Origin of the sequence: Bacillus sp. BS1807G30 (assembly GCF_040047675.1) — a bacterium.
Classification (GTDB): domain Bacteria; phylum Bacillota; class Bacilli; order Bacillales; family Bacillaceae; genus Bacillus; species Bacillus altitudinis.
The window spans coordinates 3,341,155-3,398,044 of sequence record NZ_CP157353.1; the positions used below are offsets into that span (position 1 = coordinate 3,341,155).

Sequence of the window (56,890 nt, forward strand, 5' to 3'; positions counted from 1 at the left end):
TACTAGAGGCATCTGATCCTGCCTTCGGTTCAGTTAGACAAAAGGCGCCCAGCTTCTGCCCGGACGCAAGCTTGGGAACGTAGGATTCTTTTTGTTCAGTTGTTCCAAACGCCAAAATCGGCATCGTCACAACGGATGTATGAACGGATACAATGACACCGATGGTTGCACTTACTTTGGATAATTCATGAATCGCCATGATATAGGTTGTAAAATCTGCCCCTAATCCGTGATACTTATCTGGGATCGGAATGCCTAAAAAGCCTTGCCGACCCATTTCAGCTAAAAGCGTTTTCGGGAACACGCCCTGTTCCATCGCTTCTACTTCTGGGAAGACATGCTGGCGTGCAAATTCTGCTACTCGTTTTCTCCAAAGACGTTGTTTTTCTGTCAGCAACACATCCATCTTGACTCCCCCTATGAGTGGTCGTGGTAAGTGTAAAAACCTCTCTTTGTCTTTTTGCCCAGCCAGCCTGCGTTCACATATTTTTTCAAAAGAGGACAAGGTCGATATTTGCTATCTCCAAGACCCTCGTGAAGGGTATTCATAATAAATAAACAAGTATCGAGCCCGATGAGGTCGGCGAGACGAAGCGGGCCCATTGGATGGTTCATTCCAAGCGTCATGATGCCGTCAATACTTTCTACATCTGCTACGCCTTCATAAAGGGTGTAAATGGCTTCATTAATCATCGGCATTAAAATGCGATTTGACACAAAACCGGGGAAGTCTTCCACTTCAATTGGCGTTTTGTCTAATGTCTTTGCTGTATCAAAAACAACTTGGTACGTGGCATCATCCGTTTGCAGCGCACGGATCACTTCAACAAGTTTCATCACGGGAACTGGATTCATAAAATGCATGCCAATCACTTTCTCTGGCCTGTTCGTCACGGCTGCTAATTCTGTGATCGACAAGGAAGACGTATTTGTCGCAAATATCGTGTCATCAGGTGCAAATTGATCGAGGGTTTCAAAGATTTGTTTTTTGATCTTCATTTGTTCAGATGCGGCTTCAATCACTAAATGCGTCTGCTGTACATCCTTTAAATCTGTTGAAACAGCCAGCCGCTGTGTAATATCACGGACTGCCTGATGTGCCAGCTTTCCTTTTTCTGCTCGTTTCGTCAGTTGTTTGGTCATTGAGGAAATGGCTCGATGAATCTGCTCCTCTTCTGTATCATGGAGCAGGACTGTATAACCTGACTGTGCAAATACTTGGGCAATACCTGAGCCCATTTGCCCAGCCCCAACGACCATGACGGTCTCTTCTATACTCATGACAATGAACGCCTCCCTTTTAATCCACCTTGATCATGATCGCATCACCTTGACCCCCGCCGCTGCAAATCGCCGCAATGCCGATCCCGCCACCTCTTTGTCTGAGTGCATGGATCAAGGTCAATATAATACGTGTTCCGCTTGCTCCAATCGGGTGACCAATCGCGACTGCCCCTCCGTTCACATTCATTTTCCGCCGATCCAGTCCAAGCATTTTTTCGCATGCCAATGCAACCGCTGAAAAAGCCTCATTGATTTCAAACAAATCGATATCCTCTACTCGCTTCCCTGTTTTCTTTAACACTTTTTCGATGGCATAGGCTGGTGTTTTCGGAAAGTCCTTTGCCTCTACTGCTACTTGCGCATGCCCAAGCACAACTGCCAGAGGTTTTTCACCTTGCTGCATGGCGTATGTGTCTTTCATTAATAGAAGCGCACTTGCACCATCATTGACACCAGGTGCATTGCCAGCGGTGATCGTACCTGCCTGATCGAAAACGGGCATCAGTTTTGACAAACGTTCATATGACGTATCACGCCGCGGGGCTTCATCTTCTGAAATCAGCTGATCTCCTTTTTTATTCTTGACGGTAACGGGGATGATCTCATTTTTAAAAAAGCCGCTTTTTTGCGCCTCAATGGCTCGTTCATGACTTCTTAACGCCCAAAGGTCTTGTTCTTCTCGTGTGATGCCAAGCTCTTTCGCCGCCATGCTTCCATACTCACCCATATGAACACCTGTAAACGAACAGGTTAATCCATCTAAAATCATGGCATCTTGTACTGCACCATCTCCCATTTTGTAACCCCATCGTGCTTTTTTTAGAAGATAAGGAGCATGGGACATGGATTCCATGCCGCCTGCCACGATCACCTTGGCATCTCCCGCTCGAATGATTTGATCGGCTGTCGTGACACTGCGCATTCCTGAAGCACAGACTTTGTTGATGGTTTGTGTCGGAACCGACCAAGGAAGATCTGCATGTCTAGCTGCCTGCCTTGAAGGATTTTGACCTTGTCCTCCTTGAAGGACACTGCCCATGATGACTTCATCCACTTCATGAACATTTGAGGCTCTTTCCAGCGCAGCTTTTATCGTCATCCCCCCTAATTCTGCAGCAGTCAAACGATTTAAAGTTCCACCTAGTTTTCCAAATGGTGTTCTCGCTCCAGATACAATGACCGTCGTGCTCATTTCTTCCCCCTCCTATTTGTTACCGCTTACATAAATGCTAGACAACTCTTAAAACATCGGCATCTATCGACCGATGAACAGTAGATCCATCGGCCTGACACCTTTATGAAGCCTGCGTTCTCGTTTCGCCAAACACTGATTTTTCAAGGAGTTCTGCGACATCAAATGTGCCGACCTGCTCCTCTACTTCCTTCGCTTTCGTCCCGTCCCCAAGCATGGTTAAACAATATGGGCATCCTGAGCTGATGATGGATGGCTGTACCTGTAAGGCCTGCTCCGTTCTCGCTGTATTAATCCGAGTACCTGTCTCTTCTTCCATCCACATTAAACCGCCGCCGGCACCGCAGCACATCCCGGATTCACGATTCCGTTCCATTTCTTTTAGTGTCACACCCGGAATGGATTTTAAAATATCTCTTGGCGGATCATAGACCTCGTTATATCTGCCTAGGTAGCAAGAATCGTGGAAAGTAATGACCTCGTTCACTTCATGAATAGGCGTTAATTTCCCCTCTTTTACTAGCTCTGCCAGTAATTCTGTATGATGGTACACCTCTGCCTCGAGCCCGAAGTCTGGGTATTCATTTTTAAATAAATTGTAAGCATGCGGATCGATCGTGACAATTTTGGTTACGTCATTTTTTTGGAATTCTTCGATGTTCTTTGCAGCAAGTTCTTGGAACAAAAATTCATTCCCAAGTCTTCTCGGTGTATCTCCTGAGTTTTTCTCTTTATTGCCTAGGATGGCAAAAGAAACCCCTGCTTCATTGAGCAGTTTTGCAAAGGCAAGAGCAATCTTTTGGCTTCTATTGTCATATGCTCCCATCGACCCAACCCAGAATAAATAGTCAAAGGTCTGATCTGCTTTTTTCAGTTCTTTCACTGTCGGAACATGCACATCTTCTCTTAGTTCACGCCAGTTTTCTCTTTCTTTCCGGTTCAATCCCCATGGGTTCCCTTGGCGCTCGATGCTTGTCATCGCACGCTGTGCATCTGCGTCCATTTTTCCTTCAGTCAGCACTAAGTATCTGCGCATATCAATGATTTTGTCGACGTGTTCGTTCATGACAGGACACTGATCTTCACAGTTTCGGCATGTCGTGCATGCCCAGATTTCTTCTTCTGTAATGACCTCACCAATGAGAGAAGGATGATACATTGCGCTCGCCGCAGATTCTTCCGCTCCGGCTCCTCTTGCCTGTAATGCCAGCTGATTTCCTGTCGTCTGCTTGAAAGCAAGCTGCGGAACCCACGGTGTCTTTGAAGTAATGGCAGCCCCTTTATTTGTTAAATGATCTCTTAATCGTAAAATCAAATCCATTGGAGACAGCATTTTTCCCGTCCCAGTCGCTGGACACATATTCGTACAGCGCCCGCACTCCACACAAGCGTAAAGATCGATCAGCTGAGATTGACGGAAATCTTCAATTTTCCCAACGCCGAACGTTTCTTGTGTCTCATCTTCAAAATCAATTTTTTGCAGTTTGCCTGGCGGGTCCAATCTGCTGACAAATACGTTGACCGGGCCAGCGATGAGATGAGCGTGCTTAGACTGCGGGACGTACACTAAGAACGTCAGTAAAATAAGAAGATGCACCCACCATGCGACATAGAACACAATTGTTGCTGCAAGTGGTGACAGCCAGCCCAGCAAGAAAGCAATGCCGGAAGCAATTGGCTCAGTTGCTGATAGTGAGTGCCCATGCCAAATGATGTTCATTCCGTTTCCCAGTAATACGGTCAGCATCAATCCGCCAATAAACAAAAGGACAAGCCCTGATTTAAAGCCCCTTTTTAAACGGACTAACTTCTCGACATATCTTCTATGGAACGCCCAAACCACCGCCACTAAAATGAGAAGTGTGACTACCTCTTGGAAGAACGTAAAGACACCGTAAAGCGGACCTAATGGTAGCCCGCTGTCTGGAACAAGTCCCTTCATAATAAAATCAAGGGCTCCGAACTGCACTAAAATAAATCCATAGAAAAACAGCACATGAATGATGCCGCTCTTCTTGTCCTTCAGCAGTTTCTTTTGCCCAAACACATTCACCCAAACACGTTCTAAGCGTTTTTTCATGTCTTTTTGAAATTCTTCTTTTTTGCCAAGACGAATATACGCCGCTCGTGTTCGAATGAGATAAATAAACAAATACACAGCGTAAGCGGTCACTGCCGCAAATGCAATCAAGTTAACAATTAAAAGGCTATTCATCTTGCTCCCCCTTTCATTCCCCAAGACCCACTTTGTTCCGTTTCCATGTTGTACCTCTATCATAAATAATGAATGAGTATTCAGTCAATATTTTTTGCCCATTTGGGTACACTATCGTCATATGTAAAAAAGGAGGAACCTTCATGATCGCATGGATCATTCTACTCGTCGTCTTCGTCATTGTTCTACTCGTCAGGCTAGATCTTTATATAGGGAGAAAATATTTTTCTACCCATGCTTTTGAACGGTCTTTTGACCAAACAAGCGGCGATGCAGCCTTTTATCATGATGGCGAACCACTGTTTGATCAGCTTCTTACGGATATACAGCAAGCCTCTTCTTCTATTCATATGATGTTCTTTATTGTAAAGAACGACAAGATTGGGCAAAGGATTCTGCAAGCACTTAAAGCGAAAGCAGAGCAAGGTGTTTCGGTTTTTTTGCTCACTGATCGGTTAGGCTCCTATTCATTTGATCAAACATCCATTCAGATGCTAGAAAAAAGCGGCATTAAATTTTACTTTTTAAATAAACCACGTTTTCCTTTTTTCATTTATCGCTTGAACATGAGAAATCACCGGAAGATCACGGTGATCGATGGGAAGATCGGCTACATTGGCGGGTTTAATATTGGCGATGAATATGTAGGGAAAAACGGTAGGTTTGGCATTTGGAAGGACTATCACCTGCGCATGACAGGACAGGTTGTCGCAGACCTCCAGCATGTGTTTCTGAATGATTTGTACCGCTCATCTGGTATTCAACAGCTGCAATACGAGGTTTTTCCTACACTGGAACCGGGAACATTACAGTGCACAACACGTGCGACGGCAGGTTTTTCTTTAGAGGCCTTATTTCTTCACGATATTCAACAGGCGAAAAAGCAAATCACCATCTGCACGCCCTATTTTATTCCATCTGCTCCTCTTCTAAGCGCCCTTCTTGACGCACGGAAGCGAGGCGTGACTGTCGACATCATCATCCCAATGAAGGCAGATCACCCGCTTGTGAAAGAAGCTGGATTTCATTATTTGAAAGATCTGATCGCTGCCGGATGTCTTGTGTATCGTTTTTATAAAGGGTTTTATCATGCGAAAGCCATTCTCATCGATCATAGCCGTTGTATGATCAGTACGGCGAACTTTGATAAACGAAGTTTGTTTTTCAACGAAGAAGTGGATGTGGCCATTGATGATCCCGCCTTCACCGCACATGTAGAGGAAAAGATTCGTGAACACATGGAAGTTTCAGAACTGATGACTGAAGAAAAATACAAACAACGCCCACTTCTCACGCGTCCAATTGAGTGGATAGGCGCCCTGTTCTCGTATTTTTTATAAAGGAGTTGACCTATGCGTTATCGATTTGGTTATGTATCCAACGCCGTCACTTTATGGGAAGCTTCACCTGCCAAGTCGCTGACCTTTGCAAGATACAGTAAGCTCTCAAAGGAAGAGAGGACAGAGGCTCTATTGCGAACGACGAAAGCCAACCTCGTCAATACATTAAGAACGCTTTATTTTGCGATTGCCCATGATATTCCGCTTTACCGTTTTTCAAGCTCGATTGTCCCGCTCGCCACCCATTCTGAGGTGCGGTGGGACTTTGTGACACCCTTTCGCAAAGAATTTATAGAGATTGGTCAACTCGTAAAGCGGCACGGATTACGAGTGAGCTTTCACCCCAATCAATTTACTTTGTTCACAAGTCCAAAGCCATCTATTACAGAAAACGCCGTCATTGATATGACCTATCATTATGAAATGCTTGAGGCCATGAAGCTTGAAAAGGAAGGCTATATGAACATTCATGTCGGAGGTGCATATGGCGACAAGGCATCTGCTTTACAGCGTTTTGATGAAAATATAAAGCAGCTTCCTGCACATATCAAGGCGAGAATGACGCTTGAAAATGATGACAAAACCTATACGTCATTAGAAACGCTTGATGTTTGTGAAAAGCATGGCATCCCGTTTGTATTTGATTACCACCATCACATGGCAAACAAAGATGATGATGCGGCGCTTGATGACATTCTGCCAAGAGTGTTTGACACGTGGGCAAACACTGGCATACCGCCTAAAATCCACTTATCCTCACCAAAATCAGAAAAGGCGATACGAAGCCATGCGGATGGAGTGGAGATGTCGTTTGTTTTGCCACTTTTTCAAGATTTAAAGCCGTATGGTCGTGATGTGGATTTTATGATTGAGGCAAAGAAAAAGGATCAGGCCTTGCTCCGTCTTGTTGAGGAGCTGTCAGCGATCAGAGGCAATCGGCGGACGGGCGGAGGCACCATTGAGTGGAAATCGTAGAGAAAGGTTTACCTCTATCACAACGGGGGTAACAAAGCTATTGTGAGAAAGTATTTAACAGGAGGATATGAAGATGTCACAAATCTATTCAATCCGAATTGCTGCGAAAGCATTGAATTTACATAAGCTTATTTCTCTATACGAAAAGTGCCAGCACGCTCAGCATCGTTTATATGTATATTCTAAAAAAACAATGTGCAACATTAAGAACATCGTAGAGCTAGAAACCTTTAGGCTTACTCATTTAGAATCAGACTATTTAATCGTGGTAGAAGGAAAAGAGGCACAAGACCTTCTACAGCCATTTGAAAAAGAGAATGCTTCGTAAAGAAGAGCAGCATTAGAGCCGCTCTTTTTTCTATATCCACGCTTCTGTCAGCCAAACCTCGCGTGACGTTGCATTCATTTTTACTTGTGTACCGATTGGCATCGTGAGCATCGGATGCGTATGGGCACTGTCAAATTCTGCGATGAGCGGCCTCTTTGTATCTCCCAGTACTTCAAGTAAGAGATCGTGCGGCCTTTTGCCCGTTCCTTCATCATCAAACAGCTCATGTTTCCCTAAGAGGATACCAGATACCCGTTCAAACACACCATTTATCTTTAACAGAGAGAAGTTCTTTTCGACGATGGAGGCTGTTTTCATACAATCTTCAATGAGAAGGATATCGCCTTTTTGGATTTGAGGCATGAATTCACTTCCCCATATGCCATACATGGCATTTAGGTTCCCGCCGATCAGTCTGCCTTCTGCCTGCCCTTCAATGACGCACATCCAATCATTTGGACGTTTTTCTTTTTCTCGTATTTTCTCTACCCAGTTGATCCGTTCTTCCGTCCAGAAGGGCGGTTTTTTCACCTGATACGGGATGGGCTGCGGATGAATGAGAATGTCCTCGAAAGATTGATATGTATGATTGACAAATGGTTCAAACTCTCCAAAAGACGGCACAAGTGCAGGCCCGTAAAAAACAGGAAGACCCGTTTTTTCATAAGCCGCTAAAAGAATTGCCGTCGCATCTGAATAACCAATCATGATTTTCGGATGCTTCATCAGCAGCTCAAAGTCGAGATAAGGAAGCAAACTATTCGAGTTCGTCCCCCCAATCATCGACATGATACAGGACAAATCTTCTCTCGCCATCAGCTCATTCAGCTCAGCTGCTCGTTCTTGAATCGTTCCTGAACGATAGTGATCCTCTTTCCCTGTTAATGATCCTGGTACCACAATGAATCCTTTTTGTTCAAGCCATTCCTTCGCCCGCTCATACCTAAGAGGCGAGGTAGCAGATGCTGGACTTGAGGGAGAATAAATACCTATTTTATCGCCCTTCTGTAAACGCCGAAGCCCCTTCATTCCATCAGATCCTTCCTACACGAGTTTTTACTATCCTAGCAAAAAAAGCCCTTTTTCAAAAGGGCTAAGATTTAATATAAGAGCTTAAACAGCCCAAACAATATGACAGCAAAACTGATGGCGAGCGTCGCAAATATCTTTTTTTTGCTCAGAGAACTACCTATGATGTTCACTCCAGTATTGATGCCAAACAAAATCATTCCCACATAAAAAAAGACTGGATTGAGTCCAGCGGGAATGATTAAGATAAATAAGCCAACGAGCGTCATATAGTGAATGCTTTTGATCATGACTGTTTTTGCCGTTTCACTCAAGCCATCCTCTCCTTTTGAATCCAATTACCTTATAGTATATCAACATTCCATTTAAATGGAAAAGAAGATTTTATTCTATCAAAAAGAGCCCAGCTTAATAGCTGGACTCATTCAATCACTTCTCTTCAATGACCAAACTGCGCTTCATGCAGTCTGCTATAGACGCCGCCCATTTGGATTAAGTCTTGATGGCGGCCTTGTTCTTCAATGCCTTCCTCTGTCACGACGATGATTCGGTCTGCATGTTTAATTGTCGCAAGGCGGTGAGCAATATTGACCTTGAAGGACAAACAGCGTCACAAGGCGTGTCAAAATATAGCTGATAGATCCATTTACTGACATAATTTTAAAGGAAATAAGTTTCACTTTGCAAAATATGCAGCATGTCTTATGTGATAAAAATCGTTCATTTTCCTCTTAAAGTAGGCTTGATTTTGCGGTATACCGAAAATTTACATATAGAGCGCTTCTATTCGATTTTAGAATAGTTAGACATGTTAAAATATTGTATAAAATGGTTTTATAGGAATTTGAAGGGGGAGTATATATGGGTGCTTCTATCACTTATGACGAAGTGGCAATCAAGCTGAATGAATGGTATTCAGCCATCAAAAAAGATCAAATAACTGATGCAGAATTTTTAAAAACAGATGTTAAACGACTCTTTGACGGTATGGAAGAAAATCAAACCGTATTATTATATTTTACTCTGCTGGAGTTTCGACATGACTTAATGCTAAGTTACCTCAAACCTAAGTTGTCTAGCCGTGAGTTAGATGAATATATGGTTCAGATCAATGAGCAGAAACATAAGGTTGATCAATCACTTCATAAAGACAAAGATCAAATTGAAAAGATGTTAGATTTTTATTTTTGGTTTTTTAAAGGAATGCACGAATTTAGAAAAAAACAATTTGACGAGGCGATCAGTTCTTATAAATCTGCTGAAAAAGTTCTCCTGGATATTGAAGACCCTACTGAAAAGGCTGAATTTTACTACAAGTTATCAGAAGTGTACTACCACATAGATCAGTATCAAATTTCTGTCATGTATGCACATAAAGCATTGAGCCTATTTACAGAGCAACCATTAATGCAAGAAAAAATGGCCTGGTGCTATTCAGTCATCGCCGGAAATTATCTATCCAAACTACAATACGCTGATGCACTTACTTACTTTAAAAAATCCCATTCTTATGCACAGCAGACGAAAAACGAATACCTTATATCCTCTACGATCTTTAACTTAGGCAAGTGTTATTTCCACTTAGAAAAATATCCAGAAGCCTTGTTCCATTTTGATACTTCTTGTGAACTTTTTGAAAAGAATGAAACATCACATGTTCCAAAATCCTATTTTAACAAACTGTATACTCTATTGAAATTAGGACAGGTTGTTCCAGCAGCCGAAACATTTGAGAAAGGGGTCTCCGCGGCCCAACAACTGAATGACATAATTTATGAAACACAAATGAAATTTTTATATTGCCTTTATGTTCAATCTAACACATCCAATACAGCCACAGAGTTAAAACATTGGCTTGATACACTACAAAGCAAAAATCTTTACGAAGATGTGTATCAACTAGCTTTTGAAGCAGCACGATATTATAATAGAAGTGGGCAGTTGGAAATTGCTGTCGTTTTTTATGAAAGAGCACTTGAAGCAAAGTCATTAATTCAAGGAGGGGAATTGTTATATGTTGAAGAGTAAAATTTTTGTTCCCATCATGCTTGTAACTGTAGCATTAGCATTACCAATTTTTCATTCTGTTGCTGTCTCACATGAAATGGCTGACAAAGTGATTACATCAAGTGTAGGTGGTAAAGAAGCTGGAAATCAAATATAAGATCAATGAAAAGACTATGTGCAAATGGGTATCACATAGTCTTTAGATCCGATTTAGCAACTTGTTCTTCTCCTTAAAACCCCCTTAAAATTACCTAATTATATACAAAAATAACAAAAATTTGTTTATAGTATAAAGGTAAGACTCTTACAAGCTGCTTTGAAAAAACTATAAAGGGGAATGAACAGTTGAAAAAAATTCTGATTTTATCTTTGATATGTTTTTTGTTAATTCCAAGTTTTGCTTCAGCAAAATCAACGTCATCTGTAGACCAAGAAAAGGGATATCCTACTGCTAAAGAAATTGCAGATATAAATGAAGCCCTTGATGAATTGGTCGTTGAAGCAAATAAAAAACTCGAAACTGACCAAACTGAAATTTCTCTTAAAAGAGAAATTGGTAAAACTAATGAAACAGTATCATTGTTTTTCAAAAGTGAAAATGTTTATGATGTATCTTCAAGTAAAAGTAAGTATCCTTCAGGTAAAAAAATTTATAAAGCGTATGTAAAAAATACTGCTGGATTTCATTTTCAACACAGACTAGCTGGTGAATTTCAATTTAAAGGCGGAAAAGTCACTGGAGCAACAAAAGATGTTAATTTGACAGGAGCTATGTATAGTGAATCTCACAATACTTGGATAGATAAACTTGATCCTAGTGTTTGGGTTGTACAAAGTCACGGTACATTTAGAGCTTTTAAATTTCTTTTTGAATACAATACTTATCTAACTGTTAAATTATTAGGCAGCGGGGATTACAGAATAGAAAGAGCAACTATAGGTTTCTAAAGAAGAAAGTTGAGGTTGAGCATTTTATGCTCAACCTTCTTGTTTAAAAATCTAAAATCTTTAATTGGAGGGAGAATATATGGTAGTAGTAACATCACCCTTTATTTTTACTTTTTTTATAGTATTAATAATAGTATTAATTATTAATCTTATATCTTGGAAATATCTATCAAAAAGAAACATCAATAAAAAGGAATGGAAATTGTTAGCGCTGTTAGTAGTAATTCAAAGTGTTGTAATAACTCTAGTGTTGAAGTGGTTTTAAATCAAGGACATCAACAACATATTGAAAAGGTGATGATCTTATGTTGACTATAATATCGGTATTAATGATGTTAACTGGTGTTTCTTATTTTGCTGTTTATATGCAAAAACGTAAGAATAATAAGGAAAAAGAGATGGGATATAAAATTGTTTTTCTCGTCGTTTTCTTTTTACTGTGTGTGCCAATTGTCAATATGGTCATCACTGGACAATAAAGAACAGGCTGAAGAGCCTGTTCAGATTGTAGAGAAACTCATGTTTTTCTACAATCTTTTTTATTTTCAACGTAATGATGATGGATGAAAGCGTCTATGTGCGATGACACCAAAAATACGACAATCGGATAAACCTTTACAGATTGGCGTTGTCAAATAAATGGAAACTTTAAGGGAAAAATAAAGCTGTCGAGATTTTCTCGACAGCCTGAGCCCTTTATCAAAAGGGCTTTTTCTTCAATGACCAAACTGCGCTTCATGCAGTCTGCTATAGACGCCGCCCATTTGGATTAAGTCTTGATGGCGGCCTTGTTCTTGGATGCCTTTTTCTGTGACGACGATGATTCGGTCTGCATGTTTAATTGTCGCAAGGCGGTGAGCAATGACGAGTGTCGTCCGGCCGACTGCCAGTTCGCTTAGTGCGTCTTGGATCGCTTTTTCTGTTTCTGTATCAAGTGCTGACGTCGCTTCATCCAAAATAAGAATAGACGGGTTTTTCAAAAACATCCGTGCAATTGACAGGCGTTGCTTTTGACCGCCGGATAGCTTAACACCGCGTTCACCAATGACCGTATTCAACCCTTCTGGGAAACGCTGAACGAGCTCCTCTAAATGGGCACGTCGCACCGCCTCCCAAATGTCTGCATCACTCGCTTCTAGGTTACCGTACGCAATGTTTTCACGAATGGTGCCTGAGAATAAAAAGACATCCTGCTGCACAATGCCAATCTGCTGTCTTAAAGAGGACAAGGTCATCGATTTTGTGCTCACACCATCAATGGTGATGTCTCCTTCGTCCACATCATAAAAACGAGGCAGCAGACTGCAAATGGTCGATTTCCCCGCTCCTGATGGCCCGACAAACGCAACAGTTTCCCCTTGTTTGATCTTTAAGTTGATATCCTTCAATACATGACTGTGCTCATCGTAGCCAAATGTCACATTTCGATACTCAATTTCACCTTTCAAGCCGTAAAGATCACGTGCTCCTTCTGTATCCTTCACATCTGGCTCTGTTTCCAGTAAATCGACATAGCTTTTAAAACCGGCAATGCCTTTTGGATACATTTCAATTACCGTGTTGATCTTATCAATTGGTCTGAATAACACATTTGTGATCAAGACAAAGGCGATAAATCCGCCTGCCGTTAATTGACCTTGAAGGACAAACCATGTACCTGCCAGAAGAACGAACAGCGTCACAAGCCTTGTGAGAATATAGCTGATCGATCCGTTGACCGACATAATTTTATAGGAAAGAAGTTTCGCTTTTCGAAAGCGGTTGTTGTTTTCAGCAAAGCGCTTTTTCTCAAAATGTTCATTTGCAAAGGCTTGAACAAGACGAATACCGCCAATATTATTTTCAACCCTTGCATGAAAGTCTCCAATGTCATTGTTCAGCTGTGTAATCGCCTGTGTCATTTTTTTATTAAAATGAAGGGCTAACCAGATGATGACTGGCATAATTAAGAAGGTTAAAATGGCAAGCTGCCAATTAATCATGAGCATGACGGCAAAGGCGCCAAGAATGGTCATAATCGCAATAAACAAATCCTCAGGTCCGTGATGCGCCACCTCTCCAATGTACATAAGGTCATTTGTCATCCGTGACATGAGTTTGCCTGTTTTGTTGTTATCGAAAAATTTGAAGGACAGACGCTGAAAATGATCAAACAGCTTTTTTCTCATGTCTGTCTCAATATTAATGCCAAGCATGTGCCCCCAATACGACACGATAAATTGCATCACTGAACTGATCGCATAAATGACAAACAACGCAAGTGCGGTCCAGCCAATGACCGCCCAGTTCCCTGTCGGCAGTAATGTATCAATGAAGTAATTCACGATGAGCGGGAAGCCCAGTTCCATGAGCCCAACGGCAACAGCACAAAAGAAATCTAAAAAGAACAGACCACGATAAGGCCTGTAATAGGCAAAAAAGCGTTTTAGCATATGTAAAAGAACCTCACTTCCTCTATAATTGATAATCATTTTCAATTATAGAGGAATCGTCATAGAAATACTAGATCAGGAAATGATTTCTTTCCCTGGAAACCCTCACAATACACCTGAAAACAATCGCGCAAACGATTCCTTTAAACGTTCCTTTAAGCCCCTTTTATAAAAATGAACCGGTCCCATTTGCTCGCATTCTTTCATATCTTCCTCATAATGAGCCATCAATTGCTCAATCGGCTTCTTTGCCGCTGTAAAGACATTGACCTCAAAATTGAGTTGGAAGCTTCTCATATCGACATTTGCCGTTCCGACAGAGGCAAGCTCTCCATCTGCAATCATGACCTTTTGATGCATGAAGCCTTTTTGATAGTGATACACCTTGATGCCTTCTTTCAAAAGCTCAGAAAAATAAGATCGTGTGGCGTATTGCGTGAGAAATCCATCATTAATCTCAGGCACCATCACACGCACATCCACCCCTCTTGTCGCCGCAATTTTTAACGCTGTGCGAATGGATTCATTTGGGACAAAATAAGGGGTCGCAATCCAAACAAATTGCTGTGCATTCGAAATGAGTGCGTCATATAAATCACTCATACTTTCCTTCATATCAGGTCCAGTCGGCACGACCTGAATGACATCTTCTCCTGTCACAGGATGCGGGGTGTGATACTTCGGATCATCAATTAACACTTCATCTGATACATACTCCCAGTCCAGCATAAAAATGGAGTGAAGTGTCTGAACGGCTTCACCCTTTAATATCGTATGCGTGTCACGCCAAAAGCCGATGTTTTCATCGCGTCCTACATATTCCTTCCCGACATTGAGCCCGCCAACAAATCCTGTTTCACCATCAATAATCACGATTTTTCGGTGATTTCGGAAATTGAATTTTTGATTAAAGAATCCGTATTTTAATGGCAGAAAAGGAGCGACCTTTATCCCCGCCTGCTTCAATCGTTTAATATCTTTTCGTGAGAAGCGAATGCTGCCAGCCGCATCATAGATGAATCGGACCTCTACTCCTTCTTTCACTTTTTCAATCAGGATCTCCATCATCCGGTGACCGAGGAAATCAGATTTGAACATGTAATATTCTATATGGATGAACGTTTTTGCTTTTTTTAATTCTTCAAAAATACGTGGAAAGGTTTCCTCTCCATTCTTTAAAATCTCCATATCACTATTTGTATTTACATGCATACCTGTTGCTTTTTCTGTGTAATGAAAAAAAGCACGCTGATTATCGGTTAAACGCGTCTCATCCGGTTTACTCTCAAGCTCTGATATTCTGCGTAATTTTTCTCGGTTATACATTCTCTTTGATTTAAACAAATGTCCCTTGACATAAAGCTGTCCTGAGAACAAATAAAACATATAGCCGATGATCGGGAAAAAGATCAGTACATACATCCATAACAGCGTGTGCTGTGATGTCCGGTTCTCTAGCATAAGCGAGATAATACTAAATAAAATGATGGCGATGTAACTAGCTGCATAAAGCTGAAAACCCCACGCTGGAACCGGCCACCAAAACACCACATATGCCCCAAATATCATGAAATATAAAAATAGAAATTCCAGTCTCCTCTTTTTCACATTCTCCGCCCTCATTCGTTTCTGTCTTTTTCTCTTCCATACCCTTTGCACAGCTCGTCTGAAACGCACGGTTTGCTGCTTTCTTTTAGCTTTTACAGACTGGAGCGTTTTGATCCGATATAATGGAAAATATGTGAAGGAAGGGGCGAATGACTTATGCGTACACCACCTGCTTTAAAAAAGGGAAGCCACATTCGGGTAATTGCTCCAAGCCGAAGTGCCAGCATTTTATCAGAAGAAGGAATGGCTCAGGCGAAAAAACGTTTAGAGGCATTAGGGTTCACTGTTTCTTTTGGACAACACGTGTTTGAATGTGATCTGCATTCCTCTTCTTCTATTGAACAACGTTTATCTGATCTACATGAGGCATTCTCAAATGATGAAGTCGACGGCATTTTGACAGCAATCGGCGGCTTTAACTGCAATGAGCTTTTGCCTTATATAGATTATGATTTGATTCGTCAGCACCCAAAAGTTCTTTGCGGCTACAGTGATATTACCGCACTTACAAACGCCATTACCGCCAAATGTGACATGGTGACGTACTCAGGTCCTCATTTCTCCAGTTTTCAAATGGAACAGGGACAAGAAGAGCAGACAGCCATGTTTCAAGCGTGCGTGATGAGCAGCGAGCCATTTGATTTTACCCCTTCTACAAAGTGGAGTGATGATGCGTGGTACCTTGATCAAGCAAATAGGCAGTTTCATCCGACAACATGGGGAATTTATCAGGAAGGAACAGCTAAAGGCACCTTGTATGGCGGAAATCTTTGTACACTGAACCTATTGCAAGGGACACCCTTTATGCCTCACATCAAGAATGCCATCTTATTTGTGGAGGATGATGACTTGGTCTTTCCTGAAATGTTCGCCAGAGACCTTGCCTCGCTCTTGCAGCATGCCGAATCCATTAAAGGGTTAATCATCGGACGTTTTCAAAAGAAATCCAAGATGACAGAGGAACATTTGAGGTTCATTCTAGATAAACATCCAATGCTCAAACACATCCCGGTGATCTATGATGTAGACATAGGACATACACAGCCAGTCTTCACCTTACCGATTGGCGGGAGTGCCGAGCTATCCTGCTACGACGGACAAATCCAATGGCGTGTTCATGCATAAATAAAACCTAAAAAGCACCCACATATGAGGGTGCTTTTTCTATGCCATTATTTCTTTTTAAAATTTTTTTAGAAAAAGTGATCCAACCCTTCATCCCCTTCGTTAAGTAGATGTAAAAAGAAAAGAGAGGAGGCAAAAACATGTTCTCTGATGTACTTAGCCAATTATTCGATTCTATCTCTAACATTATTAATACACTTGGATAATCCCATTAACGCACACATACTACATGCTTTCTGAAGGGAGGATACAAACTATGTTCTCTGATGTACTTAGCCAATTATTTGATTCTATTTCTAACATCATTAACACACTTGGGTAATTCCTATGACACGCACATACTACATGCTTTCTGAAAGGAGGATACGCTCATGTTCTCTGATGTACTTAGTCAATTATTTGATTCTATTTCTAACATCATTAACACACTTGGGTAATTCCTATGACACGCACATACTACATGCTTTCTGAAAGGAGGATACGCTCATGTTCTCTGATGTACTTAGTCAATTATTCGATTCTATTTCTAACATTATTAATACGCTTGGTTAATTTTCAAAACCCGCTATCTCTCGAGAATAGCGGGTTTTTTATATAAAGAAGCCCCGCTCATAAAATAGAGCGGGGCTTTTTGCATTACATTTTTTCCGGTGCAGATACGCCAATGAGTTTTAATGCGTTGGCTAGTGTAATTTGTGTCGCCTTCATCAGTGATAGGCGTGCTGTTGTTTTTGTTTCATTTTCAACATCAATGACCTTCTCGGCATTGTAGAAACTGTGAAGGGCTGATGCTAGATCATAGATATAGTTTGTGACGCGGTGCGGAATACGTTTTTCTGCTGCTTCTGCTACAACTTCTGGGAAGCTGCCGATGATTTTCAGAAGATCGTATTCTTTATCGGACTGAATGTGAGAGAAATCAGCTTTTTCAAGGTTTGGCTCGTAGCCTTTTTCTTCCCCTTGACGGAGCATGCTGCATATTCTCGCATGTGCATATTGCGCATAGTACACAGGGTTTTCGTTAGACGTAGAAATCGCTAAGTCTAGGTCAAAGTCCATATGAGTTGCCGCACTTCTCATCGCAAAGAAATAACGAGTAGCATCTAAGCCCACTTCTTCAATCAAGTCACGCATTGTGACGGCTTTACCTGTACGTTTACTCATCTTCATCTTTTCACCGTTTTTGTAAAGGTGAACGAGCTGAATGATTTCGACTTCCAGTTTGTCCGCTGGATATCCGAGTGCTTGGATCGCCGCTTTCATTCGAGGAATGTAGCCGTGATGGTCCGCTCCCCAAATGTTGATGAGCTGGTCAAAGCCTCTGTCCAATTTGTCCTTGTGATATGCGATATCTGGAAGCAAGTACGTGAAGCTGCCGTCTTTTTTAATCAGGACACGGTCCTTGTCATCACCAAAATCAGTCGAACGTAACCATGTTGCGCCATCTTCTTCAAAGACATACCCTTTAGCGCGAAGTGTTTCTAGCGCCGGTTCGATTTTTCCGTTTTCATATAAAGACGTTTCAGAATACCACACATCAAATGGGACACGGAAATTCTCTAGGTCGACACGTAGTTTTTCTAGTTCATATTTTAAACCGTACTCACGGAAGAATTTCATACGCTCTTCTTCTGATTCATGCACGAAACGGTCACCAAATTCATCCGCAAGTTTCTGTCCGATGCCTTTGATGTCTTCTCCTCTGTACCCGTCCTCTGGCATTTCTTTTTCAAGACCGAGCGCCTCAAAGTAACGTACTTCTACAGATAGAGCAAGGTTATTGATCTGATTGCCTGCATCGTTGATATAGTATTCACGGCTCACGTCGAAGCCTGCTTTATCAAGGATGTTGCAAAGAGAATCTCCTACAGCGGCGCCACGAGCATGTCCAAGATGAAGGTCACCTGTTGGGTTGGCTGAGACGAATTCGACTTGCACTTTTTGACCGCCGCCTGTATTCGTTTCGCCATAAGCCTCTTTTGCCTCAAGAACTGCCGGAATCAGTTTCGTTAAATATTGATTGTTCATATAAAAGTTAATAAACCCTGGACCTGCGATATCCAGTTTTTCAATCGAAGCTTTGCCTTTGTCAAAAGCATTCACAATGTCCTCGGCGATTTGACGAGGTGCTTTTTTCGCAATGCGTGCAAGCTGCATCGCCATATTGGTGGAATAATCACCGTGAGTTTTGTCTTTTGGCACTTCCAAAAGAACATCCGGCACCTGGCTTTCATCAGCAAGTCCTGCTTTGACGACTGCCGCAATGATTTCTTCTTTTAACGCATCTTTGACCTGTTCTGCGATATTCATGAACGTAAATCCTCCTTATATGAAATCGATAATGTATGTAAATGCTTTTGATCTTCACCTGTCAGCATATCGTACGTAATGTGTAGAAGCCCATTGTCTACATCAAGATCAATACCATGTGTGTGCACATCGAGCTGAAGTGTGCCAAATGGCATCGTGTAATGTGTCACGGTCGTTTCTCCAATGAGAAAGCGCTGCTTCATTTGAATCGCACCTGATCTCATGACAAAAATTTCTTTTTCACTTATTTTGACAACAGTTTTTACTTGACCCATTTCATGTTCTTCATGGTAAGTGAGATACGTTTTGTCATTCTTCTCTTGATACGTTCCAGTTGTTCGGAATTCGATCGTTTCAGCCGGTTCCGTCTCTGGTTTCATCACTGACTTTACATGAATTGAAATTTGGTTTTGTGTCATTTTGCACTTCCTTTGCTAAGACCCGTTTAACTAAAATAGTATACCATAATCCCGATTGCCTATCATCCCATCATTTCTCTTCTTCGTGTGGATGAAACCCCATTTTTGATCTTCACATGTCTCTTTAGAAAAAAAGAAAAATGAAGCTCACCCCTATCACGAGTCCAGTCTTGAGCCCTGCGCTTTTTCGATTGATGAGATAAAACAGTGCTTGGATGCCTGAACTTGCCAAAAATGCCTGAAACAAATCAAATGGGAGAAGATGCCCTTGCTTATAAACAAACTGCATCAACAGCGCTATGCCAGTGAGATAGAAAAAGCCTCGATCCTGAAACAGATGAACCATCTCATCCTTTGCCTCTTTTTTCGAGGTGAACGTGGGCGGACTCGCTGCAAGCTCTCTTTTCAGCGTAAGAAAGCCTGCCGCTAACACACATAAAGCGAGTAATACCATCAATACAGAAGAAAACATGACCTGCCTCCTTTATCATGTCACCAATGTAAAAAAAGAGCTTGTCCATATGAGATGACAAGCTCCTCTATCAAGATGTTATTTCACAAAACCAAGCAGCATTTCTCGTAAAAGTTTGCTTGCTGTATTCGCCGTTTGATCGGAATGATCATATACAGGCGCTACCTCTACAAGGTCTGCACCGACGACATGCACATCAGAACCTGCAATAGCATGAATGGATGCCAGTAATTCTTTTGACGTAATACCGCCAGCATCCACAGTTCCAGTACCAGGCGCATGTGCCGGGTCAAGTACATCGATGTCAATTGTCACATAAACTGGGCGGCCTTTCAGCTTTGGCAATACTTGCTTCAATGGCTCCAGCACTTCAAATTTAGAAATGTGCATACCTGCTTCTTTTGCCCATTCAAATTCTTCTTTCATCCCTGAACGGATGCCGAAAGAGTATACATTTTCAGGTCCAATAAGTCCTGCCACTTTACGAATCGGTGTCGAATGTGAAAGCGGCTCACCCTCATATTCCTCACGAAGATCTGTATGTGCGTCCATATGGATGATGGCCAAATCAGGGTATTTCTTATACATCGCACGGAAAACCGGCCAAGACACAAGATGCTCGCCGCCCATTCCTAATGGAAACTTCCCTTTTTCTAAAATGCTGTCAACATACTCTTCAATTAAATCTAAGCTTTTCTGTGCATTACCAAATGGAAGCGGGATGTCGCCAGCATCAAAGAATGGTACCTCGTGCAGTTCACGATCTAAATAAGGACTGTATTCCTCTAATCCAATGGATACTTCACGAATGCGGTTCGGGCCAAAACGTGAGCCTGGACGGTAACTGACGGTCCAATCCATCGGCATCCCGTATAAAATGACTTTCGCATCTTCCCATGTCGGATGACTTCCAATAAACACTTTTCCTGAGTAAGCCTCGTCGAATCTCATACAAGATTCCTCCTTTTACGCTTCAAAAAATGCGCAAACTGACATTTGCGCATTTCCATTTCGCTTGATTTATTTGATTAAATCGCTCACAAATTTCGGCAGAACGAATGCCGCTTTGTGCAATTCTTTTGTGTAATATTTCGTATCAATATCAAAGAAACGGCTGTCTTCTACAGCAAGTGGATCATACTTCTTAGAACCGATAGTAAATGTCCAAAGACCGCTTGGATATGTTGGGATATTCGCTGTGTATAGCTTGGTAATCGGGAAAATTTCTTTTACATCACGCTGTACATTTGTAATTAACTCAGGTGTGAACCAAGGGTTGTCCGTCTGTGCAACGAAAATACCGTCTTCTTTTAGTGCTTTTGAGATTCCTGCATAGAAACCTTTAGAGAACAAGTTCACAGCTGGTCCAACTGGCTCAGTTGAGTCAACCATGATCACGTCATATTCGTTGTCGGCTTCCGCAATGTGCATAAAGCCGTCTCCGACTTTTACATCTACACGAGGATCGTCTAGTTTCCCAGCAATTGAAGGAAGGAACTTCTTCGAGTATTCAATGACCTTGCCATCAATATCAACAAGTGTCGCTTTTTTCACACTTGGGTGCTTGAGGATCTCACGAATAACACCGCCGTCTCCTCCGCCTACAACAAGGACATTTTCCGGGTTTGGATGAGTGAAAAGAGGAACATGTGCCACCATTTCGTGGTATACAAACTCATCTTTCTCTGATGTCATCACCATACCGTCTAAAAACAGCATATTGCCAAACTCTTCTGTTTCCACCATTTCTAAATGCTGAAAATCTGTTTGTTCTGTGTGAAGGGTTTTGTTCACCTTCAATGTAATGCCAAAATTCTTCGTTTGCTTCTCTGTATACCAAAGTTCGCTCATCGTTCATCTTCCTCTCATCCAATAATAAACAAACATCTATTGTTAGCGCCTTTTATCGGCTATGACTATATCGATTGTCCAAGAAAAAAGTATAGTGGATTCATATCAAATTGTAAAGAACCGCATGAGATAACTTCATTTTTAAAGCGCACCCTTGCAGTCGCCTGTTTAAAACGGTTTTCTTTGTCCCATACTGATAAAAAACCGTCAAAATGGGGGCTTTGCATGGACACAATCATGAGTAATAAAAAAATCCGCATGACCGTGAAAACGATTCGGGCCTGTTTTTTTATCGGCTTGCTCGCTTTTCTATTTGCAGGCACAGTCTTTTTGACGATTCTTTTACTTGCTAAGTGGCAAGGCGCTCCCTCTGTTCAAGTTCCCCAATCCACGACCATTTATGCAGCCGATGGGTCTAAACTTGGCGAATCAAGCTTTGGAGAAAAGAGATATTGGGTTCCGTTAAAGGACATGTCCCCTCATATACAGCAGGCAGTGGTCGCGGTTGAGGATAAAACCTTTTATCAGCATCACGGCTTTGATGTGAAACGCATGGCGGGTGCTGCGGTGGCAGACATTCGTGCAATGGCAAAGGTACAAGGCGCCAGCACGATCACCCAGCAATACGCACGAAATTTATATTTAGATCATGATAAAACATGGAAGCGGAAGTGGAATGAAGCCTTTTACACGATCCGCTTAGAACAAAACTATACAAAAGATGAGATATTAGAAGGATACTTGAACACCATTTATTATGGCCACGGCGCATACGGAGTGGAAGCGGCATCCCGCCTTTACTTTGGGAAAAAAGCCAAGAACTTAACTTTAGCTGAGTCTGCCTTGCTTGCCGGTATTCCAAAGGGGCCTTCTCTCTACTCCCCTTATGTGAACGAAGAAAGAGCCGAAGCAAGAAAAAAGATGATCCTAAAGCAAATGCAAGAGGATGGCATGATCACAAAAAAAGCGGCTGCTGATGCCAGCAAGGAAAAGCTGTCCTATCGCCCGCTCAAGCAAAAGCAGCTGCAAGCAAAGTTGGCCCCGTATTTTTATGATGATGTCATTCGCGAACTGAAACAAACGCTGGGTTTAACCGAGGAACAAATTGAAACGTATGGTCTTCATATCGAAACGACCTTACAACCTGAATTACAAAAAATCGCTGAAAAGACTTTAACCAACATCATGGATTCTGAATCAGGTATCCAAATTGGCTTAACCGCCATTCATCCCCAGACAGGTCATGTGCTCGCCCTCATCGGGGGAAGAGATTACGAGAAAAGCCCATTCAACCGGGTCACACAAGCGAAAAGACAGCCGGGTTCAACAATGAAACCACTTCTCTATTACATGGCTTTGCAAAATGGGTTTACACCAGCAACGGTGATGCGCAGTGAGGAAACCGTTTTTGAACTGGATGAGCAAGGAAGCGGCGCTGCTTATTCACCAAGCAACTATCACGGCTATTACGCCAATGACGGTATTACGATGCTTCAGGCTTTGGCTCTATCTGATAACATTTATGCGGTCAAAACCCATCTATTTTTAGGAATGGAACAGCTCGTACGTGCAGGCAAGGCGTTTGGGATTCACGAAAAACTAGATCAAGTGCCTTCACTTGCGCTAGGTACCTCACCTGTCAAACCAATCGAAATGACCAATGCTTACGCGATGCTGGTCAATGGAGGAAAACGCGTCAAACCAACCTTTATTACGAAAGTAACGGATGCAAAGGGCAATGTTCTATTTGAGGAGAAACAAAAACGAGAGCAAGTACTAGATGAAAAAGCAGCATTTGTCACCACTGACATGATGTCAGGGATGTTCAATGATCAATTAAATGGCTATACGAGTGTCACAGGACGTACCATTTCAAAAGATCTCACCAGAAATTATGGAGGAAAATCAGGGACGACAGGCGCTGACAGCTGGATGATCGGCTTCTCTCCCCAGCTCGTCACAGGTGTGTGGACCGGCTATGATAAAGGACGCACCATTGACTCGGTCAAAGAAACCGCCTATGCGAAAAAGATATGGGCTTCCTTTATGGAATCAGCCCTCTCAAACCAGCCAGCCTCCTCCTTCATGCCGCCAGACGGTGTAAAAGGCGTATATATCAATCCAAAAACCGGTGATCTCGCAGGCCCAGGATGCGAATCAAAGGTATTTACCTATTTTATAGAAGGAACGGAGCCGACCGGTGTCTGCTATGGTGCCGAGAACAAAGCATCTGAGCAAGACACGGCTCAGGATCAACAGCCTAAGAAATGGTGGGAAAAGTGGCTAAAACGTTAAAAATGGACATGAAAAACCCCGAGATCTGCATCTCGGGATTCTCCATGTCCTAGCTTTAACACCAGTTTACTGAAAAAACGACTGGAATTGGTATCCATTCATCATTCTTCACAAAAATTTCACAATTACTCAGGAACAGCCAATCCTTCTTTTAATTCATCTGTGGATGCTTCCCATAACGCCTCATTGTGACTCTTCAAGAAATCAGCGAGCACCTTTTTCGAACCATCATCCATATGACTGACAACGATTTTACGCTTCATGGATTTATCCATTAAATTCACATGCTCAGGAAGCGACTTATATCCTCTGCGGATCGAGCGGTCAACCGTCATTTCACAAGCTGTGACTCCTGCATAATATGGCCCCTCTTCTCTACGGTCAATTGTCACCCATACGAGCCAGTAAGGTTTTCCGTTAGGTACCTCTTCTTTGGTTTTTAAAAATTTAATTCCTTTTTCGACTGCACTTCTTGCATGCATCGCACCAATATCAATGACGGCTTCCTTTTCCTCCACATCAATGATCACTGGCGAGATATTATCAAGGCTGAGGGCACCTGCCCCAAAACCTCCATGCCCATCCGTTGCATCTGTTTTTTTAATGATATTAAAACCAATTGGTTTCTTCTTTTTACCTTCCATTCACTAAACCTCCTAAAGCAGCGGCTTCAAAATAAGATTAAACCAGTCAATAATTTGATTACGCATTCCGATCAATGGACCAAAAACAAACTGACCTAGCGGCGTGATGACGAAGATGAGGAAAATGATGATTCCATACTGTTCAAATTGCGTCATCTTTGCACGGATGCCGGGACTGACAACATCCTCAATAATACGATATCCATCCAGCGGCGGGATCGGTAATAAGTTAAATAGGAACAAAATCACGTTCAAGTTAATAAAGATTTGGAAGAAATAATCGATCCCCGGCTCAAAGCGCATGAGCGACTCCCCGCCAAATTTCTGAAGAAGCACATACACAAAAAAGCCTAGAAACGCCAACACCAAGTTACTTAATGGGCCAGCAATCGAGACGCAGATTCCTGCTAAGCGCGGGTTTTTGAAATGGTACCGATTCACAGGTACAGGCCTCGCCCAGCCAAACCCAGCCACAAAGATCAAGATCGTCCCGAAAACATCAAGGTGCTTCAATGGATTGAGCGTCAGTCTGCCTTGATTTTTAGCTGTCGGATCTCCAAAACGATACGCAACATATGCATGCGCCAGCTCGTGCATCGTAAAAGCCACAACAAGCGTAATGGCGACATATGGAATCAGTTCTAATGGATAAACAAGAAATTGGTCCAAAGGCATGAATCCCTCTTTCTTTCTATACAATGATTTACTTCATTCAGTATACTATAAGAAGTCCCTTAAACTAAAGGGAAGCGTAGCACTACAGGAAAAAGGAGGTTGCCATCATGCCGATTATCACCGTTCAAATGCTTGAAGGAAGAACAGATGAGCAGAAAAGAGCTCTTGTGGAGAAAGTCACAGATGCCGTTGTTGAAACAACAGGCGCAGGTGCAGAAAAAGTCTCTGTCATTATTGAAGAAATGAAAAAAGAACATTATGCTGTAGCAGGAAAGCGAATGAGCGACCTGTAAGCATATAAAAAGGACAAACACTTTTTCGGTGTTTGTCCTTTTGTCTCTTACCTTATCTGTACCAAGCTTTATTACGGTTCACTTGATTTTTATGAGCCGCATCGAAGTAATCGACAGTGTAAGAATAATCATAATTCATTAAGCAGACAATTCCGCTGCCTTGAGGGTCATGCGGCAAACCAAAGTTATGGCCGTATTCATGTGTAGCCGCTTTTGCTGTATTCGCTGTTCCTTGATCAAGGTTGACACTGAATGCACTTCCGCTCGGTGCACTATTGTAAACATAAGCGATTCCGCCTGCATCAAAGTTTGGATTTGCTGTAAATCCTGTGACAAAATCGTATCCTCTGCCATCAAAGCTGCGCTGAAGGTTAGACAAAATTTGTGATGCATTTGATCCTGAAGACGTCCAAGACCCTACGGCTTGTACGACAAAGTCCACATCATGATCACGGTTAAATGTCACATCCGCTTGCTCAATGATGCTGACAATGCGCGTCTGCCAATCACTATATTTCGCACGATACTGCGCATCAGCTACTGCGTAGACGGTCACTTTCTGACTGCCTGTACTAGCTTTTGTTGAAATCGAATCTCCTGTATTTGCTTTAAAGGTTCTAGACCCTACCTGTTTACCAGACTCGTCTAAAATTTTTGTTGTCACATCTCTTTCAATAGGAGGTGCCTTCGTCAAATCTTTAAAATCGTTTGCCTTTGGCAACCCTTCACTAATATGTGTTTCGAACGGCGCATGACCATGATCATGCCCATGACCTGCACTTGCAACTGGTGCTGAAGCTGAACTTACCCCCGGTAACAAACTACCTACCAATAAAAATGACAAAAAGACTGAACGCTTTTTCATTCCTATCCCTCCTTTGTTTTTCACAAGGTTATATATTCACTGAAAATTCACCATTTTCCTTCTATTCAGTCAAAAACAGGGAATTTGATATACAGGAAGAAAGTCGAATCATGTCATTTTCACTAATTTTTCGGATATTTTGACACACATTTCATCAAAAAACAGCACTTTTGGTCTGGGTCATTTACATAGTAATCATCCTCCTTTTCCTAAAATGATGTCATAGACCCAGCCACATCATATAAGGAAGAAAAAATTGATATTAGAAAAGATAAAGTCAGACTTTACTGATACGAATTATACTTCTTTGCGATTCTCCCTTATGATGAAGAACATAAAAACAATGCTACTTCAAAACAGAAGGGACGATCCACATGTCTGAAAAAAAGCACATACAATTTGGATTAATGTTACATGGTCCAGGAGGTCATATGAATGCATGGAAGGATGAATCCGTTCCAGCAGATGCAAGTGTGAACATTGATTATTATCAAGCAATGACAAAAAAGGCAGAAGCAGCGGGTTTCCGTTTTGTCTTTGTCGCAGATGGCTTATATATTCATGAACATTCAATTCCTCATTTCTTGAACCGATTTGAACCATTAACCATCTTATCCGCTCTTGCAGCGGTCACAAAACAGATTGGACTTGTGGGCACCGTATCCACTTCTTACAGTGAGCCCTTTACCATTGCACGGCAATTCGCATCCCTAGATAAATTAAGCAAAGGCCGGGCCGGATGGAATGTTGTGACTTCCCCACTTGAAGGCTCTGCTGAAAATCACATCATTCGTCCGCATCCAAGCCATTCACTTCGATATGAAATTGCAGAAGAATACTTAAAAGTAGTGAACGGCCTATGGAGCTCATGGGAAGAGGATGCTTTTATAAGAGATCGATCAACAGGGGTTTTCTTCGATCGGGATAAACTGCACACATTAAACCATCATGGCAAACACTTTTCTGTCAAAGGTCCTTTGAATATCGAACGATCTGAACAAGGTCAGCCCGTGATTTTTCAGGCAGGTGCGTCAGAGGCAGGAAAGGATCTAGCCGCAAAAGAAGCGGACGCAGTATTTACGAATGCAGACTCACTTGAGAAGGCGAAAGCATATTACCGCGACGTGAAAAATAGAGCCGCAGCGCTGGGCAGAAATCCAGCTGATATCAAAATTTTCCCTGGCATCCACCCGATTACAGGGAGAACAGTCGAAGAAGCAGAAGAAAAATATGAAGCCATTCAACATCTGGTTTCTATTGAAGAAGCCCTTCATTACCTGGGCAGGTTCTTTGATCACTTGGACTTCAGTCAATTTCCACTTGATGAGCCATTTCCTGATATCGGTGATGCCGGTTCAAACAGCTTTCAATCCACAACAGAATCGATTAAAAAAATGGCGAAAGAACAAAACTTGACCTTGAGAGAAGTCGCTCTACGAGTGACCACTCCCAAAAGTGCTTTTTTCGGAACTTATGAACAAGTGGCAGACCAGCTGATCCAATGGATCGAAGAAGATGCCGCAGATGGATTTATTTTTGGCGCGCCTATTCTAGCAAGCGGTTTATCTGAATGGACGGAACACGTCATTCCGATATTAGTAGAAAGAGGATATTACGACCCGAATTATCCAGCTCATACCCTTCGTGAAAATTTGGGTCTGCCTATTAAGAAAAATCAGTTTCTTAAACAAACCGTGAAATAAACATGAAAAGAGGGGTTCGCTCAAAGGCTACCCCTCTTTTCATGTTGGTTGATGAAGTCGATTTTCGATGAGATCAATGAATTGAAGTACGGCTCTTCCTGGCGAATCATTTGTTTTCCTCAATAGACCAACTGGCGGGGAAACATGAATGCCCTTTATTTCTAATACCTTGGTGCCTGGAAGGGTAAAGGAATGAGCAGTTCGTGTAAAAAGAGAGACACCTAATCCAGCCTGAACATAATGTTTATGGGACATGCTGCTCGTAATCTCTAACTTATTGTAATTGGTCCCAATGACATCGACGATTTGTTGTTCAATTTGAATACGGATGGGGCAATTGTGTGGCGTGAATAAAATGGTCTCATCCTTTAAATCTGTCACCTCCACTACCCCTTTTTCCGCTAATCGATGGGAAGACGGGACGAGCAGCACGATATCATCTTGAAAAAGAGGCTTATAGCTATTCTCCATCGAAGCTTCTGGTGCTCCGCAAATCGCAAAATCAATCTCATCATGAGAAAGTAAGGAACTCAACGTATTCGCATCCGCTACTTGCACAGAAAATTCTACATTAGGAAACCTTTCCTTGAATTCTGCAATAAGTGCAGGAAATTCTAAGCTGGCTGTAGGCTCAGAAACACCGATGCGAATGAACCCCGCAATGCCCACTTCTAAATCTTGGAGTGTTTTCGTCAATTTCTCATATTCATTGAGTAAAGAATTGGCTCTTTCATAAAAAAGCTGTCCTGATGCTGTTAACTTTAAGGTCTTCCCTCTTTCTAGAAGCTTCTCTCCAATTTCCTCTTCTAAATGTTTGATGTGCAAAGTGATGGTTGGCTGAGAATAATTCAGCGCTTCTGCTGCTTTTAAAAAATTTCCGTATTTCACGATCGTGGCAAAGGTGCGTATCGCTCGAATCTCCATGAAAACCCCTCTTCTCCCTATATTTTAAATATCTGAATCGTGTATTTATGATTACTAATTATACTTTTCTATTGGTTTGCCTTATTATAATTTATATTATCAACTATTCCAAGTTGTTTAGAAGGAATTATCAGAAATGGAGGAGACGAATTGGCAAAAGTAACGATTATAGCAGGCGGGCATTCCGTCCAATCTCGGTTAACCGGTGTCCTGCAACATATCCATCATCGTTTGGCGTTACATGGGATTGATGTTCATGTCATTCAAGTCCACCAGCTTCCTAGCGGCGCCTTAATAGGAGCAGATTTTTCAAACGAAGACATTGTGAAAGCCATTGAGCTTGTGAATGAGAGCGACGGTGTCATTGTGTTAACACCTGTCTACAAAGCGTCTTTTTCCGGTATTTTAAAAACTTTTTTAGATCTACTCCCCCAGAAAGCGTTACAAGGGAAACCCGTTCTCCCCTGTGTTTTAGGAGGAACATACGGACATTTGCTCGTCATTGAATATGCACTTAAACCGATCATTCATCAACTCGGTGCAACCGTCGTTCAATCTGGCGTGTATGTTGTCGATCAACAGGTCTCAAAGCAGGATTCAGATAGCTATGTGCTTGATCCAGATGCCACAAACAGATTAAACCTCGCACTATCTCAATATCAAAGTCTAATAGGAGGAACAGCCAATGTCGCTCACCCTTAGTATTCTTGATCAAAGCCTCGTCAGTGAAAACGAGAAAGCAGAGACGGGTATTCAGCATACTGTCAGATTGGCTGAAGCAGCAGATCAGCTTGGTTATCACAGGTTTTGGGTGTCTGAACATCACAATAATTCTCAAGTGGCAGGATCATCCCCTGAAGCCCTCGCTGGTTATCTTTTAGCAAAAACGAACCATTTGCGAATTGGGTCTGGCGGTGTCATGCTTCAGCATTACAGCCCGTTTAAGGTGGCTGAAACATTTCATGTACTGGCATCACTAGCGCCTGGCAGAGTCGATTTAGGCGTTGGGAAAGCACCGGGAGGGTTGAACCTCTCGACACAAGCGCTTCAGGAAGATTATCAAGCGTCACGGAAAGACTTTTCTCAAAAATTAGTGGATCTCAAAACGTATCTTACTGAACAAGCAAATGAATTAAATGCTCAGCCAATTCCTAGCGTATCACCCGACATGTTCCTTCTAGGCGGCAGTATTGAGAGCGCGGAATTCGCAGCAAAACTTGGGATATCCTTTGTGTTTGCCTATTTTATTAACGGGGATGACGCATTATTAAAAGAAGCAAGAGAGACTTTTCAAAAATTCAAGACACAGAACACGCACCAGCAATTTCTTCTCGCCATCACCGTATCTGTAGCAGAAGACCACGAACAAGCCCTCTCGTACATCAAGCAAAAGGAAACAGTAAAGGTCTCCTTTTCCGATGGAAGAAAGCTTAATGTGACGTCACTAGAAGATGCAGAAAAGCTGGTGAAAGGAACAAACAAGGAACACTACAACATTCACGTTCAAAAAACCGGTTATACCGCTGGCACAAAAGAAACCGTTCATCACCGGCTGACTGAACTAGCCGAGACATATGAGATCAACGAGTTCATTGTGCTATCTCCGATTGTAGACATTGAGGCAAGAATAGCGTCTATCACATTATTAAAAGAAGCATTTGATCATGAACTAACAGCAAAAAAACAAATAAACCAAGAGGTGAGCGTCTAATGTCAAATAATCAAAAAATCATTTTATGGAGCAAAAATGGATGCAGCTTTTGTCAGGACATTCAGTCCTATTTCAACGAACAGCACATTACTTATTCAACCATTGATGTAACAGAGCATGATCATTACAGAAATATTTTAGAAGAAAAATACGGCGTCCGTTACGTGCCAGTAGTAGAAATCAGCCGTGATCCCCACGTGTATCAAGCATTGCTGAATCCAGATATCGATACTTTACGAAAAGCGTTGAGCTGACATTACACACTACCCTTTTGATTGGAGGTTTGTCATGAGTCGAGATATTTTTCGCATCGCTACCGAAGAAGATGCACCGGCTTTTCTAGAATTGCTGTCCAGTGCATTTAAACCGCTTGGAGAAATGGGCATTGATTGGCCATCCACGAACGCCACACTTGAAATGGTCACAGAAAACATCAAACAATCCGTTGCTGTTGTGTTAGAACGAGACGGGCGGCTCATATCAACCATCACTATACGTTTTCCATGGGAGAGCACTCAACCAGTTTCAGGCTATCCATTTGTTTGGTGGTTTGCCACAGCTCCTGATTTAGCCGGTCAAGGGATTGGAAATAAGCTGCTCGATTATGTAGAAAACACCTTGCTCCGGCAGACATTTAAAGCACCAGCATACACACTAGGCACTTCTGGCCGGAAACACCCCTGGCTTCTAGAGATGTACGAACGAAAGGGCTATACAGCATATATTGAACGTGAAGCCGATAATGGCGACTTAGGTGTATTAATGTATAAAGTCCTCATCCCTGAACGGTTCGATGCCGCCATATTAGGCGCACCGCCCTCAGAAGAAAAAGTCCAAACGACTTCAACATAGGAGGTGATTCAACATGGGGGAGTTTTTCAAATGGGAGTATGTCGTCACACTCTTCCCTAAAGTATTGTCAGCCCTTCCAACAACCTTACTAATCGTTTTATTTGCCACTTTGATTGGCAGTTTTCTTGGATTCATTCTTGCTTATTTTCGAATTGAGCGTATTCCCATCCTGCATCAGCTCAGTGCAATTTATGTCTCATTTATTCGCGGAACACCTATCCTTGTTCAAATGTTTATTGTGTTTTATGGCCTGCCTGGTGTGCTTGCAACAATTGGGCTTGATATCTCCATGTGGAACAAATTGATCTTTCTGTATATTACATATGGACTCAATACAGCTGGGTATTTTTCAGAAATATTCCGATCTGCCCTATCGAGTGTCCCAGCATCTCAATATGAAGCGGCCGCCTCGATTGGACTGACGAAATGGCAGATTTATAGAAGAACGCTTATTCCTCAGGCAGGGAGAATCGCCCTTCCTAATATCGGCGTGGCCATTATCAACTTATTACAAAATACCTCCCTCGCCTTTACATTAGGTGTGATGGACATGATCGGAAAGGTTCAAACATTAGGGGCTTTATACTATCGCGTATTAGAAGGATACTTTATTGCTGCCGTTATATTTATCATTTTAAGTATGGTGTTAGAAAAATCATTTGACCTATTGGAAAAACGGATCAATACACCGAAAACAAAAAAACAGCGACAGACGGCATTGCTTCCCTTAAAAAGAGCCGAAGCGGCCTTCACTGTAGAAAAACGTGCAAAATAAACTGGGGAGGAATTTACATGAAAAATAATAGAATATTCAGTAATAATTACATCATCGGTCTGCTTCTACTTGGTTCATTGCTCCTTGCCGCCTGCGGAAATAATGAGCAATCGGATGAAGTCAAAGCAGAAGCAAACAATAATGACCCAGATGCAAAAGAAATCGTCATTGGGACAGGGAACGCCTATCAGCCCTTCGTTTACTTAGATGAAAACGGCAAATTAACAGGCTACGAGAAGGCTGTATTAGATGAAGTGGATCAGCTGCTGCCACAATATAAGTTTAAATATGAATCCTTTGAGTTTAAAAATATTCTGCCTGCTTTAGATGCCGGTAAAGTTGATCTCGCTGCACACCAATATGAAATCAATGACGAGCGTCAGAAGAAATATCTATTTGGAAAAGTTGGCTACACAGATTATACAAGCTATGTGGTGGTGAATAAAGCATCCGGTCATGACTTTCAAAGCCTGGACGATTTAGCCGGACACAAAGTGCACACCTCTACAGGAAGTAATTTCGCTTATCTTCTAGAGCAATATAACGCAAAGCATGATCGGAAAATTGACATTGTCTACGGGGATGGCGGGAACGAAATTTTAGTCAAAAACCTGCAGAATGGCACGGTCGATGCTGCCTTACTCACAAAGTATGACGTCAATAAGCTAAACAAACAGTTCAATGCTCATCTTGTGACATCCGGAAAGCCTGTAAACGTATCTAAAACGTATTATTTATACCAAAAAAACAATACGAAACTTCAAAAGGACATTGATCAAGCCCTGCAAAAACTGATTGATAACGGCAAGCTCGCTGAATTGTCTAAAAAAATATTGGGCGGAGACTTTACTACATCATAAGAAAGGAGCGATCTGAGTGGATTTTGACGTTGCTTTTATGTTTCAGGCCTTTGTAGCCGCACTTCATTATTTGCCAACGACGCTGCTATTAGGCTTTCTTCCGCTAGTATTCGGCTCCATCTTTGGCTTTGGTATTGCCCTTATCCGTTTTTATCAAGTGCCTGTATTGTCTCCATTGTTCAAATGGTTTGTGGCGATTTTTAAAGCCATTCCTGTTGTATTAATCTTGCTCGTATCTTATCTTATTTTTTCCGATTCGCTCGATCAATTGGCTGCATCTCTTTCGCTGCCCATCCGTTTTAGCGATTTAGATAGACGATGGATTGCCATTTTCGCCCTTTCTTTATATGCCGTCAGCGGGTTATCAGAGATATTTCGAAGCTCTCTTGCGTCCATCCCAAAGGGTCAATTTGATGCCGCTCTATCCGTTGGTTTCACAGGCAGGCAGGTGTTGCGAAGAGTGATCATTCCACAAGTCTTTCCCATCTCTCTTCCTTTACTGAACAACATGCTCATCAGTTTAATCAAAGCCTCTTCTCTCGTCTCTATGGTGTCTGTGGTCGATATTTTAAACGGCGCTTTAATCAAAGCCAATGTGAATTACCGTTATCTTGAAGCATACATTGCTGTTGCCCTTATTTACTGGGCTTTGTGTGCCTCTATTGAAGCCATCACTGCTGGATATGAGAAATATGTACACAAAAGTAAAAGGGGGCGGTTCGCATGATTCACATCAAACAAGTGCATAAAGCATTCGGTCAAAACCAGATTCTAAAGGGAATTGATTTAACGGTGGAAAAAGGCGAAGTCGTTGTCATTTTAGGTCCGAGCGGCTCTGGGAAATCAACATTTCTCAGATGCTTAAATTTTCTTGAGCGTGCGGATCAAGGTGAAATCAGCATTGATCAGACCACTGTCACTTTCAATCAAGCAAAACCGAAAGACATTCTAGCAATTCGCAGAAAAACAGCCATGGTCTTTCAGCAATACGACCTGTTTATTCATAAGACAGCACTTGAGAATGTCATGGAAGGCTTAGTCATTGCCCGTAAACAACCGAAAGACCAAGCCTATGACACAGCCCTCCATTTGCTCACAAAAGTAGGGTTACTAGAGAAAAAAGATGCCTATCCGCATCAATTATCTGGCGGACAGCAGCAGCGAGTAGGCATTGCAAGAGCACTTGCATTGAATCCGGAGGTCATTTTGTTTGATGAACCGACCTCCGCTTTAGATCCCGAGCTTGTAGGTGAAACACTTGACGTCATTAAACAAGTGGCACAAACAGGCGTCACCATGATCATCGTCACGCATGAGATGAGCTTTGCCTATGATATTGCCGACAGGGTCATTTTCATGGAAGATGGTGTGATTGTCGAATCAGGCACACCAGAAGAAGTCTTTGAACAGACGAAAGAAGAACGGACGAAACAATTTTTAGCAAGATTTTCTTATCATCATTCCTAAAAAACAAGTCGATCCATGAGGTCGACTTGTTTCTGTTTCTATATGCGTGCAAAATAAAAACCAGTCTGTTCTAGCCATTGGCTATCACAAACTGGTTCTTGTCGTTAGTTCAATTCCTTCAACTGATCAATATACGCAAGGGCTGCCTCAAATTCTTCGTCCGTATAGCGCTGCTTGCTTTTAATGGTGAAGACCTTTTCCTTTACCTCATCTTTTGGCAGATCATCAAAGTATAAAATCGTTGAGACAAGCTCTAGAAAACGAGACGATTGCTCATTCATCTGCTGCGTCAGCACTTTGAGGTCAGGCATGTACACTTCACACTGATCGAGAAACTCTTTCCCATTGTCCGTCAGCGAATAACGATATTGATAGTATCCGCCCTTTTTTTCCTTCATTTCGTCCAAGAATCCAAGGTTGCACAGCTCTTCAATTCTGAGCGTCAACTCCTCTGAATAGGGGCCATAAAAATGAAAATCGTATTTCTCGTAAAAAGGCAAATCTAGCTTTTTTGCTATGTAAATCATTTTTTGCAGCTTCTTCCGTCCAACGATTTCCCCAGATTCAGAGAACACCTTCATCAACTTTGCATGCTCTTTCAACAAATTCCCGACATCTCCTTTTTCAGTACTTCCTTATCCCAATCCAAGCAGCTTCATGATCGCCTTCTTTTCTTCAGCTTTTTCCGACATATCTACAATTAAGTCCATCGGGAAATAAAGTTTATGATCGGTTCTTCGTTTACCGGAAATGGCGTCAACAATATCTGACTGTCTCGACAGTTCTTTAATATGACCACTTTGCGTCAAAAGGTGGATCGGCAGCCGCTCTTCTTCTTCGCCCGGTCTATAAAAGTCATAAGGCAAATCAGAGGAAGAATCGACCACTAAATAATAGTCAGGATCAATTCCTGCTTCTTTGAACAAAGCAGTCAGCTTGAAATATTTCGTCATTTCTTCGTTAGGATTAAACTCTGTATATTGGAATAAACGGCGGTTCATAAAACGGCGGCACAAATCAGCCAGCACGTGATCTTCTTCATCTTCCCACGCCTGAAAATAAAATAAGACAATGGATTCATCCAGCTTAATATAGTCCTCTGTGGTGACATTTCCTTCAAAAATTGAATAAAAATGAACCGGGGCATGTGTAAAAATGTAGCCAGTTTCATGCAGCTCTTTTGCACGATGGAGGATTTTTGTTAAAATGACCTCCGCGCTGCGGGTCACTGGGTGGAAATACACTTGCCAGTACATTTGATAGCGGCTCATAATATAATCCTCTACGGCATGCATCCCGCTCTGTTTCATCACAATCTGATCTTCTCTTGGACGCATCACGCGTAAAATACGTTCCATATCAAAGTGACCATAGCTGACGCCTGTATAGTAAGCATCACGCTGCAAGTAATCCATTCGGTCGGCATCAATTTGACTTGAAATCAAACTGACCACCTGTTTGTTTTGATACGTTTTGGCAATGACTTCTGCTACATGCTTTGGAAAATCGTCACTGACCCGGCGCAGCACTTCATTTACTTCCGTCTGCCCTAAAATGATATCTCTTGTAAACGATTCATGATCTAAATGAAAGACCTTTTCAAAGGAATGAGAAAACGGACCATGTCCAAGGTCATGAAGCAGGGCGGCACTCAGTACAAGCTCACGCTCCCCTTCATCCCATTCGGGTCTTCCTTTAAACACATCATCCACAATTCGTCTGACAATCTCGTATACACCGAGTGAATGATTAAATCGGCTGTGTTCTGCCCCATGAAACGTTAAATAAGTCGTGCCTAGCTGTTTAATTCGTCTAAGGCGCTGGAACTCTCTAGTTCCGATTAAATCCCATATCAATGCATCCCGTACGTGAACATAGCGGTGCACAGGATCTTTAAATACCTTTTCTTCGGATAATTTCCCTTTTGGATACGCCATCGTTTCGTCCCTCTTTTTTTAAGACGTGTTTCTATTATATCGGGTAACTTTTCCCGAAAACATCCTTGAATTTGCTGGCGAATGTGTTCTCATAGATTGAACGGACGTAAAAAGCCCGACCTGACAGGGACGGACCTCTTTTTAGGTCGACTGAACACATTCAGTGACATTTATTTGACTTTTTTTTGAACCTTTTCGAGTAACTCATCTTCTGTTGGTGCGGATAATGGGCGATTGTTCACAAACGCAAAAGCCTTTTTTCGTCCTGGACCGCAATACGATTGACAGCCAATCTCAATTTTTGCATCAGGGTCAACCGATTTAAGTCGAGGCAATAACGTTTTTAGGTTCGTCGCATCACAATCGTCACATACGCGAAACTCATTAGCCATGTTCTTACGCTTCCTTTCAATGATGAAACTTCATTCTATATGAAACAGTTGGACAACTAAGAGTGAATAATATACCACCCAACATTGTACATCGAAGCGACTGGAGTTGCAAGACGCATTGTAAGCACAGAGACGTATTCACATAAAAGCTAGTATTTTCCACTATCCTTTTAGCAAACTTGTATAAACCTTCTTCAACTTGGCTAATCTAATACCATCAAATCTTATGGGGGTTTAAACACATGTCAAAACAAAGACAAGATGCTTGGTCAGAGGAAAATGATCTCCTTCTGGCAGAAACCGTCTTACGTCACGTCAGAGAGGGCAGTACACAACTGAACGCATTTGAAGAAGTTGGAGACAAGCTAAACCGTACCTCAGCGGCATGCGGATTTAGATGGAATGCTGTCGTAAGGCATCAATATGAAAAAGCATTGGCACTTGCCAAAAAACAGCGTAAACAACGCATGCGTGCACTCGGCAATGGGCAGCCTGCAAAAAAACGTTTGCTCTATCAGCCGCAAGTTGAAGAAACGATCACACAGGAAGAGTTCTCTCAAGAACTGGAACCTGCGCAAGAAGAAACGTTTGCACCTGCAGCCGAAACAGCCGAACAGCTTCAGTTTGTGGATCAAAGCTACAATGAAGAGTTAGCTAGTTTATCACATTTATTGTCACAGGCTTCTCAAGTGACAGAGAAAAAGCCAGAAGCCAATCCATTTGGGCAGCGCCAAGAGTTAACCATTGAAGATATCATTGATTTCTTACGCCGCTATGAAGGCGATGGACAGCAATCATCTGCCTTACGGATGGAAAACAGCCGGTTAAAACGAGAAAACAACGAACTTTCACATAAAGTGTCTCAACTAGAAGCTGAAGTGAAAAAGCTTGAAAAGGATCAGCTCACCATTCAAGAAGATTATGAAACACTCGTCAAAATCATGAACCGTGCAAGAAAACTAGTTTTGTTTGAAGAGGATGACAGTGCCGCACCAACCTTTAAAATGGACCGGAACGGCAACCTTGAAAAAATGGCTGAATAACCAAAAAGTGCTCCCCACCTGCGGGAAGCACTTTTTTAAATATCCAAAAATAGCATCACGCTAAAAAGGACATTGATCAAGAAGACGAACATAAAAATATACCTAACTTGCCTCACCTGAAAATCACCAAAGATAAAAATATAAAGCCCTGCGATACCAAGCGTCAGTACAGGCTGAAGAAACGGCACGAAAAGCGAAATGCCGTAACCGGCTCCTATGATGACAGGAAGCCATAGTAAATAGAGGTAACTGCCATTTTTAGATTTCAAGAAACCACTCCCTCTCTTTCTTCTATCTGCTTGATTTCAGGCTGAACAAACTTGAGTCCAATCATTGTACGACCTCGCTTTTGTGATGTCCAAATCGCAATCGCCGGCTGATCCGTTAGAGATTCTGTGTCAATGGTGATCAGCACTTTCCCATCTAATTCAATTGAATCTTCAAACTCAATTTTGCACCCAGATAAACTGATATCATGTATGATCACCGGCATCTTCTCTGCTAGTCGGTCCTCATAGGCGATCGTACCTGTCACACCTTGCAAAGGCCTTCTCATCCATTTGCGACGCAGAGCCTTTGGTACCTTCTCCGTTTCTCTTAAAAAGCGGAGAAACGTGCGAACAGCATGAGATTTTTTCTCACGATCCGTCACCGCTACATGCTCTCGTGTGAATAAGAAACGGATCAGTGATAAATACTCTGATTTTTTGGTGTCAGTAAAAGCAACACCAACCATCAGCTTGTCTCCCTCTGGATAACTCCAAACCACATCACACGCCACACTTTCATCCTCTGAAAAGAATAATTGCGTTTGTCCTTGATAAAGAGAAGACGCTTGGTCCAATGGAATGGATAGACGCGCACCTGAATCACTCATATCTAGTAGAAAACAAACAATCGACTGATCTTGATGATCAGAACGCAGATGCCCCTCTTTTTCAATGACAAATCGCTCTGATTTCCGGTAACGCGGTCGATCAAACGCCACTAGCAGTGCCATGGATAGACCTGCACCGTTATAAAGCACCCAAAAAATATTAATCAACATGAGATCAGCGTTCATCGTCCCATTTACCTTCACATCGTAACCTATTTTCACAAGGGCAAGCAATGAGAGCAGCAAGAAGATCAGATGGGGAATCATCGTTTTCAAATGAAAATGCCTTTTGTCCGTTTGAATTCCCTTCGGTGTCACCAGAAATTCAACCCGTTTTTTCAAGAACAGTTCACTGAGTGCCACACCAGCTAAGTGGAATGCCATTGAACTTTCATAAATATGACTCCAAAACATACTTCTTTTTTGATTCGACACAAGTTTAAATGCTAAATACGAGCTAAAGAACGCCGGCAGCCAAAACATGAAAACGGACTGGAAATCTGCCCAGAAACTTTGAATACCAAACAATAAAAACAAAATCGGTGTGAGAATGTAAATCATTTTAAACAAACCGTTAAACCAATACACAATGCCATCTAAATAAAGAACACGCTGCATCAGCGTTAAGCCGCGCACCTTCAAAGGATTAAACTTACGGGCACACTGAATGTTCCCTCTCGACCAGCGATCTCTCTGCTTTAACAGATCAAGCCAGCTTTCAGGTGCCAGACCGACGGCTAATACTTCTCCGACAGACACAGATTTGAATTTCCCCTGGAGAAGCATTCCTGTTGCCATGTCTTCTGTAATCACTCCAGTAGCAAATCCGCCAATTTCATCTAATGCCGTTCTTCTAAATACCGTATTACTCCCAACATACATGACGGCATTAAACCGATCCTTACCAGCTTGGAGAGTTTGCATGAAGAAGTCCTGCTCATTTGGAATTCGATCTTTCGAGAACATATTATATTGGAAAGGATCTTCGTTATAAAACGCCTGTGGAACTTGAACAAACGCAGTTGCTCCATCATGAAAATAGGGCACTGTTTTTTCTAAAAATGAAGGAAGAGGGACCATATCTGCATCAAGTGTCAGAATCAGCTCTCCATCCGTTTGAGACATCGCATGATTTAAATTACCTGCCTTAGCAAATCTGTTATCTGTTCTTGTCAGATAATGGACACCAAACTCAGAAGCAAGCTGCTCTACAGCTTCCCTATTGCCATCATCACATAAATAAATTTGAACGCTTTCCTTCGGATAAGAGAGATTCAAACAACCTGCAACAGTGCGTTTCAGCACCTCAATCGGTTCATTATATGTAGCTATGAAAATATCAACTGTTGGCAGCCTTTCAAGATCACTAATCATGACTTGTTTCCGATTTGAAGGCTTCCAAACAAGTGTATAAAACACAAGCAGCTGGATAAATCCAATGCATTCACAGGCAACAAGCAAAATGCCCATGACAATATTAAAAGTACCTTCATGCGGCAATGTAAAGAAGAGACGCCAGCAAATATAGGCAGCATTTGTTAACACACAAAGCACAATGATGATTTTTTTCACAGTAGAGGCCATTGGCTGGATACGATATATCATATACAACAAAGACAAAATACAAAGCATAAACAGCGGGTAATACGTGGTGATGAATGACAAAACATTTTCCTTCTTTCTTATGTCATAGAGGACTATCACATATAAAATGTCATAGCAAAGGAGGGGATTCTTCCATTACATTGCCCCTCCATTTCTATATAAATCATTTCCACAATCGATCTAACTGATTTGAATAAAAGTCAATGGCCTTTCGATAACTCAAAATAGCAGGATCGTTTGTCGTCTCAGTTAAACAGTTCAGTAATATTTCCATTGCTTTGCTATGTTCATTTAAATTATACAAAGTCATGGCATAAAACGTTTGAATGGCTTTATTATGCGGATAAGCTTCCATCGCATGGAGGAATATCTGTTTTGACTTTTCATATTCCCCTAAGGTTCTGTATGTACTTCCTAATCCTAAGAAAGCATCTTCTCTTTCTTCTGAAGACAAACCTAGCTCAAGCGCCCTCTCATAAAAAAAGACAGCTTGTTTTTCCTTCCCTAACACATCATAGCTCCAAGCACATTGATAGTGAATGGAGGCATGATCTGGATACTCTTCTACAAGACGGATGAGCATGTCATTGGATTCTTGAAGATGTCCATTTTCTCGAAGTTCCATCGCTTTCAGAAGTTTCGTTTCCATTACATCACCCCTATTGTTAAGATGGCTGGAAAGATATGTTTACGAGAACACTTTCTCATTCCGCTCAATCATCCGCGTCATGTTTTTCTCAAACTCCAGCTGTTCCTCGGTGGTCAACCCTGAAGCGGTCAGTTGCTCGCTCAGCTTTTGAAGTTCTTCTAGTAAAAGACGCATGAGAAACGCACAGTCAATGGGTTTTCCAGTTAATTCTGATAGGGATGCCATCGTATCAGGCTGTATATCAGGGAATACCGCTTTCACCTCATGCCGTTTATCCTTTAAGGCCGCCTCATAAAAACGGCGAATCAAATCAGCTCGTTCCCGGCCGCTTCCATCTGCACACAAATAGATTTGCACAGCGACCCCTCCGCGTAATCTACGCTGAGAAATGCCGGCAAATTTCTTTCCATTGATGCTCAAATCGTAGCTACCTGGACAGTAAGAGCCGACAATTTCATAGGCTTCAATGTCCACCTCATACATCGACAGCATCCGGCGGATCAATTCCACCATCGCATCATATCCTCGGTCAATATCAATGCCCTTCTTTTGTTCCGCAAAGATTAAAGACACATTCAGTACGCCTTCATCCAGCACAACAGCAAGACCGCCTGAATTGCGCACAATGACGCGATATCCCTCTTCCTCAAGAAGCTTTACACCATCTTGGAGAAATGGAAGTCTTGTATCCTGAATCCCAAGAACGATCGTATTGTGGTGCACCCAAGAACGCGCTGTCGCTGGCGAGAGTCCTTTCCCGACCGACGCACAAAGCGTATCATCCATCGCAAAAGATTGCTTTGGATCTACATAGAGTCCAAGGCTCGATTGATCTATGATTCGCCATGTCGGCTGTGTCAGTAACTCAATAGGTTCATTTTTCATGTCCTGCATATCCTCTCGTTCATAAACTGTGTTTATTATAACATGGAGGGAGAATGAGAGAGAAAAAAGCTCTATGACAAGGAACGTCACAGAGCTTTTCAACTGGATGCTTTGGTTTTCTTGTTCTTCCTTTTCGCGATGAAATAAACAGCTGTAATTAAAATGACAGGAACCCCAACCACGAGGCACGCAGCGATCAATGTGTTCCACGGCAAATCGATCATCTCCTTAATAGACTAAACTTCTATGAAACAGCCGTGACTTACCCAGCTTAACAAGTCTTCAGCCACCAATTCCGCATGCTGAGGGTCCATCACACCAACATCGACGATCCACACTTTTTTCTCCTCTTCTGCCTGCCGCATAAGAAATACCCGCCCGCCGCCATCGTCACCAATGGCTACATAGCCGCTTGCATAATGATGGACTTCCCATGTTTTATTGCGTTCCACTATGTCCTCAGTTCCGTATAGTAGAACATCGCCTTCGACGGAACATCCATTTGTCTGTTTTAGCAAGGTCTTATAAGCATGGGGTAGCAGCATGTTTAGCTGGGATTCTGCCTCTTTGATATGTATATCACTTGCTGGTTTGTTTATGACCAGGTTGGGAATCTGAGAAAAATGAATCATTTTGAAAGCCTCCTAAAAGGTTGAACTAGCGTTTATTCAGCTGATTTTGTCATAATCATTTTATACACCCGCAGGAGCACCTTTAATAGAAAATAGAAAATGATGACATCGAGTATAAAACCTAAAAATAGAAATTCAACACCATAATTTGAATGCAGGACTAGCCAATCAATGGGAAAACCTCGATAATCCGAACCGGCATGTGGGACATAAACCCCTCTCATAAAAGCTGTCCCAATGACGAGAAGAACACTGATGCTTAATAGCCAATTGACTGTTTTTTTGTTGATGTGTTTTTTCTGATTCATACGAATTCCTTTCTGTGTTTTTGTATCGCTTTCTAATATAAAGACTTCTACCTATCACTATATAATCAATACAACAATTCTTTTAGTAGACTTTCCGCTTTATGTAACTCATCTAAAAATGGATTTAGATAATCATTATGACTATCCAAGTAAGCCCTAACTCCGCCAATGATAAAGATCTTTTGGAGATCATCATTGGCTTGCATGATTCTTTGGGCATTCTTGTATCTTCTATATATTAATTCAAGTACACCTTGATGGATCTCTTGCGAATATTCTTTTTCTAGGATGTTGATGACCGTTTGGATTTGTTTCGTTAGTTCTTGTTTTTTGTTCATTTTGTTCTCCTATTTACAGCTTTTTGGAACAAAAACAAAGCCGATGCTCGAATCGTTATATTTCGAATATACAAAAGACCCTCTTACAGAGGGCTCTTATTACACCTATTGTTTTTATTCTTCAAGGGATAATTCCCATAACTTTTGACCGTTTGCTAAATACACTGCATTAGGTGGATCATCATAAAGGGATATTTCTACTAAAGACCTTTCTTCTCCTATCAACCAATCATACACTCTGCTTTCTTTATTTGGAGACGATATGATGTTCTCTACTCTAAAAGCAACGGCATAATATTCAACGTAATTGATATCATCATCCTCTAACCCATTATCAGTTTCGTAAAGTGTGTCTGGTTTCCCTATGATCTTTAATCCGTTACCCCACTCTAATATCAGCTCTTCCCCGCCGTAATCATCTAATGTTTTTATTAAAGGGTTATATTCCATAAGTATCCACCTTTTTAATTTAATTCTAATGGTTTTGAAGGTACGATATGAGCACCATCTTTTGAATAATGTATTGTGCCTCTAGTAGTCTCTATATATTGTTGAGTTTTCATATCATAAGTCTTTCCTATCTTTTGACCAAAATCTATAACTTCTCTCCCGTTTTTTAGGAATTCCCCTCTACCAGCGTATTTATCAAGCAATTCTTGTGCCTTTTTATTATCTCCGTAAAAAATGCTTTTCTTTTTTCCGTTTGCTACTTCTTGCTTGTAATTTGGTGTTTCCGGAATATGTTTTTCTTGAGCTCCTGATTTTACTTTTGCAGGGAAACCATTTACTTCACGGTAAGGTCCTTTAGGTACGGATTGTTTACCGTAAGCAGGTGTTTTAACCCTCTTCACATTCTTCCCTTGCTCCAACCTAAAAACATATTTCCCAACCTTCACTATTTTCGTGATTGGGATGATAGAGGCTGCGGATAAAGCTTGGTCTGTGCTGCTGATGTTTCGGCTGGTTTCTGGGTCTTTGCCGGTGACGGCTCGATAACCGTCATAGATTCCGCTGTATTCTAGGATGATGTTTTCGGTTGTTGAGACAACTTCACCGTCTAATATGCGTTTCGCATTGCCTCGGCTCCGGCTTTCTGGGATTTTGTCTACTTCTTCTATTCTAACTTCACCGTTTGCGATATACGTTCGGATGATTTGTTTATTGGCGTAAACGGTGTATCGGCCGCCAATAAAATCAATATCGGATGAGTCGGTGACGACTTCATCTGCTATATCGAATTCTTTTAATTTTTTAATGCCTTTGACGTTGTATAGTTTACCATTTATGACCCTGATGTCTCTATGAATCTTGTTTTTCCCGTTCACAGCTTCCCTTTGCAATGTCGTAAGTGATGGATCGTTTGCTGTGACTTGTTGATTAATGTTTTTATGAGATTCGTCCCGAACAACCGTCTCCACATTCGCCTGTTGTTTCTCTCTCAGCTTCTTCAGCATGATCATCATCGGGTTTTCTTTCGTGTTGTCTATTTTGTCATTCAATCCACTGATGGTGCTGCTTATTTTTTCTTCTTTTCCATTTTTGAAAATAGATCCTTTTTGATAGCTCGTGATGTCGATTTTTGGACCAGTGAACATGGTGCTTAAAGTATTGATGTATTGCTTCATTGTTTGCAATGCACTTGTTGTTTCGTTCATAGCACTTGTTTGTTCTCTGTCAAAGGCATGGAGCAGTCCAATGGTTCTGGATGCCTCAAGCCACGCTTTTTGATAGTTCTGTTGAAAAGCAGACTCGTCTACATGAGGCAAGTGAACGATATGACTGACCCTGCCGATCGCCTGGCTCACATCTGAAACAATGTCAGAAATCGCTCGCTCCGCTTTTTTTAAACCTGAATCAAGTTCGTGTTCGATGAATGTTTGTGAAATAAAACCGTGTTGATTTGATTCAAGGGCATGAAGTGCCTGTTTTGTTTGTTTGAGCGCAGAACTGTATTCCTCAATGACAACCTGAAAGAATTGCAGGAAGGGAATATGGCATTCTGTATAAAAGGAGCGGATGGCTTGTCCTGCCTCTCCCTTTAGTGCGCCATCAAGTGAGATGATCTGTTGGATTTGTTTTTCTATGGAGCTAATCTGTTGTGATTGCTGCTTCAATGTATTCAGCGTTTGGTCAATTCCGTTTATTAGCGCAAAAGCATCAAGGGTTTTCATTGCGTTCTCCTTTATTTTCTTTTACTGCTGGAAGCAAGCGCCTTGTCCGTTTCGATCATGGTGTTCACCGCTTGTTCTGTTTGTACAAGTTGTTTCTGAAGAATGTCTATATAGGATGTACTTAATTCGTTCAGCTGCTGATTGATTTTTTCTAATGTGTCTGCCGTCAGGAGCTGATTTCTTCCTTTGATGGTTGTTGGAAGTGTTGCATTCATTTGAGCGCCTGATTGTTTTGCATGCTGTAATACTCGTTTGACCTGACTGGCATCTATTTTAATTTCTCTGCTCATGTGACTACCCTCTTTTTTCTTTCAGTTGTTTCTGCTTTTCTATCTCTATTTTTCTTTCAACCGAATGAATTTCATGTTCTAATGAATGGATCTCTGATTTTAAGTCGCTGATTTTCTCATCAATTCGGTTCACTAGATTGGTCAGCTGTATACTTTTTATCTCTTGACTGGCGGATGCCATCTCGTCTCGAATGTCATCAAACGTATCTGCGAGATGGCCAAACCATGTATGTGATGTCAGATCTGGATGAGTCATTTTTTTGGTAGCATCTTCCAGAGCAGACTTTGCTTCTTTTATTTCTTTTCGACTCATGCTCAGTTCTGTGATTTGTTCTTTTTTTATGGATATGTCTGCCTTTAACGAATACAAGGCTGTTGTATAACCGATGATAGCTCCAGACATCGTCAAACACCTCTATTCCTCAAATAGTCCTCCGTTATGTTACCATTTACTAGCACAAGAGGCATATGATTGAAAACGAATTCACTAAAAAATGAATCGTATGTATTGGGTTTTTATACCTAATTCACACGCACAAAAAAGCTGAATTCATCAACTGAATCCAGCTTTTCATGCTTATTTGAGCGAATCACCTGCTGATGCTGATGGATGATCGCTAAATGAGGTGTCTTTCTTCTCAGGGATATAATGGAGTGAAAACCCGACAAGGCTAAAAAAGGCACTTAACACCAGTGTTGGGTTTTTAAATAGGTTTGTACTAGCAATGATCATATCTCCCTTTTGCAAGAGTATTCCTAGTATTTGACCGAATACCAACAACGTTCCTGACGTTAGAAATAGGACAAGCAGCACTTTAAATAAGAATTCCATCAATACTCTCATCTGTTTCTCCTTTCTATACGGGAAGTATCTCCATTCCAATGAGCCAGCCAATGCCAACGATCGGAAGCATATAATAGAGGATCAGTGGGATAAAGGTTTTTTCTGGTCTGGCCCCTGCAAGACCAGAAGCGATAAATATGGACCCTGATGCAGGCGGGGAAGCGCCTTCAGTTGATGAAAAAGCAAGAATGGCAACTACAGCCACAACTGGGTCCACTCCAACTGAGATTAAAGCTGAAAATGAGACAAGTCCAACTGCTGTTAATGTCGCTGTTGAAGATAGAGGGCCTGCCACCAGTGTGACAAGAACACCCACAATGAGCACCATGAGCCATTTCGGAATGGCAAGTACTGATGTGATTTGCGTCAAATCATCTGCGAGCCCTAATTCTGCAAGCACTTGACTAGCAGCCACCGCAAACAGCATCAAGGCTCCGATCGTTGTAAACTTAGGAATAGCCGACTTGAAAAACTGAGACCAATCAAGTGCAGACGCCTTTTTTCTTCCAATTGTTAGACTAATTAATATCATGAGAATCGGAATCCACGTAATTAAAGAAATTTGATCCATTGCCTCCGGTCCGATGTTTGGATTACTTTTTAAGTAGTTTGCAAACGGACCAATGGTGATCATGATAGGAATCAAGGCACCGAAAAAAATAAAGATCGACTTCCACCCTTGTTTCACCGCTTCCCAGAAAGGAAGAATATCATCTGGCGGCATGGCCTGAATTTTATTCTTTTTCACCAGAAGATACACCAAAATAAATCGGTATACGACTTGATACAGTCCTCCTATTAGAAGGGCAATATATAAATCTCCCTCAGATACAAGGGCGGCAACCGGGGCAAACCCAAGCATGATAAACATGGAAGAGTTCGGAGGCAGTGCCGCTCCAAGTCCGCCATTCCCTGCTAGAATCGTGGCCGTATGGGTCCGGCTCCACCCGGATTTAATCATCCAAGAGGCCGTGATAGAGCCAGTCGCAGCTGTGTTTGCAGAATTTGAACCTGAAAGAGCGCCTAACACTGCTGAACCTAACGTACTCATATAAGCCGCTCCACCAGGAAGTTTGCCTACAACCGAATTTAGGATTCGTAAGAGTGCATGAATTAATTCCAACTTTTCGATTAAATAGGCCATGAATACAAATGCGACAGCTGCATAAAGCACCTCATATGTGGATGCAAATATTAAACCATCCCAGAAAAGTCTTAACGCATCCAATCCGCCAAATAATGTGGTCGCAATAAAGCCTAGTAGCATGGCTTCTCCCATATTCCGTTTCACCATAACATTCCATATAATGATGACAGCTATGAACACAATCAACGCAATAAAACCCATATCGTTTCTTCGCCTCCCCTTTATAAAATAAAACGCTTACAATTTATTCCCCTTGCTGCATCACGTCAATGACTTCTTCCCAGCTAGCAGGTTTTACCCCGTCAAATCGTTCAGCAAAGTGAAAGTCTGCTAATCTCTCAAGCTTCTGTTGTGCTGCCCGAGACATGCTGGCATCAATCTCTGCTTCATCTAGCATTTCAATAGAGCCAAGCAGCTCAACCGCCCGTCTTTTTGCATGCAATGCACTCCCTGTCACAAGACGGTTCATGGTCTCTTCAAAATTTTTGCTATCGATTGTATCGCTTAGTGAAGAAATCACTTGATGTTCCACATTATATTTTTTGGAAATTTCCAAAAATTCAATCAATAGACCGACAATCCCCTTCATATAAATGCTTCTGATTAGCTTTAGTGCCGAAGCATCTCCTGGCTGGTCACTAATTTTTGTGATATTCATGCCATAAGCATTCATCACTTTCATGAATTGGTCAACTCCACTGCCGCTTGCCGTGATCGGAACCTTGTGTTTGTTGATTGGAAGAGGCCCTAGCATGGCGGCATCTACAAATAGAGCTTCTTGCTTTTCAATTTCGTTTGCTACTTGTTTTTTGATGTCTGGTGTTGATGCCGATACATCGACATATAATTGATTCTTTTTCAAACTTCCCGATACGGATTGTGCCACTTCTAAGGTTTTATTCGCTGGCACAGCTGCAATCACAAGATCAGATTTCTCAATGACTTCGCTAATACTGCTCGTTAATTGAACGCCTGTTTGCGATGCTTTTTCTTTCAATGAGCCAGCTAATTTCTCATTTTTTAATAGGACATCATACGCATAAAATTGATTTAATCCTTCTGTTTTCAATCCCGTTGACAGCTCATATGCTGCTTCACCATATCCGATAAAGCCTATTTTCATCACCGATTCCCCTATCCTTGAAATTTTCTCATTCTGCCTTCCAGCCATGCCGGTGCTAAGAGACTGATGTCTTGCTTTCCTTCGTTCACATACTGTTGAATCGTTTTTAATCTCTGATGTTCATACGCTTGTTTCTCTTCCGCTAGTGTCAGCAGGTGTTCCGCCTTTTCCTTTGGAACGATGACGACTCCATCATCGTCAGCAATGACTAGATCACCTGGGGCTACTTTGACACCGCCGCACGAGATGGTTTGATTCAATTCCCCAGGACCATCTTTATAAGGTCCGTTTGGCATAAATCCCTTACTGTAGATTGGAAAAGCCAGCTCCTCTAAAGAGAGTTTGTCGCGAACAAGCCCGTCAATCACGATTCCTTCTATTCCTACAGCCTTTGCTGAATGTGCCATCAATTCCCCTAAATAGGCATGACCCTTATGGTCTTTTCCATCAACAATCAGTACATCTCCTTCTTTAGCAGAGTAGATCGCTTGATGAAGAAATAAATTATCCCCTGGCCGTAAGCTAACAGTAAAAGCTGTGCCGACTACATTCATGCCTTTCGCAACTGGTTTGATCTGATGATCCATCGCGCCGGTGCATCCCATTACGTCTGACAGCAAGGTCGAGTTAAGCTTTTTTGCCCTAGCGATAAGATCATTTGACACGAAATGAACAGTACTCATTGTTTCCATCATCCCCTTTGAGTTATATTCATTACACTTATTTTTATTAATGTAATATTTATTACTTTTGTGATATGATCATACCACCTCATTTTCAATTAGTAAAGCGCTTTCAAAAAATAAAAAAATGAGTTCCACACGACTAATGTGTTGTGTGGTAACTCATTTTCGTTAACATATGATTGATTTGATCTAAACGTGGTTTTGTTCTTTCAGGATCATTCATCGCTAAGGCACTTAAAATGTAATCGACGATAAAGATAGCAGATACGACAGAGTTATGAGAGCCTACACTTGCTGAGGAACATGGTAATACATATTGTGCATATTTGGTTAGTGGAGAGCTGTAGCTGTCTGTGATTAAAAGCACTTCCACCCCATAAGACTTCGCTGCTTCCAACAAGTCCTTCATGCGTTTTGCATAACGCGGATAGCTGACCGCTATAATGAAATCACTAGAGTTGAAATGAACCAAATCATCCACCCAGTCGCTTTTGTCTGCATCAATGTATTGGCAATTCCCCAATAACCGATTGATTCCGAGTGACAGATACTCACCAACAGGTCTTCCACTTCGAACACTTGTACACAAAACGTGGCGTGCGCTGGCTATTTTCCCAACAATCTGCTGAAAGGTTTCTTCCGTGATATTGTCTAGTGCATACTGGATATTTTGAAATTGCAGTTCTACATGGTCATGCAGGAGCTTATTCTTATTTGAATGCTTGAGATTCGCTTCAAGTCTCGTTTGAGGGTCGGCTTTATGCTTCATAGCTGACTGAAGCTCTTTTTGGAATTCAGAAAAACCGGAATACCCCACAGCAGCAGAGAAGCGCATGATCGTTGCTGTACTCGTCCCGACTTTTGACGCCAATTTATCGACAGTTAAAAAAGCGACTTCCATTGGATTTTGTACGATATAATCTGCAATTCTCCTCTGCGCATCGGTTAAAAATGCGACCTTATGCTGAAGTTTATATATTAAATCCTCCATTATAGCACCTGCCTATCCTATCGGCTTTATCTACGATTCGTGTTTTCTTTTCACCCTTTATTGTACACATTTGGACAACATAAAAAAACAGCCAGCACGAATCTATCGTACTGACTGCTCTAGTCGAGATGCTATTTTATAGTGCTTGAGCTGCTGTAATCAGCGCAAGATTATAAACGTCTTCGGCATTACAGCCTCTTGAAAGATCGTTTACTGGCTGATTTAGACCTTGCAGGATTGGACCTACAGCTTCAAAGTTACCTAAGCGCTGGGCAATTTTGTAGCCAATGTTTCCTGCTTCAAGGCTAGGGAAAACAAATACGCTAGCATCGCCCTTGATGACGGAATCTGGTGCTTTTTTCGCTGCCACTGAAGGAACGAAAGCTGCATCGAATTGGAACTCCCCATCAAGAACAAGCTCAGGTGCTTTTTCTTTTGCAATGCGAACCGCTTCAGACACTTTGTCTGTTTCGTCTGATTTTGCTGAGCCTTTTGTTGAGAAGCTAAGCATCGCCACACGTGGTTCAATGTCAAACATTTTTGCTGTGTTTGCACTTTCGATCGCAATTTCAGCAAGATCTTGGCTGTCTGGTGCAATGTTGATCGCACAATCAGCAAACACATATTGCTCTTCGCCGCGAGCCATAATGAAGACGCCAGAAGTTTTCTTTACGCCTTCTTTTGTTTTAATGATTTGAAGTGCTGGGCGCACTGTGTCAGCAGTTGAGTGTGCTGCTCCGCTTACAAGGCCGTCTGCAAGACCTTTATACACAAGCATTGTACCGAAGTAGTTTTCATCCAGTAATGCTTTTCTCGCTTGCTCTTCTGTCGCTTTGCCTTTACGTCTTTCAACGAAAGCTTGCACAAGATCTTCAAAACCTTCATATGTATGAGGATCATACACGTCAACACCATCAAGTGTAAGACCTAATTCTTTTGCTTTTGCTTCTACTTCTTCCTTCTTACCTACAACAATTGGCTGCAATACTTTGCCATCTGCTAGTTTTTGAACGGCTGTTAGAATGCGTTCGTCCATTCCCTCAGGAAAAACGATCTTAACTCCTTTACCTGCAACCTTTTCCTGAACTGTTGAAAAAATATCTGCCACTTCAATACCCTCCTTGATTTTACAAAAAAAGCGTTCTCTTTTAAGCATACTCTTCTTCTACATAAATTCAAACTACCAACTTACATTATAGCGCTTACAATTTAAATTCTTATTTTTCAAACTAATTAAATCAATTTCTAGAAAAGCGTTTTCGTCGTTCAAGTTTTGATCACATCTTCATTTGGACAAACTGTGTTATAGTTGGAACAGATGGAAAACTGTAAATAGGAGTGAAATAAATGAGCGAACAACATACAACAAATGAAGCAGCTCAAACACTAGATGGCTGGTATGCGCTGCATGATTTTAGAACGATCGACTGGACGGCTTGGAAGCTGCTGACAAGCGATGAGCGTCAAGCCATCATTCATGAGTTCACAGGTCTATTAGAAAAATGGAAAACAGCCGAGCACAATCAGGCTGGAAGCCAAACAATCTATAGTATTGTCGGCCAAAAAGCAGATATTATGCTCATGATTTTACGTCCGACCATGGAAGAACTAGGTGAAATTGAACTTGAATTCAACAAGACACGACTAGCTGAGTTTACGATTCCAGCTTATTCTTACGTGTCAGTTGTTGAACTCAGCAACTACTTAGCAGGAGGCGGAGATGGCGGAGACCCTTACGAGAACCCGCATGTACGTGCGCGCCTCTATCCAGAGCTTCCTACTTCTCAATATGTCTGTTTCTATCCAATGGATAAAAGACGTTCTGGCAATGACAACTGGTACATGCTTTCAATGGATGAGCGCAAATCCCTTATGAGAAGTCACGGCTTAATTGGCAGAAGCTATGCTGGGAAAGTAAAACAGATCATTACAGGTTCTGTTGGCTTTGATGATTATGAGTGGGGCGTCACTCTTTTCGCTGACGATGTGCTTCAATTTAAAAAATTGGTTTACGAAATGCGATTTGATGAAGTGAGTGCACGTTACGGCGAGTTTGGTTCCTTCTTTGTTGGAAACCGATTAGCAAACGAGCAGCTAGCGTCTTATTTCCATGTATGATAAACTCTTAAGGCTTCGGATCTCTCCGAAGCTTTTTTATGTATTTGTTTAGAAAGGTGATCATATCATGAAAAACATCATTTTCAGGATAAGTAAGAAACAAAACTAAATGAACATCATTTTATTTCTTTAGCCTACTTTCAATAAATTGAAGTGTGTCGGCTGCTATTCTATTTCTAGATAGTACAATTCCCGCATGCCCACAACTGTATATGTGCCTTTGAGGTTGATTCCAGCTATTCCACAGAGTATCAGCATCGTTTATGTCGATATACATGTCATATTTTCCTGATATTAAGAGTACATTTTCTTTGTCTACGAGAAGTTTTGCTTTACTAGGATTCATAATATCCCAAGCTTTGTCGAGCTCTTCATACGTTGTTCCATGTTCCTCCAGATCTCTTCGTATATACTTCCCAGGAAGAGTGTTCCAGATGGAATGCGCAATATTATTCGCATAAAAAGCTGATACAACAATATTCACATCTTTCTCGACTGTTGCTAATAAGTTTGTTAGCCACCCTCCTAAACTAATACCAACTACAATTATTTCTCCACCTTCATTTTCCTTGATCCATTTAATCAGCCCTCTAAGTTCAACAATAGCTTGCTGGGAGGATTGCACTGTTCGACTGATATTGGCGCTAATCATGTGTTCACCAGAATATGTTGAATTTTGTGGTTCTCTATCGAAATGATAAGGCAGCGTGTAGTAATACATGTTCCAATCATAATTTTTAACGATCTTATCGTGATAAATCTTCTTGATTCTGTCGTATGAATCCATTCGCCAACCATGTACGAAGATTACATTGGGCTTGTGCTTTGACTCTTTTCGTAAAAACACTTCCCCAGAAACCTTGTCATTCTTATCTTCACCAGATTTGATGCTTGAATGAAAAGAAAAGATTCCACTTTTTAAGTTTGCTGTATGGTTATTGATGTGAAATTCTAAATCAATTGGCTGAGCACTAAAAAAAAGATCCCTATCACATACGTCAATAGGCAAATGATTATAGTGACTTTCTTTGCTTCTTGTTCTGTGCATATCCATTAATGCTACGTAATCTATTACTTTTAAAAGCTTCAAAAGATTTAACTCCTTTAATCACAAATGATTACTATACGAATATTTTAGTATAGAGGAAAAAGGACCTGAGGGCAGGTCCTTTTTCTATTTCACCACGGTCATTTCTGGCTCTTCTATTTGTTTCACACGTTCCTGAATGGGATGGGTAAAGGAATGCTCTGATAAGACAATATGAGAGACCGTTTTTGTAAAGCCAGACACATCTTGAATAAAGGCTTCAATTTCTTCAAGAGAAGAAACAGACAGCTTAATGAAAAAACAGGACTGTCCTGCCACTCGATAAGCAAAAAAGGCGCGTGGATGCTGGTTCATAAATGTCACAAAACGCTGATACTCCCCATTTAATACGGTGACTTCCAGTAAACAGTCTATCATCAGACCCAGCTTTTTATAATTGACTTGAACAGAATACCCTTCGATAATCCCTGCATCCTCTAGTTTTCGCACTCTTTCTGCTACCGCAGGCGCCGATAAATTCACTCGTTTGGACAATTCCCTCATTGATAAGCGGGCATCTTCTCTCAATTCGTTTAAAATATGCACATCCACATCGGTGATTTTCATTCGTTACGCTCCTATCCCAAAATCGTTCCATTTGAAAAGTATTTTATGATGATACTTATGATACGAAATGTAAAATAAAACTAAATAATGGTAGAATTTATTTTAACGGAATTGAATGAAAAAGCAAGTATGGAGGGATCACTTGATGAAAGAATCTTTAGACAGCCAGGCTTCTAAAACATTTCCCATCACACTTGCCATTGCACTCACACTTGGCGTTTTTGCGGCGGGATCGGAGGAACTGGTGATTTCACCACTGCTGCCTGATTTATCAAACTCCTTTCAGCACTCTCTTGATGTTCTCGCTCTTTCCATCAGCATTTATGGGTTAGCTGTGCTGGTTGGAGCTCCGCTACTCGTTCCTTTAGGGGACCGATATTCAAGAGAGCTGTGTTTGATAATTGGGCTGTCCTTCTTTTTAATTGGAACAGTGATGTGTGCTGCTGCCCCAAATTTGGCAGTGTTTTTTGCAGGCCGTGCTATTTCTGGGCTGGCGACAGGTGTATTTGTGCCAACAGCCTATGCTCTTGTGGGCGACCGGGTTCCATACGAATACCGCGGCAAAGTGATGGGACTCATTGTATCGAGCTGGTCTCTTTCTCTTGTCCTTGGTGTGCCCATTGGCGCCTTTATCGGCCAGAGTTTAAACTGGCGCTGGACGTTTTGGATCTTCGCTATGATGAGTCTCATTGTCCTGCTGCTCGTCATCCTTGAATCAAGAAAACAAGTCAGAGCAGCTGATCCGAAGGCACCTCAAGCTAGAGAGACAACAGGCTCTTTATGGGGAGCTTTGAAAATTGATCGTGTGCCTGCCTATTTGACTGTGACGTTTTGCAATATGCTTGGATTTTACGGCATGTACTCGTTTTTAGGTGCTTATCTGCAAAGTCTGTTTGATGGCGGACAATCAACAGCTGGACTTCTTATTATGGCTTATGGCGTCGGCTTTTCTATGAGTATGTTTACTGGAAAATTAGCAGACTGGTTCGGTAAAACCCGTTCCCTTGTCTTCGTGCTGGGTGGAATTGCGCTTGTTCTAGCCTTGCTTCCTTATGCGCCATTCTCGTGGATGTTGCTGATTTTCGCCCTATTTATTTGGGGTGCAATGCAAAGCTTATCTGTCACGCTTCTAAGCACCGTTCTAAGCGACTGCTCTCAAACCCATCGCGGGAAAGTGATGGCTTTTTACAGCCTTGCCTCCAACCTTGCTGTTATGCTCGGTTCCGCACTGATGGGACCCGTTTATGTCCATTTCGGATATCATACGGTAGGTCTTGTCTGTGCATTGATCACACTTGTTGGTTTTATCATCAGCTTCGGCAGCTATAAACGAGAACGTGCCTTACAGAAAAAACAGCCAACTACACTTGAAACGTAAGCACATTTCACTGCACATCTCGATATGTGCAGTTTTTTAGATCAATTTTTAATATCATCATATATTACATTTTTTATAAAATTTGTTGACAATTGCCAATTTTAAATTTTATAATCTAGTAAAAATTTGAAAAAGATTGGATGGTAAACATGATCCTAAAGAATGATGATGTGTTTCATTTCAAAGAAGAGCCAAGCCCTTCACCCAAGATGTTTACAGTCAACACACTAGGCCCTAAGGGGACAAGCAGTGAATACGCAGCAAAACATTTCATCTCTCAATCCACCACTACACTCGGCACTCATACGAAACTATCCCTTTATGACACATTCGAAACTTGCATTGAACATACTCTCTCTCAACCACTTCAATTTACTCTCGTTCCACACGCATATGAAGGCATCAAACACTTCTACATGAGACCAGATCTACAGCTTTTACAAATTTTCAGATGTGACACGCCCATGTATGGTTTGGCTGTCAGACCTGATTTCCCATTCAATGAACAAATGCTCCACCATTTAAAAATTGTCTCACATCCTGCACCTGTCAATTTAATTCAATATTTCATTCACCAAAATGCTGAATTTGAACTTGTTAATTCTACAAGTACTGCCGCGCAGAAAGTAAGGGACGGCGAATTTGATTTTGCTTTAACGAATGAGGTGGCAAGAGCCACATATGGCCTCATCTTCATTCGAACGTTTAAAAGTATACCCATGAGCTGGTCCATATTCGGAAAAGGAGAGATGTAAGATGCAAACTGAACAAAAGACGCAAGAACGATATTTTCCTCAAGCGAAAAAATTAGAATGGGATAATGGCGTTATCCAATATTCCACTGTAAGAGGCGGTACGGAAGTGTTAATTTCATACGTCCCTCCCCACACAATCATTGAACCTCACGAACATCCCGAAGCACAAATCGGCATTGTATTAAAAGGCGAGCTTCAAATGACTGTCGGCCAATCGACTCAACTGCTCACCCCTTTAGAATCAGCCTATATCGCACCACCGTTTGTCCCTCACGGCGCTTCAAATCTGACAGATGAAGAAGTGATCGCCATTGATATTAAGAGATTAAAGGATGACGAAGAATATACAGCTCCACCCACTTATTTCTTAGACATTTTCAAAACACGGGATTTACTCCCTGGCATGGAAGTGACTTTTTTTGTGGAGGATTGGATGGAGCTGATGATTGCCAATATCCCTGGAAACGG

63 protein-coding genes and 1 pseudogene (2 of these 64 running past the window's edge) are annotated in these 56,890 nt (G+C 41.7%); 24 read left to right on the forward strand and 40 right to left on the reverse strand.

All coding sequences use genetic code 11. The features are described 5' to 3' along the window. From ABG082_RS17225 to ABG082_RS17240, 4 genes are all read right to left on the reverse strand, one after another. Window positions 1-406, reverse strand: the 5' portion of a protein-coding gene (locus ABG082_RS17225) for an acyl-CoA dehydrogenase family protein (protein WP_048001113.1). The gene continues 707 nt to the left of window position 1, outside the view; only the first 406 of its 1,113 coding nucleotides appear in the window; it begins with the start codon at window positions 404-406; its stop codon lies beyond the left edge, outside the window. Between the two features lie 11 nt (window positions 407-417). Next, complete coding sequence (locus tag ABG082_RS17230) at window positions 418-1,281, reverse strand: 3-hydroxybutyryl-CoA dehydrogenase (RefSeq protein ID WP_046526731.1); 864 nt, start codon at window positions 1,279-1,281, stop codon at window positions 418-420. Window positions 1,282-1,300: 19 nt separating this feature from the next. Further along, window positions 1,301-2,476, reverse strand: a complete 1,176-nt coding sequence (locus ABG082_RS17235) for an acetyl-CoA C-acetyltransferase (protein WP_348936304.1) — start codon at window positions 2,474-2,476, stop codon at window positions 1,301-1,303. A 103-nt stretch (window positions 2,477-2,579) separates the two neighbouring features. Continuing rightward, entirely contained in the window at window positions 2,580-4,691 is a 2,112-nt protein-coding gene (locus tag ABG082_RS17240; protein ID WP_017360061.1) for a heterodisulfide reductase-related iron-sulfur binding cluster, read from the reverse strand. A gap of 143 nt (window positions 4,692-4,834) precedes the next feature. On the opposite strand from ABG082_RS17240, the gene cls (ABG082_RS17245) reads away from it, so the two are divergent. The 3 genes from cls (ABG082_RS17245) to ABG082_RS17255 all read left to right on the forward strand — a co-directional run bounded on the left by cls (ABG082_RS17245) (window position 4,835) and on the right by ABG082_RS17255 (window position 7,334). Then, window positions 4,835-6,031: a cardiolipin synthase gene (gene cls, locus ABG082_RS17245; RefSeq protein ID WP_348936305.1), complete on the forward strand. Its 1,197-nt coding sequence runs from the start codon at window positions 4,835-4,837 to the stop codon at window positions 6,029-6,031. 12 nt (window positions 6,032-6,043) lie between these two features. Further along, window positions 6,044-7,006, forward strand: a complete 963-nt coding sequence (gene uvsE, locus ABG082_RS17250; protein WP_348936306.1) for a UV DNA damage repair endonuclease UvsE — start codon at window positions 6,044-6,046, stop codon at window positions 7,004-7,006. 73 nt (window positions 7,007-7,079) lie between these two features. Beyond that, complete coding sequence (locus ABG082_RS17255; protein ID WP_008343494.1) at window positions 7,080-7,334, forward strand: hypothetical protein; 255 nt, start codon at window positions 7,080-7,082, stop codon at window positions 7,332-7,334. A gap of 30 nt (window positions 7,335-7,364) precedes the next feature. On the opposite strand, the gene ABG082_RS17260 is transcribed toward ABG082_RS17255, so the two are convergent. The 3 genes and pseudogenes from ABG082_RS17260 to ABG082_RS17270 all read right to left on the reverse strand — a co-directional run. Then, window positions 7,365-8,363: a S66 peptidase family protein gene (locus tag ABG082_RS17260; protein WP_348936307.1), complete on the reverse strand. Its 999-nt coding sequence runs from the start codon at window positions 8,361-8,363 to the stop codon at window positions 7,365-7,367. Between the two features lie 71 nt (window positions 8,364-8,434). Beyond that, a complete protein-coding gene (locus ABG082_RS17265; protein WP_056704200.1) occupies window positions 8,435-8,677 on the reverse strand; it encodes a hypothetical protein in 243 nt (80 codons plus the stop codon). Between the two features lie 125 nt (window positions 8,678-8,802). Continuing rightward, a pseudogene (locus ABG082_RS17270) lies at window positions 8,803-8,949 on the reverse strand (hypothetical protein); the annotation flags it as partial. Window positions 8,950-9,224: 275 nt separating this feature from the next. Between ABG082_RS17270 and ABG082_RS17275 the strand changes: the two are divergent. The 4 genes from ABG082_RS17275 (at window position 9,225) to ABG082_RS17290 (ending at window position 11,797) form a co-directional block, all read left to right on the forward strand. Next, a complete protein-coding gene (locus ABG082_RS17275; protein ID WP_144683437.1) occupies window positions 9,225-10,391 on the forward strand; it encodes a Rap family tetratricopeptide repeat protein in 1,167 nt (388 codons plus the stop codon). Further along, window positions 10,378-10,527, forward strand: a complete 150-nt coding sequence (locus ABG082_RS17280; RefSeq protein WP_165379187.1) for a hypothetical protein — start codon at window positions 10,378-10,380, stop codon at window positions 10,525-10,527. The genes ABG082_RS17275 and ABG082_RS17280 overlap by 14 nt, the downstream gene beginning before the upstream one ends. Before the next feature lie 188 nt (window positions 10,528-10,715). Continuing rightward, window positions 10,716-11,318 (forward strand): hypothetical protein, encoded by a 603-nt coding sequence (locus ABG082_RS17285; RefSeq protein ID WP_144683434.1) that lies wholly within the window; start codon window positions 10,716-10,718, stop codon window positions 11,316-11,318. Between the two features lie 305 nt (window positions 11,319-11,623). After that, the gene (locus tag ABG082_RS17290) at window positions 11,624-11,797 is read left to right on the forward strand and encodes a hypothetical protein (RefSeq protein WP_165379188.1); all 174 of its coding nucleotides are present in this window, start codon (window positions 11,624-11,626) and stop codon (window positions 11,795-11,797) included. A 237-nt stretch (window positions 11,798-12,034) separates the two neighbouring features. Here the strand turns inward: ABG082_RS17290 and ABG082_RS17295 are convergent, their stop codons facing one another. Both ABG082_RS17295 and cls (ABG082_RS17300) read right to left on the reverse strand, forming a co-directional pair. Continuing rightward, window positions 12,035-13,750: an ABC transporter ATP-binding protein gene (locus ABG082_RS17295; RefSeq protein ID WP_135226414.1), complete on the reverse strand. Its 1,716-nt coding sequence runs from the start codon at window positions 13,748-13,750 to the stop codon at window positions 12,035-12,037. Window positions 13,751-13,855: 105 nt separating this feature from the next. Continuing rightward, window positions 13,856-15,358, reverse strand: coding sequence for a cardiolipin synthase (cls, locus tag ABG082_RS17300; RefSeq protein ID WP_026050168.1), 1,503 nt, complete (start codon window positions 15,356-15,358; stop codon window positions 13,856-13,858). 156 nt (window positions 15,359-15,514) lie between these two features. On the opposite strand from cls (ABG082_RS17300), the gene ABG082_RS17305 reads away from it, so the two are divergent. Beyond that, complete coding sequence (locus ABG082_RS17305; protein ID WP_348936308.1) at window positions 15,515-16,483, forward strand: S66 peptidase family protein; 969 nt, start codon at window positions 15,515-15,517, stop codon at window positions 16,481-16,483. A gap of 636 nt (window positions 16,484-17,119) precedes the next feature. Here ABG082_RS17305 and argS read toward each other — a convergent pair. The 5 genes from argS to speE all read right to left on the reverse strand — a co-directional run bounded on the left by argS (window position 17,120) and on the right by speE (window position 21,535). Beyond that, on the reverse strand, window positions 17,120-18,793 hold the full coding sequence (argS, locus tag ABG082_RS17310) for an arginine--tRNA ligase (protein WP_008343507.1): 1,674 nt from the start codon (window positions 18,791-18,793) through the stop codon (window positions 17,120-17,122). After that, window positions 18,790-19,212 carry a DUF1934 family protein gene (locus ABG082_RS17315; protein WP_007497707.1) on the reverse strand — a complete coding sequence of 141 codons (423 nt, stop codon included), beginning with the start codon at window positions 19,210-19,212 and terminating at the stop codon, window positions 18,790-18,792. Before ABG082_RS17315 ends, argS begins: the two co-directional genes overlap by 4 nt. Before the next feature lie 124 nt (window positions 19,213-19,336). Continuing rightward, a complete protein-coding gene (locus ABG082_RS17320) occupies window positions 19,337-19,684 on the reverse strand; it encodes a hypothetical protein (RefSeq protein WP_007497708.1) in 348 nt (115 codons plus the stop codon). Window positions 19,685-19,762: 78 nt separating this feature from the next. Then, on the reverse strand, window positions 19,763-20,635 hold the full coding sequence (gene speB / locus ABG082_RS17325; protein ID WP_017360073.1) for an agmatinase: 873 nt from the start codon (window positions 20,633-20,635) through the stop codon (window positions 19,763-19,765). Between the two features lie 69 nt (window positions 20,636-20,704). Beyond that, on the reverse strand, window positions 20,705-21,535 hold the full coding sequence (gene speE, locus ABG082_RS17330; RefSeq protein ID WP_003214614.1) for a spermidine synthase: 831 nt from the start codon (window positions 21,533-21,535) through the stop codon (window positions 20,705-20,707). Between the two features lie 225 nt (window positions 21,536-21,760). Between speE and ABG082_RS17335 the strand changes: the two genes are divergently transcribed. Next, window positions 21,761-23,830: a transglycosylase domain-containing protein gene (locus ABG082_RS17335; protein WP_019743238.1), complete on the forward strand. Its 2,070-nt coding sequence runs from the start codon at window positions 21,761-21,763 to the stop codon at window positions 23,828-23,830. Window positions 23,831-23,955: 125 nt separating this feature from the next. Here the strand turns inward: ABG082_RS17335 and ABG082_RS17340 are convergent, their stop codons facing one another. After that, entirely contained in the window at window positions 23,956-24,474 is a 519-nt protein-coding gene (locus ABG082_RS17340; protein WP_007497712.1) for a YwhD family protein, read from the reverse strand. Between the two features lie 12 nt (window positions 24,475-24,486). Beyond that, complete coding sequence (locus ABG082_RS17345) at window positions 24,487-25,143, reverse strand: site-2 protease family protein (RefSeq protein ID WP_234781042.1); 657 nt, start codon at window positions 25,141-25,143, stop codon at window positions 24,487-24,489. Between the two features lie 113 nt (window positions 25,144-25,256). Between ABG082_RS17345 and ABG082_RS17350 the strand changes: the two genes are divergently transcribed. Next, complete coding sequence (locus ABG082_RS17350; RefSeq protein ID WP_008343530.1) at window positions 25,257-25,442, forward strand: 2-hydroxymuconate tautomerase; 186 nt, start codon at window positions 25,257-25,259, stop codon at window positions 25,440-25,442. Window positions 25,443-25,494: 52 nt separating this feature from the next. Here the strand turns inward: ABG082_RS17350 and ABG082_RS17355 are convergent, their stop codons facing one another. Continuing rightward, on the reverse strand, window positions 25,495-26,307 hold the full coding sequence (locus tag ABG082_RS17355) for a zinc-dependent metalloprotease (RefSeq protein ID WP_035389836.1): 813 nt from the start codon (window positions 26,305-26,307) through the stop codon (window positions 25,495-25,497). A 374-nt stretch (window positions 26,308-26,681) separates the two neighbouring features. Between ABG082_RS17355 and ABG082_RS17360 the strand changes: the two genes are divergently transcribed. Continuing rightward, window positions 26,682-28,010, forward strand: coding sequence for an LLM class flavin-dependent oxidoreductase (locus tag ABG082_RS17360; protein WP_025208149.1), 1,329 nt, complete (start codon window positions 26,682-26,684; stop codon window positions 28,008-28,010). Window positions 28,011-28,049: 39 nt separating this feature from the next. Here ABG082_RS17360 and ABG082_RS17365 read toward each other — a convergent pair whose 3' ends face one another. Then, entirely contained in the window at window positions 28,050-28,934 is an 885-nt protein-coding gene (locus ABG082_RS17365; protein WP_008343536.1) for a LysR family transcriptional regulator, read from the reverse strand. 150 nt (window positions 28,935-29,084) lie between these two features. Here ABG082_RS17365 and ssuE point away from each other — a divergent pair, with 150 nt between their 5' ends. From ssuE to ABG082_RS17405, 8 genes are read left to right on the forward strand one after another with little or no spacing between them, the layout of a single operon-like run. Further along, a complete protein-coding gene (gene ssuE / locus ABG082_RS17370) occupies window positions 29,085-29,636 on the forward strand; it encodes an NADPH-dependent FMN reductase (protein ID WP_317328211.1) in 552 nt (183 codons plus the stop codon). Next, window positions 29,620-30,645 carry an LLM class flavin-dependent oxidoreductase gene (locus tag ABG082_RS17375; protein WP_019743233.1) on the forward strand — a complete coding sequence of 342 codons (1,026 nt, stop codon included), beginning with the start codon at window positions 29,620-29,622 and terminating at the stop codon, window positions 30,643-30,645. Before ssuE ends, ABG082_RS17375 begins: the two co-directional genes overlap by 17 nt. Beyond that, window positions 30,645-30,899, forward strand: a complete 255-nt coding sequence (locus ABG082_RS17380; protein WP_025208152.1) for a glutaredoxin family protein — start codon at window positions 30,645-30,647, stop codon at window positions 30,897-30,899. Before ABG082_RS17375 ends, ABG082_RS17380 begins: the two co-directional genes overlap by 1 nt. Window positions 30,900-30,933: 34 nt before the next feature. Next, the gene (locus tag ABG082_RS17385) at window positions 30,934-31,497 is read left to right on the forward strand and encodes a GNAT family N-acetyltransferase (protein ID WP_008343543.1); all 564 of its coding nucleotides are present in this window, start codon (window positions 30,934-30,936) and stop codon (window positions 31,495-31,497) included. A gap of 13 nt (window positions 31,498-31,510) precedes the next feature. Beyond that, the gene (locus ABG082_RS17390; RefSeq protein ID WP_072367330.1) at window positions 31,511-32,272 is read left to right on the forward strand and encodes an amino acid ABC transporter permease; all 762 of its coding nucleotides are present in this window, start codon (window positions 31,511-31,513) and stop codon (window positions 32,270-32,272) included. A 17-nt stretch (window positions 32,273-32,289) separates the two neighbouring features. Further along, a complete protein-coding gene (locus ABG082_RS17395; RefSeq protein WP_076821293.1) occupies window positions 32,290-33,132 on the forward strand; it encodes a transporter substrate-binding domain-containing protein in 843 nt (280 codons plus the stop codon). 16 nt (window positions 33,133-33,148) lie between these two features. Continuing rightward, window positions 33,149-33,859 (forward strand): ABC transporter permease subunit, encoded by a 711-nt coding sequence (locus tag ABG082_RS17400; RefSeq protein ID WP_008343549.1) that lies wholly within the window; start codon window positions 33,149-33,151, stop codon window positions 33,857-33,859. Beyond that, entirely contained in the window at window positions 33,856-34,599 is a 744-nt protein-coding gene (locus ABG082_RS17405) for an amino acid ABC transporter ATP-binding protein (RefSeq protein WP_144683422.1), read from the forward strand. The genes ABG082_RS17400 and ABG082_RS17405 overlap by 4 nt, the downstream gene beginning before the upstream one ends. Window positions 34,600-34,703: 104 nt before the next feature. On the opposite strand, the gene ABG082_RS17410 is transcribed toward ABG082_RS17405, so the two are convergent. The 3 genes from ABG082_RS17410 to ABG082_RS17420 form a co-directional block, all read right to left on the reverse strand. Further along, window positions 34,704-35,204, reverse strand: coding sequence for a YwgA family protein (locus ABG082_RS17410; protein ID WP_348936309.1), 501 nt, complete (start codon window positions 35,202-35,204; stop codon window positions 34,704-34,706). A gap of 30 nt (window positions 35,205-35,234) precedes the next feature. Beyond that, complete coding sequence (locus ABG082_RS17415; protein ID WP_007497716.1) at window positions 35,235-36,536, reverse strand: HD domain-containing protein; 1,302 nt, start codon at window positions 36,534-36,536, stop codon at window positions 35,235-35,237. A 170-nt stretch (window positions 36,537-36,706) separates the two neighbouring features. Then, window positions 36,707-36,928 (reverse strand): DUF1450 domain-containing protein, encoded by a 222-nt coding sequence (locus ABG082_RS17420; protein ID WP_003215259.1) that lies wholly within the window; start codon window positions 36,926-36,928, stop codon window positions 36,707-36,709. A gap of 242 nt (window positions 36,929-37,170) precedes the next feature. Here ABG082_RS17420 and ABG082_RS17425 point away from each other — a divergent pair, with 242 nt between their 5' ends. Further along, complete coding sequence (locus ABG082_RS17425; protein WP_007497717.1) at window positions 37,171-37,971, forward strand: RsfA family transcriptional regulator; 801 nt, start codon at window positions 37,171-37,173, stop codon at window positions 37,969-37,971. Between the two features lie 35 nt (window positions 37,972-38,006). On the opposite strand, the gene ABG082_RS17430 is transcribed toward ABG082_RS17425, so the two are convergent. From ABG082_RS17430 to pta, 17 genes are all read right to left on the reverse strand, one after another. Next, on the reverse strand, window positions 38,007-38,240 hold the full coding sequence (locus ABG082_RS17430) for a DUF5970 family protein (RefSeq protein ID WP_144667651.1): 234 nt from the start codon (window positions 38,238-38,240) through the stop codon (window positions 38,007-38,009). Next, window positions 38,237-40,513: a glycosyltransferase gene (locus ABG082_RS17435; protein ID WP_348936310.1), complete on the reverse strand. Its 2,277-nt coding sequence runs from the start codon at window positions 40,511-40,513 to the stop codon at window positions 38,237-38,239. The genes ABG082_RS17430 and ABG082_RS17435 overlap by 4 nt, the downstream gene beginning before the upstream one ends. 103 nt (window positions 40,514-40,616) lie before the next feature. Next, a complete protein-coding gene (locus ABG082_RS17440; protein WP_348936311.1) occupies window positions 40,617-41,102 on the reverse strand; it encodes a tetratricopeptide repeat protein in 486 nt (161 codons plus the stop codon). Between the two features lie 39 nt (window positions 41,103-41,141). Beyond that, complete coding sequence (locus ABG082_RS17445) at window positions 41,142-41,987, reverse strand: biotin/lipoate A/B protein ligase family protein (protein WP_348936312.1); 846 nt, start codon at window positions 41,985-41,987, stop codon at window positions 41,142-41,144. A gap of 236 nt (window positions 41,988-42,223) precedes the next feature. Beyond that, window positions 42,224-42,619, reverse strand: a complete 396-nt coding sequence (locus ABG082_RS17450) for an SMI1/KNR4 family protein (protein ID WP_348936313.1) — start codon at window positions 42,617-42,619, stop codon at window positions 42,224-42,226. A gap of 32 nt (window positions 42,620-42,651) precedes the next feature. Next, the gene (locus ABG082_RS17455) at window positions 42,652-42,927 is read right to left on the reverse strand and encodes a hypothetical protein (protein WP_348936314.1); all 276 of its coding nucleotides are present in this window, start codon (window positions 42,925-42,927) and stop codon (window positions 42,652-42,654) included. A gap of 65 nt (window positions 42,928-42,992) precedes the next feature. Continuing rightward, window positions 42,993-43,265: a hypothetical protein gene (locus ABG082_RS17460; protein WP_073413031.1), complete on the reverse strand. Its 273-nt coding sequence runs from the start codon at window positions 43,263-43,265 to the stop codon at window positions 42,993-42,995. A 114-nt stretch (window positions 43,266-43,379) separates the two neighbouring features. Beyond that, window positions 43,380-43,715 carry a hypothetical protein gene (locus tag ABG082_RS17465; protein ID WP_073413033.1) on the reverse strand — a complete coding sequence of 112 codons (336 nt, stop codon included), beginning with the start codon at window positions 43,713-43,715 and terminating at the stop codon, window positions 43,380-43,382. 14 nt (window positions 43,716-43,729) lie between these two features. Further along, entirely contained in the window at window positions 43,730-45,436 is a 1,707-nt protein-coding gene (locus tag ABG082_RS17470; RefSeq protein WP_348936315.1) for a T7SS effector LXG polymorphic toxin, read from the reverse strand. Between the two features lie 11 nt (window positions 45,437-45,447). Continuing rightward, window positions 45,448-45,726, reverse strand: coding sequence for a YwqI/YxiC family protein (locus ABG082_RS17475; protein WP_008343583.1), 279 nt, complete (start codon window positions 45,724-45,726; stop codon window positions 45,448-45,450). 4 nt (window positions 45,727-45,730) lie between these two features. Next, window positions 45,731-46,129: a DUF5082 family protein gene (locus ABG082_RS17480; RefSeq protein WP_348936316.1), complete on the reverse strand. Its 399-nt coding sequence runs from the start codon at window positions 46,127-46,129 to the stop codon at window positions 45,731-45,733. A 174-nt stretch (window positions 46,130-46,303) separates the two neighbouring features. Beyond that, window positions 46,304-46,570 (reverse strand): hypothetical protein, encoded by a 267-nt coding sequence (locus ABG082_RS17485; RefSeq protein WP_017360098.1) that lies wholly within the window; start codon window positions 46,568-46,570, stop codon window positions 46,304-46,306. Between the two features lie 13 nt (window positions 46,571-46,583). Then, window positions 46,584-47,918, reverse strand: coding sequence for a TRAP transporter large permease subunit (locus tag ABG082_RS17490; RefSeq protein ID WP_050826709.1), 1,335 nt, complete (start codon window positions 47,916-47,918; stop codon window positions 46,584-46,586). A 43-nt stretch (window positions 47,919-47,961) separates the two neighbouring features. Next, window positions 47,962-48,840 carry a prephenate dehydrogenase/arogenate dehydrogenase family protein gene (locus tag ABG082_RS17495; protein WP_348936317.1) on the reverse strand — a complete coding sequence of 293 codons (879 nt, stop codon included), beginning with the start codon at window positions 48,838-48,840 and terminating at the stop codon, window positions 47,962-47,964. Window positions 48,841-48,851: 11 nt separating this feature from the next. Next, window positions 48,852-49,523, reverse strand: a complete 672-nt coding sequence (locus ABG082_RS17500; RefSeq protein ID WP_348936318.1) for an RraA family protein — start codon at window positions 49,521-49,523, stop codon at window positions 48,852-48,854. 142 nt (window positions 49,524-49,665) lie between these two features. Continuing rightward, window positions 49,666-50,517: a MurR/RpiR family transcriptional regulator gene (locus ABG082_RS17505; RefSeq protein ID WP_041091375.1), complete on the reverse strand. Its 852-nt coding sequence runs from the start codon at window positions 50,515-50,517 to the stop codon at window positions 49,666-49,668. A 136-nt stretch (window positions 50,518-50,653) separates the two neighbouring features. Next, entirely contained in the window at window positions 50,654-51,625 is a 972-nt protein-coding gene (gene pta / locus ABG082_RS17510) for a phosphate acetyltransferase (protein ID WP_008343597.1), read from the reverse strand. A 239-nt stretch (window positions 51,626-51,864) separates the two neighbouring features. Here pta and hemQ point away from each other — a divergent pair, with 239 nt between their 5' ends. Then, on the forward strand, window positions 51,865-52,635 hold the full coding sequence (gene hemQ / locus ABG082_RS17515) for a hydrogen peroxide-dependent heme synthase (RefSeq protein WP_224558801.1): 771 nt from the start codon (window positions 51,865-51,867) through the stop codon (window positions 52,633-52,635). Window positions 52,636-52,756: 121 nt separating this feature from the next. Here the strand turns inward: hemQ and ABG082_RS17520 are convergent, their stop codons facing one another. Together ABG082_RS17520 and ABG082_RS17525 are read right to left on the reverse strand one after the other, a co-directional pair. Beyond that, window positions 52,757-53,725, reverse strand: a complete 969-nt coding sequence (locus ABG082_RS17520) for an alpha/beta hydrolase family protein (RefSeq protein ID WP_348936319.1) — start codon at window positions 53,723-53,725, stop codon at window positions 52,757-52,759. An 84-nt stretch (window positions 53,726-53,809) separates the two neighbouring features. After that, complete coding sequence (locus tag ABG082_RS17525) at window positions 53,810-54,289, reverse strand: Lrp/AsnC family transcriptional regulator (protein ID WP_008343601.1); 480 nt, start codon at window positions 54,287-54,289, stop codon at window positions 53,810-53,812. Between the two features lie 145 nt (window positions 54,290-54,434). On the opposite strand from ABG082_RS17525, the gene ABG082_RS17530 reads away from it, so the two are divergent. From ABG082_RS17530 to ABG082_RS17540, 3 genes are all read left to right on the forward strand, one after another. Further along, a complete protein-coding gene (locus tag ABG082_RS17530) occupies window positions 54,435-55,667 on the forward strand; it encodes an MFS transporter (RefSeq protein ID WP_039963017.1) in 1,233 nt (410 codons plus the stop codon). Window positions 55,668-55,816: 149 nt separating this feature from the next. Then, complete coding sequence (locus tag ABG082_RS17535; protein ID WP_047945786.1) at window positions 55,817-56,422, forward strand: bacilysin biosynthesis protein BacA; 606 nt, start codon at window positions 55,817-55,819, stop codon at window positions 56,420-56,422. A gap of 1 nt (window position 56,423) precedes the next feature. Then, window positions 56,424-56,890: the 5' portion of a cupin domain-containing protein gene (locus tag ABG082_RS17540; RefSeq protein WP_008343606.1), read on the forward strand. The gene runs 241 nt beyond the window's last position; the window shows 467 of its 708 coding nt (coding positions 1-467); it begins with the start codon at window positions 56,424-56,426; the stop codon falls past the right edge of the window.

Bases quoted from the DNA above. Each gene is read 5' to 3' on its own strand.
- ABG082_RS17230 (WP_046526731.1), bottom strand. From the start codon at position 1,281: ATGAGTATAGAAGAGACCGTCATGGTCGTTGGGGCTGGGCAAATGGGC.
- ABG082_RS17235 (WP_348936304.1), bottom strand. From the start codon at position 2,476: ATGAGCACGACGGTCATTGTATCTGGAGCGAGAACACCATTTGGAAAA.
- ABG082_RS17240 (WP_017360061.1), bottom strand. From the start codon at position 4,691: ATGAATAGCCTTTTAATTGTTAACTTGATTGCATTTGCGGCAGTGACC.
- cls (WP_348936305.1), top strand. From the start codon at position 4,835: ATGATCGCATGGATCATTCTACTCGTCGTCTTCGTCATTGTTCTACTC.
- uvsE (WP_348936306.1), top strand. From the start codon at position 6,044: ATGCGTTATCGATTTGGTTATGTATCCAACGCCGTCACTTTATGGGAA.
- ABG082_RS17255 (WP_008343494.1), top strand. From the start codon at position 7,080: ATGTCACAAATCTATTCAATCCGAATTGCTGCGAAAGCATTGAATTTA.
- ABG082_RS17260 (WP_348936307.1), bottom strand. From the start codon at position 8,363: ATGAAGGGGCTTCGGCGTTTACAGAAGGGCGATAAAATAGGTATTTAT.
- ABG082_RS17275 (WP_144683437.1), top strand. From the start codon at position 9,225: ATGGGTGCTTCTATCACTTATGACGAAGTGGCAATCAAGCTGAATGAA.
- ABG082_RS17280 (WP_165379187.1), top strand. From the start codon at position 10,378: ATGTTGAAGAGTAAAATTTTTGTTCCCATCATGCTTGTAACTGTAGCA.
- ABG082_RS17290 (WP_165379188.1), top strand. From the start codon at position 11,624: ATGTTGACTATAATATCGGTATTAATGATGTTAACTGGTGTTTCTTAT.
- ABG082_RS17295 (WP_135226414.1), bottom strand. From the start codon at position 13,750: ATGCTAAAACGCTTTTTTGCCTATTACAGGCCTTATCGTGGTCTGTTC.
- ABG082_RS17305 (WP_348936308.1), top strand. From the start codon at position 15,515: ATGCGTACACCACCTGCTTTAAAAAAGGGAAGCCACATTCGGGTAATT.
- argS (WP_008343507.1), bottom strand. From the start codon at position 18,793: ATGAATATCGCAGAACAGGTCAAAGATGCGTTAAAAGAAGAAATCATT.
- ABG082_RS17315 (WP_007497707.1), bottom strand. From the start codon at position 19,212: ATGACACAAAACCAAATTTCAATTCATGTAAAGTCAGTGATGAAACCA.
- ABG082_RS17320 (WP_007497708.1), bottom strand. From the start codon at position 19,684: ATGTTTTCTTCTGTATTGATGGTATTACTCGCTTTATGTGTGTTAGCG.
- speB (WP_017360073.1), bottom strand. From the start codon at position 20,635: ATGAGATTCGACGAGGCTTACTCAGGAAAAGTGTTTATTGGAAGTCAT.
- speE (WP_003214614.1), bottom strand. From the start codon at position 21,535: ATGAGCGAACTTTGGTATACAGAGAAGCAAACGAAGAATTTTGGCATT.
- ABG082_RS17335 (WP_019743238.1), top strand. From the start codon at position 21,761: ATGGACACAATCATGAGTAATAAAAAAATCCGCATGACCGTGAAAACG.
- ABG082_RS17340 (WP_007497712.1), bottom strand. From the start codon at position 24,474: ATGGAAGGTAAAAAGAAGAAACCAATTGGTTTTAATATCATTAAAAAA.
- ABG082_RS17350 (WP_008343530.1), top strand. From the start codon at position 25,257: ATGCCGATTATCACCGTTCAAATGCTTGAAGGAAGAACAGATGAGCAG.
- ABG082_RS17355 (WP_035389836.1), bottom strand. From the start codon at position 26,307: ATGAAAAAGCGTTCAGTCTTTTTGTCATTTTTATTGGTAGGTAGTTTG.
- ABG082_RS17360 (WP_025208149.1), top strand. From the start codon at position 26,682: ATGTCTGAAAAAAAGCACATACAATTTGGATTAATGTTACATGGTCCA.
- ABG082_RS17365 (WP_008343536.1), bottom strand. From the start codon at position 28,934: ATGGAGATTCGAGCGATACGCACCTTTGCCACGATCGTGAAATACGGA.
- ABG082_RS17375 (WP_019743233.1), top strand. From the start codon at position 29,620: ATGTCGCTCACCCTTAGTATTCTTGATCAAAGCCTCGTCAGTGAAAAC.
- ABG082_RS17380 (WP_025208152.1), top strand. From the start codon at position 30,645: ATGTCAAATAATCAAAAAATCATTTTATGGAGCAAAAATGGATGCAGC.
- ABG082_RS17385 (WP_008343543.1), top strand. From the start codon at position 30,934: ATGAGTCGAGATATTTTTCGCATCGCTACCGAAGAAGATGCACCGGCT.
- ABG082_RS17390 (WP_072367330.1), top strand. From the start codon at position 31,511: ATGGGGGAGTTTTTCAAATGGGAGTATGTCGTCACACTCTTCCCTAAA.
- ABG082_RS17395 (WP_076821293.1), top strand. From the start codon at position 32,290: ATGAAAAATAATAGAATATTCAGTAATAATTACATCATCGGTCTGCTT.
- ABG082_RS17405 (WP_144683422.1), top strand. From the start codon at position 33,856: ATGATTCACATCAAACAAGTGCATAAAGCATTCGGTCAAAACCAGATT.
- ABG082_RS17415 (WP_007497716.1), bottom strand. From the start codon at position 36,536: ATGGCGTATCCAAAAGGGAAATTATCCGAAGAAAAGGTATTTAAAGAT.
- ABG082_RS17420 (WP_003215259.1), bottom strand. From the start codon at position 36,928: ATGGCTAATGAGTTTCGCGTATGTGACGATTGTGATGCGACGAACCTA.
- ABG082_RS17425 (WP_007497717.1), top strand. From the start codon at position 37,171: ATGTCAAAACAAAGACAAGATGCTTGGTCAGAGGAAAATGATCTCCTT.
- ABG082_RS17440 (WP_348936311.1), bottom strand. From the start codon at position 41,102: ATGGAAACGAAACTTCTGAAAGCGATGGAACTTCGAGAAAATGGACAT.
- ABG082_RS17445 (WP_348936312.1), bottom strand. From the start codon at position 41,987: ATGAAAAATGAACCTATTGAGTTACTGACACAGCCGACATGGCGAATC.
- ABG082_RS17450 (WP_348936313.1), bottom strand. From the start codon at position 42,619: ATGATTCATTTTTCTCAGATTCCCAACCTGGTCATAAACAAACCAGCA.
- ABG082_RS17455 (WP_348936314.1), bottom strand. From the start codon at position 42,927: ATGAATCAGAAAAAACACATCAACAAAAAAACAGTCAATTGGCTATTA.
- ABG082_RS17460 (WP_073413031.1), bottom strand. From the start codon at position 43,265: ATGAACAAAAAACAAGAACTAACGAAACAAATCCAAACGGTCATCAAC.
- ABG082_RS17465 (WP_073413033.1), bottom strand. From the start codon at position 43,715: ATGGAATATAACCCTTTAATAAAAACATTAGATGATTACGGCGGGGAA.
- ABG082_RS17470 (WP_348936315.1), bottom strand. From the start codon at position 45,436: ATGAAAACCCTTGATGCTTTTGCGCTAATAAACGGAATTGACCAAACG.
- ABG082_RS17475 (WP_008343583.1), bottom strand. From the start codon at position 45,726: ATGAGCAGAGAAATTAAAATAGATGCCAGTCAGGTCAAACGAGTATTA.
- ABG082_RS17480 (WP_348936316.1), bottom strand. From the start codon at position 46,129: ATGTCTGGAGCTATCATCGGTTATACAACAGCCTTGTATTCGTTAAAG.
- ABG082_RS17485 (WP_017360098.1), bottom strand. From the start codon at position 46,570: ATGAGAGTATTGATGGAATTCTTATTTAAAGTGCTGCTTGTCCTATTT.
- ABG082_RS17490 (WP_050826709.1), bottom strand. From the start codon at position 47,918: ATGGGTTTTATTGCGTTGATTGTGTTCATAGCTGTCATCATTATATGG.
- ABG082_RS17495 (WP_348936317.1), bottom strand. From the start codon at position 48,840: ATGAAAATAGGCTTTATCGGATATGGTGAAGCAGCATATGAGCTGTCA.
- ABG082_RS17500 (WP_348936318.1), bottom strand. From the start codon at position 49,523: ATGAGTACTGTTCATTTCGTGTCAAATGATCTTATCGCTAGGGCAAAA.
- ABG082_RS17505 (WP_041091375.1), bottom strand. From the start codon at position 50,517: ATGGAGGATTTAATATATAAACTTCAGCATAAGGTCGCATTTTTAACC.
- hemQ (WP_224558801.1), top strand. From the start codon at position 51,865: ATGAGCGAACAACATACAACAAATGAAGCAGCTCAAACACTAGATGGC.
- ABG082_RS17525 (WP_008343601.1), bottom strand. From the start codon at position 54,289: ATGAAAATCACCGATGTGGATGTGCATATTTTAAACGAATTGAGAGAA.
- ABG082_RS17530 (WP_039963017.1), top strand. From the start codon at position 54,435: ATGAAAGAATCTTTAGACAGCCAGGCTTCTAAAACATTTCCCATCACA.
- ABG082_RS17535 (WP_047945786.1), top strand. From the start codon at position 55,817: ATGATCCTAAAGAATGATGATGTGTTTCATTTCAAAGAAGAGCCAAGC.